General features: G+C 47.3%; 53 protein-coding genes, 4 tRNA genes and 3 pseudogenes (2 of these 60 cut by a window edge). 32 read left to right on the top strand and 28 right to left on the bottom strand.

Features of this window, described 5'->3' with window-relative positions; genetic code table 11:
- A protein-coding gene (gene devC, locus RBH92_RS03320; protein ID WP_307933263.1) for an ABC transporter permease DevC crosses the window boundary here: on the bottom strand, positions 1 to 603 show its 5' portion. 567 nt of this gene lie to the left of the window's left edge; only the first 603 of its 1170 coding nucleotides appear in the window; its start codon is at positions 601 to 603; the stop codon falls past the left edge of the window.
- Positions 600 to 1466, bottom strand: coding sequence for an HlyD family efflux transporter periplasmic adaptor subunit (locus RBH92_RS03315; RefSeq protein ID WP_307933262.1), 867 nt, complete (start codon positions 1464 to 1466; stop codon positions 600 to 602). The genes devC and RBH92_RS03315 overlap by 4 nt, the downstream gene beginning before the upstream one ends.
- Positions 1467 to 1604: 138 nt before the next feature.
- Between RBH92_RS03315 and leuS the strand changes: the two genes are divergently transcribed.
- The 9 genes from leuS to erpA all read left to right on the top strand — a co-directional run bounded on the left by leuS (position 1605) and on the right by erpA (position 9568).
- Positions 1605 to 4205, top strand: a complete 2601-nt coding sequence (gene leuS, locus RBH92_RS03310; RefSeq protein ID WP_307933261.1) for a leucine--tRNA ligase — start codon at positions 1605 to 1607, stop codon at positions 4203 to 4205.
- Between the two features lie 18 nt (positions 4206 to 4223).
- Positions 4224 to 4736 (top strand): LPS-assembly lipoprotein LptE, encoded by a 513-nt coding sequence (locus tag RBH92_RS03305; RefSeq protein WP_292925296.1) that lies wholly within the window; start codon positions 4224 to 4226, stop codon positions 4734 to 4736.
- A gap of 23 nt (positions 4737 to 4759) precedes the next feature.
- Positions 4760 to 5770, top strand: coding sequence for a DNA polymerase III subunit delta (gene holA, locus RBH92_RS03300; protein WP_307933260.1), 1011 nt, complete (start codon positions 4760 to 4762; stop codon positions 5768 to 5770).
- 114 nt (positions 5771 to 5884) lie between these two features.
- Positions 5885 to 6319, top strand: coding sequence for a 50S ribosomal protein L13 (gene rplM, locus RBH92_RS03295; protein WP_292925342.1), 435 nt, complete (start codon positions 5885 to 5887; stop codon positions 6317 to 6319).
- 1 nt (position 6320) lies between these two features.
- Positions 6321 to 6713, top strand: coding sequence for a 30S ribosomal protein S9 (rpsI, locus tag RBH92_RS03290; protein ID WP_307933259.1), 393 nt, complete (start codon positions 6321 to 6323; stop codon positions 6711 to 6713).
- Between the two features lie 95 nt (positions 6714 to 6808).
- Positions 6809 to 7837, top strand: a complete 1029-nt coding sequence (gene argC, locus RBH92_RS03285; protein WP_307933258.1) for an N-acetyl-gamma-glutamyl-phosphate reductase — start codon at positions 6809 to 6811, stop codon at positions 7835 to 7837.
- 381 nt (positions 7838 to 8218) lie between these two features.
- Positions 8219 to 8692 carry a DUF6776 family protein gene (locus tag RBH92_RS03280; protein ID WP_307933257.1) on the top strand — a complete coding sequence of 158 codons (474 nt, stop codon included), beginning with the start codon at positions 8219 to 8221 and terminating at the stop codon, positions 8690 to 8692.
- Between the two features lie 12 nt (positions 8693 to 8704).
- Complete coding sequence (locus RBH92_RS03275) at positions 8705 to 9166, top strand: bactofilin family protein (protein ID WP_307933256.1); 462 nt, start codon at positions 8705 to 8707, stop codon at positions 9164 to 9166.
- Positions 9167 to 9223: 57 nt separating this feature from the next.
- A complete protein-coding gene (gene erpA / locus RBH92_RS03270; protein WP_292925290.1) occupies positions 9224 to 9568 on the top strand; it encodes an iron-sulfur cluster insertion protein ErpA in 345 nt (114 codons plus the stop codon).
- Between the two features lie 28 nt (positions 9569 to 9596).
- On the opposite strand, the gene RBH92_RS03265 is transcribed toward erpA, so the two are convergent.
- Positions 9597 to 10697 carry an anhydro-N-acetylmuramic acid kinase gene (locus RBH92_RS03265; protein ID WP_307933255.1) on the bottom strand — a complete coding sequence of 367 codons (1101 nt, stop codon included), beginning with the start codon at positions 10695 to 10697 and terminating at the stop codon, positions 9597 to 9599.
- A 95-nt stretch (positions 10698 to 10792) separates the two neighbouring features.
- Positions 10793 to 12130: a peptidoglycan DD-metalloendopeptidase family protein gene (locus tag RBH92_RS03260; RefSeq protein ID WP_307933254.1), complete on the bottom strand. Its 1338-nt coding sequence runs from the start codon at positions 12128 to 12130 to the stop codon at positions 10793 to 10795.
- Positions 12131 to 12285: 155 nt separating this feature from the next.
- Here RBH92_RS03260 and tyrS point away from each other — a divergent pair, with 155 nt between their 5' ends.
- The 3 genes from tyrS to RBH92_RS03245 all read left to right on the top strand — a co-directional run bounded on the left by tyrS (position 12286) and on the right by RBH92_RS03245 (position 16688).
- Positions 12286 to 13488: a tyrosine--tRNA ligase gene (tyrS, locus tag RBH92_RS03255; RefSeq protein ID WP_307933253.1), complete on the top strand. Its 1203-nt coding sequence runs from the start codon at positions 12286 to 12288 to the stop codon at positions 13486 to 13488.
- A 267-nt stretch (positions 13489 to 13755) separates the two neighbouring features.
- Positions 13756 to 15153 (top strand): DEAD/DEAH box helicase, encoded by a 1398-nt coding sequence (locus tag RBH92_RS03250; protein ID WP_307933252.1) that lies wholly within the window; start codon positions 13756 to 13758, stop codon positions 15151 to 15153.
- Positions 15154 to 15626: 473 nt separating this feature from the next.
- Positions 15627 to 16688, top strand: coding sequence for an EAL domain-containing protein (locus RBH92_RS03245; protein WP_307933251.1), 1062 nt, complete (start codon positions 15627 to 15629; stop codon positions 16686 to 16688).
- 75 nt (positions 16689 to 16763) lie between these two features.
- Here RBH92_RS03245 and RBH92_RS03240 read toward each other — a convergent pair whose 3' ends face one another.
- Genes RBH92_RS03240 through rfbA form a run of 4 tightly spaced genes read right to left on the bottom strand, consistent with a single transcriptional unit; the run spans position 16764 to position 20396 of the window.
- On the bottom strand, positions 16764 to 17546 hold the full coding sequence (locus tag RBH92_RS03240) for an alkaline phytoceramidase (RefSeq protein WP_307933250.1): 783 nt from the start codon (positions 17544 to 17546) through the stop codon (positions 16764 to 16766).
- A gap of 26 nt (positions 17547 to 17572) precedes the next feature.
- Positions 17573 to 18925: a DNA repair protein RadA gene (radA, locus tag RBH92_RS03235; protein WP_307933249.1), complete on the bottom strand. Its 1353-nt coding sequence runs from the start codon at positions 18923 to 18925 to the stop codon at positions 17573 to 17575.
- An 11-nt stretch (positions 18926 to 18936) separates the two neighbouring features.
- Positions 18937 to 19482, bottom strand: coding sequence for a dTDP-4-dehydrorhamnose 3,5-epimerase (gene rfbC / locus RBH92_RS03230; RefSeq protein ID WP_307933248.1), 546 nt, complete (start codon positions 19480 to 19482; stop codon positions 18937 to 18939).
- 29 nt (positions 19483 to 19511) lie between these two features.
- Positions 19512 to 20396 (bottom strand): glucose-1-phosphate thymidylyltransferase RfbA, encoded by an 885-nt coding sequence (gene rfbA / locus RBH92_RS03225; protein WP_292925281.1) that lies wholly within the window; start codon positions 20394 to 20396, stop codon positions 19512 to 19514.
- 147 nt (positions 20397 to 20543) lie between these two features.
- Between rfbA and RBH92_RS03220 the strand changes: the two genes are divergently transcribed.
- Entirely contained in the window at positions 20544 to 22220 is a 1677-nt protein-coding gene (locus tag RBH92_RS03220; protein WP_307933247.1) for an ATP-binding cassette domain-containing protein, read from the top strand.
- A gap of 158 nt (positions 22221 to 22378) precedes the next feature.
- On the opposite strand, the gene RBH92_RS03215 is transcribed toward RBH92_RS03220, so the two are convergent.
- From RBH92_RS03215 to RBH92_RS03205, 3 genes are all read right to left on the bottom strand, one after another.
- Positions 22379 to 24247, bottom strand: a complete 1869-nt coding sequence (locus RBH92_RS03215) for a polysaccharide biosynthesis protein (protein WP_307933246.1) — start codon at positions 24245 to 24247, stop codon at positions 22379 to 22381.
- 1 nt (position 24248) lies between these two features.
- Positions 24249 to 25244 (bottom strand): MraY family glycosyltransferase, encoded by a 996-nt coding sequence (locus RBH92_RS03210; protein ID WP_307933245.1) that lies wholly within the window; start codon positions 25242 to 25244, stop codon positions 24249 to 24251.
- Between the two features lie 107 nt (positions 25245 to 25351).
- The gene (locus RBH92_RS03205; protein WP_307933244.1) at positions 25352 to 26569 is read right to left on the bottom strand and encodes a pyridoxal-phosphate-dependent aminotransferase family protein; all 1218 of its coding nucleotides are present in this window, start codon (positions 26567 to 26569) and stop codon (positions 25352 to 25354) included.
- Between the two features lie 287 nt (positions 26570 to 26856).
- On the opposite strand from RBH92_RS03205, the gene RBH92_RS03200 reads away from it, so the two are divergent.
- Positions 26857 to 26932, top strand: a tRNA-Asn gene (locus tag RBH92_RS03200).
- 139 nt (positions 26933 to 27071) lie between these two features.
- Here the strand turns inward: RBH92_RS03200 and RBH92_RS03195 are convergent.
- Positions 27072 to 27398, bottom strand: coding sequence for an addiction module antidote protein (locus RBH92_RS03195; protein ID WP_307933243.1), 327 nt, complete (start codon positions 27396 to 27398; stop codon positions 27072 to 27074).
- Complete coding sequence (locus tag RBH92_RS03190; protein ID WP_307933242.1) at positions 27391 to 27729, bottom strand: type II toxin-antitoxin system RelE/ParE family toxin; 339 nt, start codon at positions 27727 to 27729, stop codon at positions 27391 to 27393. The genes RBH92_RS03195 and RBH92_RS03190 overlap by 8 nt, the downstream gene beginning before the upstream one ends.
- 626 nt (positions 27730 to 28355) lie before the next feature.
- Between RBH92_RS03190 and RBH92_RS03185 the strand changes: the two genes are divergently transcribed.
- The 3 genes from RBH92_RS03185 (at position 28356) to RBH92_RS03175 (ending at position 31254) form a co-directional block, all read left to right on the top strand.
- Complete coding sequence (locus RBH92_RS03185; protein ID WP_307933241.1) at positions 28356 to 29465, top strand: ParA family protein; 1110 nt, start codon at positions 28356 to 28358, stop codon at positions 29463 to 29465.
- Between the two features lie 250 nt (positions 29466 to 29715).
- Positions 29716 to 30753 carry an IS630 family transposase gene (locus RBH92_RS03180; RefSeq protein WP_307931811.1) on the top strand — a complete coding sequence of 346 codons (1038 nt, stop codon included), beginning with the start codon at positions 29716 to 29718 and terminating at the stop codon, positions 30751 to 30753.
- A 15-nt stretch (positions 30754 to 30768) separates the two neighbouring features.
- The gene (locus tag RBH92_RS03175) at positions 30769 to 31254 is read left to right on the top strand and encodes a RelA/SpoT domain-containing protein (protein ID WP_307933919.1); all 486 of its coding nucleotides are present in this window, start codon (positions 30769 to 30771) and stop codon (positions 31252 to 31254) included.
- Between the two features lie 331 nt (positions 31255 to 31585).
- Here RBH92_RS03175 and RBH92_RS03170 read toward each other — a convergent pair whose 3' ends face one another.
- Both RBH92_RS03170 and tnpA read right to left on the bottom strand, forming a co-directional pair.
- Complete coding sequence (locus RBH92_RS03170) at positions 31586 to 31822, bottom strand: hypothetical protein (RefSeq protein WP_307933240.1); 237 nt, start codon at positions 31820 to 31822, stop codon at positions 31586 to 31588.
- A 735-nt stretch (positions 31823 to 32557) separates the two neighbouring features.
- Positions 32558 to 32990 (bottom strand): annotated as a pseudogene (gene tnpA, locus RBH92_RS03165) (IS200/IS605 family transposase).
- A gap of 242 nt (positions 32991 to 33232) precedes the next feature.
- Here tnpA and RBH92_RS03160 point away from each other — a divergent pair.
- Both RBH92_RS03160 and RBH92_RS03155 read left to right on the top strand, forming a co-directional pair.
- Positions 33233 to 33366, top strand: a pseudogene (locus RBH92_RS03160) (IS1595 family transposase); the annotation flags it as partial.
- A gap of 34 nt (positions 33367 to 33400) precedes the next feature.
- Positions 33401 to 33709 (top strand): annotated as a pseudogene (locus RBH92_RS03155) (potassium channel family protein); the annotation flags it as partial.
- 223 nt (positions 33710 to 33932) lie between these two features.
- Here RBH92_RS03155 and RBH92_RS03150 read toward each other — a convergent pair.
- On the bottom strand, positions 33933 to 34967 hold the full coding sequence (locus RBH92_RS03150; RefSeq protein ID WP_307931593.1) for an IS630 family transposase: 1035 nt from the start codon (positions 34965 to 34967) through the stop codon (positions 33933 to 33935).
- Positions 34968 to 35183: 216 nt separating this feature from the next.
- Here RBH92_RS03150 and RBH92_RS03145 point away from each other — a divergent pair, with 216 nt between their 5' ends.
- A complete protein-coding gene (locus RBH92_RS03145; RefSeq protein ID WP_307933239.1) occupies positions 35184 to 36551 on the top strand; it encodes a TrkH family potassium uptake protein in 1368 nt (455 codons plus the stop codon).
- Positions 36552 to 36696: 145 nt separating this feature from the next.
- Here the strand turns inward: RBH92_RS03145 and RBH92_RS03140 are convergent, their stop codons facing one another.
- The 3 genes from RBH92_RS03140 to RBH92_RS03130 form a co-directional block, all read right to left on the bottom strand.
- Positions 36697 to 37065 (bottom strand): SPW repeat domain-containing protein, encoded by a 369-nt coding sequence (locus tag RBH92_RS03140; protein WP_307933238.1) that lies wholly within the window; start codon positions 37063 to 37065, stop codon positions 36697 to 36699.
- Between the two features lie 136 nt (positions 37066 to 37201).
- Positions 37202 to 37894 carry a Crp/Fnr family transcriptional regulator gene (locus tag RBH92_RS03135; RefSeq protein ID WP_307933237.1) on the bottom strand — a complete coding sequence of 231 codons (693 nt, stop codon included), beginning with the start codon at positions 37892 to 37894 and terminating at the stop codon, positions 37202 to 37204.
- A 304-nt stretch (positions 37895 to 38198) separates the two neighbouring features.
- Positions 38199 to 38819 (bottom strand): DUF3465 domain-containing protein, encoded by a 621-nt coding sequence (locus RBH92_RS03130; protein WP_307933236.1) that lies wholly within the window; start codon positions 38817 to 38819, stop codon positions 38199 to 38201.
- Between the two features lie 625 nt (positions 38820 to 39444).
- Here RBH92_RS03130 and RBH92_RS03125 point away from each other — a divergent pair.
- Positions 39445 to 39669: a hypothetical protein gene (locus tag RBH92_RS03125; RefSeq protein ID WP_307933235.1), complete on the top strand. Its 225-nt coding sequence runs from the start codon at positions 39445 to 39447 to the stop codon at positions 39667 to 39669.
- A gap of 1448 nt (positions 39670 to 41117) precedes the next feature.
- Here the strand turns inward: RBH92_RS03125 and RBH92_RS03120 are convergent.
- A complete protein-coding gene (locus RBH92_RS03120; RefSeq protein ID WP_307933234.1) occupies positions 41118 to 41510 on the bottom strand; it encodes a hypothetical protein in 393 nt (130 codons plus the stop codon).
- A 334-nt stretch (positions 41511 to 41844) separates the two neighbouring features.
- Between RBH92_RS03120 and RBH92_RS03115 the strand changes: the two genes are divergently transcribed.
- The 4 genes from RBH92_RS03115 (at position 41845) to msrA (ending at position 45911) form a co-directional block, all read left to right on the top strand.
- Complete coding sequence (locus RBH92_RS03115; protein ID WP_307933233.1) at positions 41845 to 42711, top strand: hypothetical protein; 867 nt, start codon at positions 41845 to 41847, stop codon at positions 42709 to 42711.
- Between the two features lie 193 nt (positions 42712 to 42904).
- Complete coding sequence (locus RBH92_RS03110) at positions 42905 to 44026, top strand: phospholipase D family protein (protein ID WP_307933232.1); 1122 nt, start codon at positions 42905 to 42907, stop codon at positions 44024 to 44026.
- Between the two features lie 38 nt (positions 44027 to 44064).
- Positions 44065 to 44490 carry a hypothetical protein gene (locus RBH92_RS03105; protein ID WP_307933231.1) on the top strand — a complete coding sequence of 142 codons (426 nt, stop codon included), beginning with the start codon at positions 44065 to 44067 and terminating at the stop codon, positions 44488 to 44490.
- Positions 44491 to 44594: 104 nt separating this feature from the next.
- Positions 44595 to 45911, top strand: coding sequence for a peptide-methionine (S)-S-oxide reductase MsrA (msrA, locus tag RBH92_RS03100; RefSeq protein ID WP_307933230.1), 1317 nt, complete (start codon positions 44595 to 44597; stop codon positions 45909 to 45911).
- Positions 45912 to 46076: 165 nt separating this feature from the next.
- On the opposite strand, the gene RBH92_RS03095 is transcribed toward msrA, so the two are convergent.
- From RBH92_RS03095 to RBH92_RS03075, 5 genes are all read right to left on the bottom strand, one after another.
- Positions 46077 to 47342 carry an AI-2E family transporter gene (locus tag RBH92_RS03095; RefSeq protein ID WP_307933229.1) on the bottom strand — a complete coding sequence of 422 codons (1266 nt, stop codon included), beginning with the start codon at positions 47340 to 47342 and terminating at the stop codon, positions 46077 to 46079.
- 130 nt (positions 47343 to 47472) lie between these two features.
- Positions 47473 to 48183, bottom strand: a complete 711-nt coding sequence (locus RBH92_RS03090) for an N-formylglutamate amidohydrolase (protein WP_307933228.1) — start codon at positions 48181 to 48183, stop codon at positions 47473 to 47475.
- On the bottom strand, positions 48180 to 49433 hold the full coding sequence (locus RBH92_RS03085) for a carboxylate-amine ligase (protein WP_307933227.1): 1254 nt from the start codon (positions 49431 to 49433) through the stop codon (positions 48180 to 48182). The genes RBH92_RS03090 and RBH92_RS03085 overlap by 4 nt, the downstream gene beginning before the upstream one ends.
- Entirely contained in the window at positions 49430 to 50902 is a 1473-nt protein-coding gene (locus tag RBH92_RS03080; protein ID WP_307933226.1) for a RimK family ATP-grasp domain-containing protein, read from the bottom strand. The genes RBH92_RS03085 and RBH92_RS03080 overlap by 4 nt, the downstream gene beginning before the upstream one ends.
- Positions 50899 to 51630: a C39 family peptidase gene (locus RBH92_RS03075; RefSeq protein WP_307933225.1), complete on the bottom strand. Its 732-nt coding sequence runs from the start codon at positions 51628 to 51630 to the stop codon at positions 50899 to 50901. Before RBH92_RS03075 ends, RBH92_RS03080 begins: the two co-directional genes overlap by 4 nt.
- 153 nt (positions 51631 to 51783) lie before the next feature.
- Between RBH92_RS03075 and RBH92_RS03070 the strand changes: the two genes are divergently transcribed.
- Entirely contained in the window at positions 51784 to 53307 is a 1524-nt protein-coding gene (locus tag RBH92_RS03070) for a peptide MFS transporter (protein WP_307933224.1), read from the top strand.
- A 113-nt stretch (positions 53308 to 53420) separates the two neighbouring features.
- Here RBH92_RS03070 and RBH92_RS03065 read toward each other — a convergent pair whose 3' ends face one another.
- Positions 53421 to 53747, bottom strand: a complete 327-nt coding sequence (locus tag RBH92_RS03065; RefSeq protein WP_307933223.1) for a hypothetical protein — start codon at positions 53745 to 53747, stop codon at positions 53421 to 53423.
- A gap of 283 nt (positions 53748 to 54030) precedes the next feature.
- On the opposite strand from RBH92_RS03065, the gene RBH92_RS03060 reads away from it, so the two are divergent.
- Both RBH92_RS03060 and RBH92_RS03055 read left to right on the top strand, forming a co-directional pair.
- Positions 54031 to 54429: a surface-adhesin E family protein gene (locus RBH92_RS03060; protein WP_307933222.1), complete on the top strand. Its 399-nt coding sequence runs from the start codon at positions 54031 to 54033 to the stop codon at positions 54427 to 54429.
- Between the two features lie 200 nt (positions 54430 to 54629).
- Complete coding sequence (locus RBH92_RS03055; RefSeq protein ID WP_307933221.1) at positions 54630 to 54911, top strand: hypothetical protein; 282 nt, start codon at positions 54630 to 54632, stop codon at positions 54909 to 54911.
- A gap of 104 nt (positions 54912 to 55015) precedes the next feature.
- Here the strand turns inward: RBH92_RS03055 and RBH92_RS03050 are convergent, their stop codons facing one another.
- Complete coding sequence (locus RBH92_RS03050; protein ID WP_307933220.1) at positions 55016 to 55426, bottom strand: hypothetical protein; 411 nt, start codon at positions 55424 to 55426, stop codon at positions 55016 to 55018.
- Between the two features lie 160 nt (positions 55427 to 55586).
- On the bottom strand, positions 55587 to 55856 hold the full coding sequence (locus RBH92_RS03045) for a hypothetical protein (protein WP_307933219.1): 270 nt from the start codon (positions 55854 to 55856) through the stop codon (positions 55587 to 55589).
- 206 nt (positions 55857 to 56062) lie between these two features.
- On the opposite strand from RBH92_RS03045, the gene RBH92_RS03040 reads away from it, so the two are divergent.
- From RBH92_RS03040 to RBH92_RS03025, 4 genes are all read left to right on the top strand, one after another.
- Positions 56063 to 56137: transfer RNA gene (locus RBH92_RS03040), tRNA-Gly, on the top strand.
- A gap of 103 nt (positions 56138 to 56240) precedes the next feature.
- A tRNA-Cys gene (locus RBH92_RS03035) sits at positions 56241 to 56314 on the top strand.
- A 6-nt stretch (positions 56315 to 56320) separates the two neighbouring features.
- Positions 56321 to 56410: transfer RNA gene (locus RBH92_RS03030), tRNA-Leu, on the top strand.
- 994 nt (positions 56411 to 57404) lie between these two features.
- On the top strand, positions 57405 to 57671 hold the 5' portion of the coding sequence (locus RBH92_RS03025; protein ID WP_307933218.1) for a thiol-disulfide oxidoreductase DCC family protein. The gene runs 150 nt beyond the window's last position; 267 of the gene's 417 nt are visible here — the first part of the coding sequence; the start codon lies at positions 57405 to 57407; its stop codon lies beyond the right edge, outside the window.

Here is a 57671-nt window from a genome sequence, read left to right as displayed (position 1 = left end):
ATCGCTGGTAACGATATTACCGTCAGCCGCAAAAGATACGCCCAAACGAAATACCCCGGCAACGTTGACTTTGTAATCATTGACTTCGGTCGTAACCCGGCCCGCTTCCAGCAATTGCCGTAGGGGTCCGAATTCCGGGCGGGAATATTCGTCGAACAAAATCGTATCCTTAATCCGCATATCAATGCGGTGATCGCGGATACCGGCGATATCGAATATCTCCGCATCGGGATCAAAACCATACACCATCAGCGTTCGCTTCACCTGAGTCTCGATATTCTTGAACGATGCCAGCGCTAAATATACCGGCGTGACCTCGGCTACCGCCGGATTCCCTAGCACTCGCATCAGTTCACGGCGCGGAAATCTGACCGGACGCCACATCGCTTCGGTCTGCTTGTGCATCAAAAACAAATCCCCGGTTAATCGCAACGGTGCGGAGATCGCGCTATCGTACAGAGAATCTCTGAAGCCCAATTGCATGAACACCAGCACGCACGCAAACATCACGCCGGCAATCGCGGCGGCCAGCTTGGTGCGGTCAAACACCAATTGCCGCCATGCCAAACGCGCCGGAAAATAGCACCAGCTAGCGAGATTCATGGCACGAAACGTATTTTGACTTGACGGAAAATCTGATGCCGCAGCACCCCGACTGCGTCCGCTTCTAGCGTCAAGCGCACTTCCACGATACGGTTGTCGATATCCGCCAAAGGATCGGTATCGTTTAAATCGTTTTTCTTTACTTGAAAACCGATTTCCCTGACCTGTGCCCGATAAGCCCGCGACAAACCGGTCGCGCTGATCAAGGCCTGCTGTTCCGGTTTAATTTGCAACAAATCGGCTTCATAAACTTCCGCAACCACATCCAGTTGTGTTAAATCCGCCATTTCCAGTAAACCGCTATCCTTAATACGCTCGCCGGGGCGCGTCAGGATTTTCAAAACGGTGCCGGTGATCGGTGCATAAATGAAAGCATTGTCCAGTTCGGCTTCGGCGATGTTCTGTTTGAAGCGGGCGTTGGCTATCTCGGCGGATAAGCGTTGTATCGTCGTTTCGGATTGTTGCAATGCCAAACGTTTGCTATCGGCTTGCGATTCACTGGTGGCGACATCTTGTTGCAACGACCGGTAACGTTGGAATTCTCTCTGGTTGAAAGCCAGCGAGTGCTTTTCCACTTTCAATTGCGCTTCAAGAACCGTCACAAAAGTCCTGGCAGCCTCGACTTCCGCTTTTCTTTTTGCATGATCCGAAAGAATTGCCAGTTTGCCGCCGGAATTAACCAGATCGCCTTCTTGAACCAGCAATTGCCGCACCTGAGCGCCTTCCGGCCCGGCGTTGTGGGATATTTTAATGACCCGGGAGCGCGGCTCAATCCGCCCCAATGCGCCAATACCCTGATTGCCGCTCACCAGCGCTGCGGTATCGGCGTATGAACCGGTATGCATAGAAAACCAGCCGATCATAACAAAACAGCAAAAAAAGCTCCGCTGTAACGGATGAATTCTTCTCATGATTCTTTTTTATGTGGATGTCGGATTGAAAGAGACTAAGCGCGGCGGATAGCAGTATAATCAGCCAATTTACAGAAAAAAATCACCGCTATGCAAGAAAAATATCACCCCCAGGAAATTGAAAAGAAAGCCCAGCAATATTGGGAACAAACTGCCGCTTTCAAAGCCGTCGAAGACTCCGGCAAACCCAAATACTATTGTTTGTCGATGTTTCCTTATCCGTCGGGCAAATTGCACATGGGGCATGTACGCAACTATACCATCGGCGACGTACTGTCGCGTTACCGCCGGATGCGAGGTTACAACGTTATGCAGCCAATGGGTTGGGACGCGTTTGGTTTACCGGCGGAAAACGCCGCGATGCAAAACAATGTATCGCCGGCCAAATGGACCTACGACAATATCGCGTATATGCGCAAGCAATTGAAAAGCTTGGGGCTGAGCATCGACTGGGATCGCGAGATCGCCACCTGCGATCCGGAATATTACCGCTGGAATCAGTGGTTGTTTTTGCGCATGCTGGAAAAAGGCCTGGCGTACCAGACCACCGGCACGGTCAATTGGGATCCGATCGACCAAACGGTACTGGCCAATGAACAAGTCATCGACGGTTGCGGCTGGCGCACCGGCGCGCCGGTGGAGAAGCGCGAAATTCCGATGTATTACCTGAAAATCACCCAATACGCCGATGAATTGCTTTCCTCGCTGGACTCTCTGACCGGTTGGCCGGAGCGCGTCAAAACCATGCAGGCTAACTGGATCGGTAAAAGCTACGGTGTCGACATCACCTTCCCTGCCGACCGCGGATCCGGCACGCCGCAAGATCTGAAAGTATTTACCACGCGCGCGGACACGCTGATGGGCGCTACCTACGTCGCCGTCGCTGCCGAGCATCCGATCGCGCTGCATGCCGCGCAAAACAATCCCGCGCTACAAGCCTTCATTCAGGAATGCAAACTGGGATCGGCCAAGGAAGCCGATCTTGCCACGCAGGAAAAGAAAGGCATGGATACCGGGTTATTTGTGATCCATCCGCTCAATGGCGATAGATTGCCGGTCTGGGTCGCCAATTACGTACTGATGGGCTACGGCGAGGGCGCGGTGATGGCGGTTCCGGCGCACGACGAGCGCGATTTTGAGTTTGCTACGCAATACCAATTACCGATCAAAGCGGTCATCAAACCCGCCCAGGATGAACTGCAACTGCCGCTTGCCGAAGCGTATGCCGAGCATGGCATCACCTTTGATTCCGGCGAATTTTCCGGGCTGGATTTTCAGCAAGCGGTCGATGCTATCGCGTCAGCATTGCAGCAAAAAGGACTGGGCAACAAGCGCGTGCAATTCCGCTTGCGCGATTGGGGCATTTCCCGCCAGCGCTACTGGGGCTGTCCGATTCCTTTGATTCATTGCGGCACTTGCGGTGTGGTGCCGGTGCCCGACGATCAATTGCCGGTAGTGCTGCCGCAGGATTTGGTACCGGATGGTTCCGGCAATCCGCTGGGTAAAACACCATCTTTTTACGAGTGCGATTGTCCGAAATGCGGCCAAGCCGCACGCCGGGAAACCGACACCATGGATACCTTTGTCGATTCTTCCTGGTATTACGCGCGTTATGCCTGCCCCGATCAGCACCAGGCGATGACCGATGAGCGCGTCAATTATTGGCTGCCTGCCGATCAATACATCGGCGGCATCGAACATGCCATTTTGCATCTACTGTATTCGCGCTTCTGGAGCAAGGTGATGCGCGATCTCGGTTTGCTGAAACTGGACGAACCGTTTACCAATCTGCTGACGCAAGGCATGGTGTTGAACGAGATTTTTTACCGCAAATCCGATAGCGGCCGCATCACTTATTACAACCCGGCGGAAATCACGCTGCAGCTCGACGACCAGGGCAAGCGTTGCGGCGCGATCCTGCAAACCGACAACCAGCCGGTCGAGTCCGGCGGCATCGGCACCATGTCGAAATCCAAAAATAACGGTGTCGATCCGCAAAAGCTGGTGGATGAATACGGCGCCGATACCGCGCGCTTGTTCATGATGTTCGCCAGTCCGCCGACGCAAACGCTGGAATGGGCGGATGCCGGCGTCGACGGCGCGCATCGTTTTCTCAAACGCTTGTGGCGGCAGGCGTATGTGCACCTGCAAAACGGCGCAGTCATAGTCGATCCCGGTCTGCATGCGGCATTGCCAGCGGAACTCAAGGCATTGCGCGGTCAACTGCACCAAACTATCGTCAAAGTGACTGACGATCTGGAACGGCGCCACACTTTCAATACCGCCATTGCCGCAGTAATGGAACTGATGAACGGATTAGCAAAATGCCAGGACTCCGGCACCGCAAGCCGCAATCTGACGCAAGAAGCATTGGAAAACATTGTACTGCTGCTTTCCCCCATCGTTCCGCATATTTGTCATGATTTGTGGCGCGAACTGAAACCAGGTACTGAGCTTGCCGATCAACCCTGGCCGCGAGCCGACCAAGCGGCAATGGTGCAAGACGAAATCAAGCTGATCGTGCAAGTCAATGGCAAATTACGCGCGCAAATCACTATCTCGAAAGATGCCGGACAAGAAGCGATTGAACGTGCTGCGTTGTCTAATGAACATGTGCAGAAATTCATTGAAGGACAGGCGGTCAAAAAGGTCATCGTGGTACCCGGCAAACTGGTCAATATCGTTTTCTAATCCCGATTTTCTTAGCCCATGAAACTTTATACGCTGCCATTAATGAGTTTGATCGTTTTATGTTTACTCACCGCTTGCGGATTCAAACTGCGCGGCCAGATTTCGCCTTTGCCGTTCAAGTCGATGTATGTCATGGCGCCGGACGGTCATACCATCGGATTGGAAATGGAGCGTCTCATAAAAAATTCATCGACAACCCGGTTAGCAACCACCCGGACAGAAGCGGAAGCCACACTGGACATTATCAGCGCGGTCAACGAACGGGCGATTCTGTCACTGTCGGGCGGCGGGCGTGTGCGTGACTTTAACTTGATCTACCGGGTGATTTACCGGGTATTGGATCAGCGCGGCATTGAAATTGTGCCGAATACCGAAATTGCTTTGACCCGTATCCTGCCGTTCCTGGATGCGCAAATTCTGGCGAAAGAAGGTGAAGAGCGATTACTCGTGAAAGAGATGCAGAGCGATGCATTGCAACAAATCATCTGGCGGCTATCCGCCTATAAAGCACCCGCAGAAAGCTCACAATAACCGTTTATTCTGTAGAGCATTTCATGCGCATTCGGTTTGAGCAATTAACACAATTCCTGAAGAATCAATCCACGTCGCTCTATACATTTTCCGGCAATGAACCGCTCCTGATCCAGGAAGCCACGGATCAAGTGCGTGCCTGCGCGCGTCAGCAAGGCTACACCGAGCGCGAGCTTTTCACTGTTGATCAGCACTTTAATTGGTCCGATCTGCTCAATGCAGGCAATAACCGCTCGCTATTTGGTGACCGGAAATTCATCGAGATCCGCATTCCGTCCGGAAAACCCGGCAAAGAGGGCAGCAAAGCGATTGAAGCTTACTGCAAAACGTTGCCGCCCGATACCATGACACTGGTTACCCTACCGAGAATCGATAAACAAGGCCAAGCAAGCAAGTGGTTTAAAACACTCGAATCTGCCGGTGCATTCATCCCGCTTTATCCGATCGATCGTAACCAGTTGCCGGAATGGCTTAGTCAGCGGCTTGCCGGACAACACCAGAAAACAACTCCGGCAACGTTGCAGTTTCTGGCCGATCGCCTGGAAGGAAACCTGCTGGCGGCGCATCAGGAAATGCAAAAGCTTGCCTTGCTCTACCCGAGCGGCGAACTGTCATTCGATCAAGTGAAAGACGTCGTGCTGAATGTTGCGCGGTACGATGTTTATCAACTAGCGGATGCTTTAATCTCCGGTGATAGCCAGCGCTACAACCGTATCCTGTCAGGGTTACAAGGCGAAGGAACCGCTCCTTTGCTGATCCTCGCCACCTTGACCGAGCAAATCCGTCAACTCATCACTATCCGCCGAGGGCTTAACAGCGGCCAATCTCCGGATCAATTATTGCTAAAAGCGAGAATTTGGGGAGAACGCCAGAAAACCGTCTTAACCGCCGCCAAACGCACCAGTTTGCAGACCTTATTGCAAAAGCTCTGCCAAGCTGCGCTTATAGACCGTATTATCAAAGGCGTTGCCCAAGGTGATGTCTGGGATGAATTATTACAATTGGGTTTACCCGTGATTGACCATCACAGTTAGTATTGGAAATTGAACAGCATCCCAGAGAATCAATCGATGACTGTTTCAAATTTGACTTTTATGGATGTCTACCTTAGAATTCCAGACTCTTTTGAATACGCAGGGCAGGTTTTCGTGAAAACATTTTCAGCCAAACCACACGAAGTCAATCATGATTGGTTTCTTATTGACGCTACTGACAAAGTATTGGGCCGACTCGCATCACAAATCGCCCATCGCTTACGCGGTAAGCACAAACCAATCTACACGCCGCATGTTGACACAGGTGACTATATCATTGTAATCAATGCGGATAAATTACGCGTAACCGGTAATAAGGCGGACGATAAAATCTATTATCGCCATACCGGCTATCCCGGCGGGATTTATGCCACCACTTTCAAGAAAATGCACGCTCGTTTTCCGGCCAGACCACTTGAAAAAGCTGTTAAAGGCATGTTACCCAAGGGACCACTGGGCTATGCGATGCTAAAGAAACTTAAAGTGTATGCCGGAGATTCACATCCGCATGCGGCTCAACAACCTAAACCACTCGAAGTAAGAGCATAATATGACTACCCAATTTAATTATGGAACCGGCCGTCGCAAAAGTGCAGTGGCTCGTGTGTTCATAAAACCCGGCAAGGGAGCAATCACCGTCAACGACAAACCAGTTGATGATTATTTCTCCCGGAAAACCGGACGTATGATCGTCAGACAACCGCTTGAATTGACAGAAAATCTGACAACATTTGACATCATGGTCAATATTCATGGCGGCGGTGAATCAGGTCAAGCTGGCGCGGTACGGCATGGGATTACACGGGCACTCATTGATTACGACGCGACTTTAAAACCCGTATTAAGCAAAGCCGGACTCGTTACCCGGGATGCTCGGGAAGTGGAAAGAAAGAAAGTGGGTTTGCGGAAGGCGAGACGTCGCAAGCAATTTTCAAAACGATAATTTTACTGGTATTTGGAATTTTGAAGCCGCCTTTTTACAGGCGGCTTTTTTATTGATACTTTTGCAAGTACCTTAAATAAAATACAGGAGTCATCATGATTAATGTCGGTATCGTCGGTGGTACGGGTTACACAGGAGTCGAGTTACTGCGGTTGCTGGCACTCCATCCCAAAGTAAAAATTAAGGCGATCACATCGCGCAACGAAGCAGGAATGGCTGTTTCCGAATTATTTACCAATCTCAGAGGGTATATCGATCTCAAATTCAGCGACCCTGCCAATGCGAAACTAAATAAATGCGATCTGGTATTTTTTGCCACACCCAATGGCATTGCAATGCAGCAAGCGGAATCCTTGCTGCAATCGGGTGTAAAAATTATCGACCTTGCAGCAGATTTTCGTATCAAGAATGTCACCGAATGGGAAAAATGGTACGGCATGCAACATGCCTGCCCAAGCCTGGTAGCTGAAGCGGTTTACGGGCTCCCTGAAATTAACCGGGAGCAAATCAAAAATGCGCGTTTAATCGCCAATCCGGGCTGCTACCCCACTGCCGTTCAACTTGGCTTTTTACCCTTAATAGAAGCGAAAGCAATTGACACCGGTCACCTGATCGCCGATGTCAAATCAGGTGTATCCGGTGCTGGCAGGAAAGCGGAAGTTCATACACTGCTTGCTGAAGCGGGTGACAACTTTAAAGCCTACGGCGTGCCTGGACACCGGCACCTCCCCGAAATTAAGCAGGGATTATCGAATGTCGCCAAGCAACCGGTAGGTTTGACTTTTGTGCCTCACTTGGTGCCGATGATCCGCGGGATTCATGCTACGCTTTACGCTAAACTTACTAAAAAAATTGATCTACAGGAACTCTACGAGCAACGTTATCAGAATGAAGCTTTTGTCGATGTATTACCGGCAGGAAAACACCCTGAAACTCGCTCCGTCAGAGGCTCGAATCTTTGCCGGATCGCCGTACACCAGCCACAGAATGGCGATACTGCGGTGATTTTGTCGGTCACCGATAACCTTGTTAAAGGCGCGGCAGGTCAGGCAATTCAGAATATGAATATCATGTTCAATTTGCCGGAATCACTCGGCATCCAGCAGATTCCCTTGTTGCCCTAGTTTCCGGAAATCAGCAAACGCTGTTTTTTTGGCTTGATTGCGGTAAGATGTTCGATGCATCCGGTTACAATAACCGGATGCCATGTGTAAGTGATTAAACATCCATTTAACAAGCAAGTAAGTCCGGTGCATACGATTCCCCCTCAAAAAACAAAAATTCCTCGTGTTGCCGTCCAGCCGCTTCGCTCCTGGCAATTCTATCTTTTAGCGGGTATCGCTTGCTGCTCACTCATTACTTTATTGTCGTGGGCTATGTACGAAGCTGGCAAGCGCTCGGAAAATGCATTCAATGATGTCGTCGAAGAAAATTTCAGCTATTCCTTCGATCCTGGGATTTGCAGACAAACGAAGAAACGCCAATTGTGTTCACAGATAGGGGATTTGGCCCAGCAATTGCAAATTGGAAGCACGGCCAACCAAAATCTCGCCGAACAAGTAAAATCACTCGCGCAAGAAAACGATCATCTCAAAGAGAAATTAGCTTTCTTCCAACATCTTGTATCAAATAACACCAAAAGCGGGATATCCGTTTATCAATTCAGTTTAAAAGAAACCGAAATATCGGGAAAATACCGCTATGCACTGACCTTGATTCAAAGTGGCGAGCGCCCGAATGATTTTAAAGGCAGCCTTAAATTTCAAGTTAAATTATCCCAAAATGGGCGGAGTAAATTGATTCCATTGGTCAATAAAAACTCCCATCGTAATTTTCCAGTTGAATTCAAATTTCTGCATCGATTAGAAGAAAGCTTTATAGTACCGCCGGATACCAGCGTCGAAAACATCCAGGTAGAAGTCTTTAGAGAAGGCAACAACAAAGCCATTCTTACCGAAACCGTGTCACCGGTCTTGTGAAGGAGAAAAAACATGTTCGGCAGAAAAAGAAAAAACCAGCTACACCACCACATTGATACCTTGATTGGCGCGAACACCAAACTGACGGGTGATGTGCATTTTACCGGCGGCTTGCGGATTGACGGACACATTACCGGTAATATCATCGCTGCAGGCGGCGAACATGATACTTTAGTACTCAGTAACGCAGGCAGCATTACCGGCAAAATCAGCGTTGCCAACGTCGTAATAAACGGTACTGTCAACGGCCCTGTTCATGCGCCAAGCTATCTGGAATTACAAGAAAATGCCAAAGTCTACGGAGATGTTCAGTATGGCTCGCTGGAAATCCATTTGGGCGCTTCCGTTCAGGGAAAGATGATTCACCAGAATTCTCCGGAAGACGATCATGCAAAGAGCGTGGATAAAATGATACCATTAATTCCTGCTGCGGCTGATCAGCAGCAATCTCCCACAGAAACCATTACAAAATAACGCTCGCACTTTGTGCTGAGTAAGCAACAATTTTCATCTACAGGACTGTCAGCGTATATGAACACACAAATCAATGCACCACTTAACTTTACCGAAAATGCGGCAACCAAGGTCAAGCAGCTCATCGAGGAAGAAGGTAACAATAATCTTAACCTCCGGGTCTTTGTCAGCGGTGGCGGCTGTTCAGGATTTCAATACGGCTTTACTTTTGACGAACAGGTCAACGAAGACGACACCGTGATGGAAAAAAACGGTGTCAAATTACTGGTGGATCCGATGAGTTTCCAGTATTTGATCGGCGCTGAAATTGATTACCAGGAGAACTTACAGGGTGCACAGTTCATCATTAAAAATCCTGGCGCTACAAGCACTTGCGGTTGCGGGTCATCATTCTCCGTATGATTCGAGTTCGATTCGAATCACGCGGAATTCAAGCCGGATAGATCGCACCCAGAATTCTATCACCGCTTGCGCCGGTCACCGCAGCCAGATTTCCGGTTTCGCGCAGCAAGGTTCGCCGGGCCAGCCATGCGAATGCAAAAGCTTCGACCCAGTCGGCAGCGACACCAAGCGAATCGGTCATTTCGATCCTTCGATCAGGCAACTGACCGGCCAGACGTCTCATCAACGCTGCATTGTGAGCCCCGCCGCCGCAAACATAGATTTCTTCGGTATCCGGACAATAGTCTACAATTGCCGCGGCAATCGAACGGATTGTCAATTCCAGCAGAGTCGCTTGCACGTCTTCAAGGGGTTCATTTCCTGAAATTTTTTGCTCCAGCCATTCCAGATTAAACCATTCTCTACCGGTGCTTTTGGGTGGCTTGCGTTCAAAGTAAGAATCTGCCAATAAAGCATCCAGCAAAGTTGAAATAACACATCCGCTGGCTGCCCAGTACCCATTATCATCATAATGCCGCCCGGTATGAAGCGAGCACCACGCATCCATTAGCAAATTTCCCGGCCCGCTATCGAAGCCCATTACCGGCAATCTGGAATTTAACCGGGTAATATTGGCAATCCCGCCAATATTGACGATAACGCGAGGATGACTGGCGTGCATGAACACCGTCTGATGAAAAGCGGGAACCAATGGCGCGCCCTGACCGCCGGCAGCAATGTCGCGGCTGCGAAAATCGGAAACCACAGAAATTCCGGTTAATTCGGCTAATAACGCAGAATTGACCAGTTGTATCGTATAGCCCTTCGCTTTCTCCGGGCAGTGACGGATAGTTTGCCCATGACAACCGATAGCCGCTATCCGCTTGAAATTGACACCTGCGCCTTTGAGTAAACCGGTAACCGCCTGCGCATAACAATGCGATAACTGATTAGCAAGAATCGCGGCGCGATGCAATTCATCATTTCCGGGTTGATGAAGCGCTAATAATTCCTTTTTTAGCGCATTATCATAAGGAAGGAAGAAAGTTTGCAACAGCGCCGGGGAGTTATCCTGGAAGTCCGCCAAAACGGCATCCACGCCATCAAGGCTGGTACCCGACATGATGCCGATATAAAAAACAGATTCCAACTAACTTAATGCTTGAGAAATGACAGAGTCCGGCAGTTCCTCATACGATTGATGGCGATGCGGTCATCGCCAACTCGCATGATTGCTTTGATTGATTATTCGATTGCAGCAAGCTGGATGCTGCGCATGATATTGAGACGCGCCACCAACGATTGTGTTTCTTTCTGGAAATTGTTCAAATCACGCTTGGCAATTGGCGGCGCCGTCGGCAACATCACTTTCGTCGGGTCACGCTGCACGCCATCGACACGCAATTCATAATGCAGATGCGGACCGGTTGCCATGCCGGTAGAACCGACATATCCAATCACATCCCCTTGATTGATTCGTTTACCTCTCGACAGTCCTGAAGCAAAACGGGATAAATGGCCATACGCTGTTTCGTATTTACCGTTATGTTTCAGCACAACCAGATTACCATATCCCCGCTGCGATCCTGAGAAAGCGACGATACCGCTTGCCGTGGCTTTTACAGGCGTGCCTGTCGGCGCGGCATAATCAATACCGCGATGCGCGCGCCATTCTTTCAAAATCGGATGAAAGCGCGCATTGGTGAAACCAGAACTTACACGCGTGAAAGCGAGCGGCGACAACAGAAAGGCTTTACGCAGACTATCACCTTCCGGTGTGTAATATCCATCCGCGCCGTTCGATGATTTAAAATAAATGGCCTGATGGGATTTTCCCTTGTTGACAAACTCAACGGCTAACACTTGCCCGGTTTTGGCGCGCCCGCCATTGTTTGAAAAGGTTTCATAAACAACGGTAAAGCGATCGCCCTGGCGTAAATCGCGATAAAAATCGATTTCCGACGCAAAAATCTCGGTCAACTGCATGGCAATATTGTTGGGAATGCCCGCGTTATCCGTTGCTGCGAACAACGAACTGGTAATTACACCGGACTTCATATGAACTTGACTATCGAGCTCAATAGACTGCTCGGTCATCTTAAATTCATCATCCGTTTTTTCCATCAAAAACAACTCTTCGTTACCGAAAAAATAACGCATTGACAACAATTCGCCATCGGCTGTTGTTTGAGCATGAATGGTTTTACCCGGCTTCAGTTGACGCATGGCGCGGCTGCCGCGAGCCGCTTGAAGAAAGTCAGTTGAATCCTGACTGCTGATATCCAAGCGATTCAGAATGCTTGCAATCGTATCACCCCGGCGGATACTTTCCTGACGCCAGAAGGTTTGATTAGCTTGCGCCTCTGCCAATGCATCCGGAATGGACAAATCAAGATCAAGCACAACTTCCTCAACTTGAACGTTCCCGAATGAAGGAGAATTAGGTGCAATTCCGAATGCCGTTACGATGCCGAAAAGTGGGATGCTGGATAAAGCGACCAGCCAGCGAATTGATTTTTTTGTTAGTTTTGATGATTTTTGAGCTAGAATCCTTTGTTTACTGCTGATAGACGTATAAAGCATCTATGAAGTACCTCCAGTCGTTTGTATCATTTTTGCAAACAGGCGCGAGTCTAACATGAAAATAGTAAATTTGTACTAAGAAACTACTAGAAAAGTACTAAAAAATTAACTCGCAGCACAATATTATCAATAAAAATCATTAAGTTAATATTATCGTGAAAAAATCAATAATATCTGATCTTGGCATTATAAAGCGTGGCAGTCACGAACTATTAGTAGAAACAGAGCTGGAAAGTAAGCTTATTTCCGGACATCCACTGCGCGTAAAAGCCGGATTTGACCCGACAGCACCGGATTTGCATTTAGGGCACACGGTATTAATCAACAAATTACGCCAGTTGCAAGAGATGGGACACAAAATCCTGTTTCTGATCGGCGATTTCACCGGCATGATCGGCGACCCCAGCGGCAAGAATGCCACACGCCCGCCGCTCAGCAGGGAGCAAGTCGCAGAAAACGCCAAGTCGTACACTGCGCAAGTTTTTAAAATCTTAAAACCGGAGCAAACCGAAGTCGTATTCAATTCGACCTGGATGGACAAGCTCAATGCAGCCGATTTGATCAAACTAGCGGCAACGCATACGGTGGCGCGCATGCTGGAACGTGACGACTTCGACAAGCGTTATCGCAGCAATCAAGCCATTGCCATTCACGAGTTCCTCTATCCGCTTATCCAGGGATATGACTCCGTCGCGCTCAAAGCCGATCTTGAATTGGGTGGAACCGATCAAAAATTCAACTTATTGATGGGACGGGAACTGCAAAAACATTTCGGGCAACCCCAGCAATGCATTCTGACCATGCCGTTGCTCGAAGGACTGGATGGCGTTAACAAGATGTCCAAATCGCTCAACAATTACGTCGGAATTACCGAAAGCCCGAAAGATATATTTGGCAAACTGATGTCGATATCCGATCAATTGATGTGGCGTTATCTGGAGTTACTGTCTTTTGAATCGCTGCAAACCATTCAGAAGTGGCGTGAAGAAGTAGAGTCCGGACGCAACCCTCGCGACATCAAAGTCCGGTTCGCGCAAGAAATCGTGGCGCGGTTCCATAGCCAGCGCGCTGCCGAGGAAGCGCTTACGGATTTTGAAACACGCTTTAAACACGGCGCGTTACCCGACGAAATACCCGAAACAACAATTCAAGCGCCTGAGAATGAAATCCCATTGGTGCAAGTATTAAAGCAAAGCGGATTAACCGCCAGCACCAGTGAAGCGCTGCGCATGATCGAGCAAGGCGCGGTGAAATTGGATGGCGAAAAAGTGGAAGATAAATCCACCAAAATTAAACGGGGAGAATCCGTCGTTATTCAAGTCGGCAAACGGAAATTCGCCAAGGCCATCATTCAATAACAAACCTTATAGAATAATTTGCATGCTTGAGAAGAACCCGCTATACTGCGCGGCCTAAGTTGATGGGAATTTTTGATTCGTTCAACTTTTTCTGGTCTCATCGTTCCTGGCCTCTCCTTAATTTTTCAAGTTTTTCCGGAAAATGTGCAACAACTTTGGTTAGCGGCGATGCTTTATTTAATGCGCTTGCAAGGTTATGCACCATCACCATTTTTTTGGCAATGTTTTCCTGCCCGCGCGTTCTATTTCACTTTTTAGGAAATCAACGTGTCTTTTGAAGATTTAAATCTACACCCTGCTATTATCAAAGCAATCACCGAAGCGGGATATACCGCCCCGACCCCGATTCAAAAACAAGCGATCCCCGAATTAATCGCCGGCCACGATGTGATGGCCAGCGCACAAACCGGAACCGGTAAAACCGCCGCTTTCATGCTACCAGCATTACATCTCTTGGCAACACCGTCACAAGTGCGCAGCCGCGGACCGCGCATTCTGGTGCTGACACCGACTCGAGAACTGGCATTACAAGTTTCCGAAGCTGCCAAGAAATATGGCAAACACCTGCCTCGCATCAATGTGGTCAGCATCCTGGGCGGCATGCCTTACCCATTGCAAAACAAACTGTTGTCGCAACCGGTCGAAATTCTGGTCGCCACACCAGGGCGGCTGATTGATCACATACAACGTGGCCGCATTGATTTTAAACGCTTGCAGATGCTGGTATTGGACGAAGCCGACCGGATGCTGGACATGGGTTTCATCGAAGATGTCGAAACCATCGCAGCCGCGACACCGGACACTCGACAAACATTACTATTTTCCGCCACACTCGACGGCGCCATCGACAAAGTCGCTGCGAAACTGCTAAAAACGCCAAAACGAATTCAAGTCGCATCCTCCAAAACCAGGCTTGACAATATCGAACAGCGACTGCATTACACCGACGATATGTCGCATAAAAATCGTTTGCTCGATCATCTCCTGCGTGACGAATCAATGAAACAAGCGATCGTGTTCACCGCTACCAAACGCGATGCCGACACCTTGGCGGATAACCTGCATGCTCAAGGTTTTGCCGCCGCTGCTCTGCATGGCGATATGAATCAACGCGAACGCAACCGCACGCTCACCCGGTTGCGCAACGGCGGTTTGCGCGTGCTGGTGGCAACCGATGTCGCCGCGCGCGGCATTGACGTTGCCGACATCACGCATGTCATCAACTTCGATCTACCTAAATTCGCTGAAGATTACGTGCACCGTATTGGCCGTACCGGCCGCGCCGGCGCAGCAGGCACAGCGGTTTCATTCGCATCGGTCAAGGACAGTCTCCACCTGTCCAGAATTGAGCGCTATACCGGCCAACGCATTTCCTCGCACATCATTCCCGGCTTGGAACCGCGCATCAAACCTCGCTTTAATAATAATGGCCCGAGAAGCGCACCCAACGTGACACAAAAACACAAGCGTTCGCCCTTTGCCGGTAACGACAAGCGCCCCGCCTTCGGCGCAGCAGCTCAGACCCATGAGCCCGGCAGAACCCGTAACGGCGAGCGCGGTAAATCTTTTGACGGCAACCGTTCATTCGGACATCATCCTCGCGGCAACGCGGTGCGAAATAGCAGTGGTGGCAAATCTTCCCATCAATTCGCGCGCACCAAGTAATAACCGCAGTCATTTCACGCCATCTCCATCTTCTGCACCGCTTTCCTGTCCGTCACGAATCGTAGATTCTTGATTTGACCGCAGCGTGCAGAAGATGCATTTATCTCAATTCTAAGCTTTGTGAATTGGTGATTCGACATCACGAAATTTAATTCAATGATCCAGACAAACTTCTATTTTATTTTGCGGATAACTATCGAAGCACAGTTATTGCAAAGACTTCATTTGAGGAATGACTGGTATCTACTACGATTCTAAAATTTAATTTCCGTATCAGAATCCCGTAATAGGGAAAAACTGCATTTCTACAATATATACACAAATGGAGTATTTAAGAGTTTTCGATTAACACCCAGGATATCTGACAACATAAAATTGAATTAAAGGGTTATTGGTTAATTCTTCTTCTCATAAATCTCAATCCTATCGTTCATACTGATGCCACCAATCGCTTAACAACACTGGAAAATCTTATGACCCACGATCCCGCTACTTGCACATGCGCCACCGGAAAAAGACGGCTGATTGTACTTTCACCCAACTTGGATATCGAATTTCCCGAACTACTGATGTTCGGCAACCAAACCAACTGGTGTTATCACCAAGATATTCATGCATTGGAAATACCGTTCGGTATCGAAGAACCGACAAAATCACTGACAGGGTTCGTCAATTTTCTTCGAGGATTGCTCGATCAGGCCAGACTGCGCTCATTGCGAGCTGCTTGGCTCAACGATCGCGAAACCATTGAAAAACAATTTCCAAAGCTGATACATGCCGGTTCTCTGGTCAGCATGGTACCGCATGATGGTTCATCGCTTGTCAGCATCCTCCATCAGCGCCGGATTGAAACTTGGTTCCAGCCGGTTAAGCGAGTATCGGACGGTAGCACTTGGGGATACGAATGTTTGCTCCGCGGACGCGCTGACAACGGTGATTTAATCAGCCCGGGCGCATTGATCGAATGGGCAAGGCGGGAAAATCTGGTGTTCATGCTGGATCGCTTATCGCGTGAAATTCATCTCAAGAATGCCGGAACGAAAATTCCCAATCTGCAATCGATGCACATACTGATCAATTTCCTGCCCTCGTCGATTTATCGCCCTGAGTTTTGTTTACGCAGTACCAATGCAGCCGCCGAAGCAGCCGGTATCCGCCCGGAAAATGTGGTATTCGAAGTCGTTGAAACCGAAGCAGTTGACGATATGGCGCACTTAACCAAAGTACTGGCGCATTATCGTCATGTCGGTTACAAGGTCGCGCTGGACGACATCGGCAGCGGCTTTTCATCGCTTAACCGGCTGGCGGAACTGAATCCGGATCTGATCAAAATCGATTTGGAATTAATCCAGCGCGCGCGTGAATCCAGCTTGCATCGCGACATTTGCAAAGCGCTGGTGGAACTCGGTCACAAACGCAATCTGCTGGTACTCGCTGAAGGCATAGAAACCGAACAGGATGAACAATTCGCCGCTAGTATCGGCGCCGACTTGCTACAAGGATTTTATATCGGCAAGCCTTCTCCTGAGGTCTAATCATTCATAGAATCCTGAAAGAATCCTGAATTTTGTACTTAACATGCTTATTCATGCCGGTCAGGCATAGGAAGGCTATGATTCCAATCTCCGGCGTTTCCGCAGCATCCGCACGATCCAATAAGCTGCAAACGCAGCGGTCAGATGCTTGAGCGAATGACCGCTGATCCAGCCGCTTGTCCAGGTAAAAATTTGCGAATCGAGTATTTCAAATAGCTTTGCGCCCGCGTAGAGCACTATCACTTGAAACACCGCATATCCATGACTGTAACGCGATGGAAAGCACAAGCTGATCCATATTATCAGCAGGATCGGATAAAATTGCATCACGAGATAAAAATTCAGATTGCCGGCGCCTTGCAGTTCGGTCCAGTACCAATACAACACACTTAGGATCGCCAGCATCACAAGCAACGGCAAAACCGCTAAACCGGCGGCAATATTCACTCGATCGGCCAACGTTGCCGACAGCAGCGCCGCGATCGCAATCACGATGGGCAACCGGTCCCACAGCAAGTGGTCGATATCCGGCTGCCAGTGATAGTACATGGAACCGAACGCAACGGCAGTCACGCTGAAAAATAACACCCAATAAGGCAGGCTTTCTTTCCGGTCGGCAAACGTGAATTGTTCCGGCGTTTGCCGCACCTGCCATAAAAACAACAAACCGGCGCTGCCGCTCACCAAGAAAGCCAAGTTGGATACCACATCGCTGAAATTCGGAATACCGAGAAAATTGCGTTGATCGGCAAAGAGATGATATTCAGCCGGTTGCGCGACCGGCGGCAGAATGATGGCTGCGGCGGCAACCAGAATCGTTGCGCCGGTGAATAACCATAAATGATGATGTGTCTTCATTCATCCGTACCGGAATTTCCCGGTCTTTATCCATGCATGTGCACAACGGCATCCTTAAGACGCGCCACCGGAATGATGGTCATGCCTTCGATGGTTTGCTTGGGCTTGTTCGCCAGCGGAATGATGGCTTGCTTGAAACCCAGTTTGGCGGCTTCTTTTAACCTTTCCTGGCCGCGTTGCACCGGGCGGATTTCACCTGCCAGACCGACCTCACCGATGACAATCATTTTTTCCGCCAGCGGTTTGTTTTTCAGCGACGAAACAACGGCCAGCAAAATCGCCAGATCGGCGCCGGGTTCGGTGATTTTGACCCCTCCCACGGCGTTGATGAATACATCCTGATCGTAACATGGAATGCCAGCGTGACGGTGCAACACCGCCAACAGCATTGCCAGCCGGTTTTGTTCCAGGCCGACGCACAACCGGCGCGGATTCGGTGAACGCGCTTCGTCAACCAGAGCTTGAATTTCCACCAGCAACGGACGCGTTCCCTCTTGCGTCACCATGATGCACGATCCCGGTACTTGCGCATCGTGATGCGACAAAAATAACGCCGAAGGGTTTTTAACCTCGCGCAGCCCCTTCTCGCTCATCGCAAACACCCCCAATTCATTGACCGCGCCAAAGCGATTCTTGAACGCGCGAATCATGCGAAAAGTGGAGTGCATATCACCTTCGAAATACAGCACGGTATCAACCATGTGCTCCAGCACGCGCGGCCCCGCCAGCGCGCCTTCCTTGGTGACGTGGCCGACCAGGATGATGCAAGTGCCGCTCGACTTGGCCAGCCGCGTCAATTGCGCCGCGCATTCGCGTACTTGCGCAACCGAACCCGGCGCGGATTGCAGAATTTCCGAATAAACCGTCTGGATCGAATCGATCACGGCGACAGCCGGCTTGCGTTTCGTCAGTACCGCCTGGATTTTTTCCAGCTGAATTTCCGCATATAAATCAACCGAACGGACATCCAGCGCCAGCCGCTTGGCGCGCAACGCCACTTGCTGCGCCGATTCTTCGCCGCTGACGTACAGTACGGCATGCTGTGCCGACATGGATGATAATGCTTGCAACAGCAAAGTCGATTTGCCGATGCCGGGATCGCCACCCAGCAGCACCACCCCGCCACGTACCATGCCACCGCCCAGCACCCGGTCGAGTTCTTCGATGCCGGTAGGATAGCGCGGTTCTTCCCGCGCTTCGATCATGCTTAAATTTTGCACTTCGCCGGTTTCAGAGACCGGACTGAAACGCGATACCGGTTTTTCCGCGATCGTTTCAACCAAAGTATTCCATGCCTGACAATGCGGGCACTGGCCTTGCCATTTCAAGGTTTGGCCGCCGCATTCAGTACAGGAGTAGATGGTTTTCTGCTTGGCCATGACGATGGCTGCTAATCGTAAACTTCCGCTTCAGTGAACGCCACGCCTTGTGCATCTTTACCGGAAAGAATGGGCTCCGCGCTCAGCGGCCAGTCAATCGCCAAAGTTGGATCATTCCAGGCAATGCAACGCTCATGTTCCGGCGACCAGTAATCGGTGGTTTTATACAAAAGCTCAGCTGTTTCGGACAACACGGCAAAACCATGCGCAAAACCGGGCGGTATCCATAATTGCTTTTTGTTGGCAGCACTCAGCACATCGCCGGCCCACTGCCCGAAAGTCGGCGACGACCGGCGCAAATCGACCGCGACATCAAACACTTCGCCAACCACCACGCGCACCATTTTTCCTTGCGCATGCTTAATTTGGTAATGCAAACCGCGCAACACATTCTGCACCGATTGCGAATGGTTGCTTTGCACGAAGCTGACCGGTTCCCCGACAATGGTTTCAAATTCGCGTTGATTGAAGCTCTCGAAAAAATAACCGCGGTTATCGCTGAACACACGGGGTTCCAGCAAAATGATATCGGAAATTGCCAAACGACTTGATTTCATGCCTGATAGCCTCTAACACTCAAAAACGATTAAAAACCGCGTTTCAACACTTGCAACAAATATTGCCCATAGCCGTTTTTTGCCAATGGCAATGCCAGCCGCTCGAGTTGTTGAGCGTCGATCCATCCTTGCAGGTATGCAATTTCTTCGGGACAGGATATTTTTAAACCTTGCCGGTGTTCGATCGTGGCGACAAACTGACTCGCATCCAGCAACGACTCATGCGTGCCGGTATCCAGCCAGGCATAACCGCGCCGCATGATTTCCACATTGAGCGCCGCATGCTCCAGGTAAATCCGGTTCAAATCGGTGATTTCCAGTTCGTTGCGCGCCGACGGTTTCAGTTGCTTGGCATAAGCGACAACGTTGCTGTCATAAAAATATAAACCGGTGACTGCGAAATTGGATTTTGGCTGTTCGGGCTTTTCCTCCAGACTCATCACTTTGCCGGCGGCATCGAACTCAACAACGCCATAGCGTTTCGGATCATGCACGTGGTAGGCGAAAACACTGGCGCCTTCGGTACGTTTCATGGCATTAAATAATAGCTGCTGGAAGTCGTGTCCATAGAAAATGTTGTCACCCAGCACTAATGCCGAAAGATCGTTACCGATAAACGATTCGCCGATCAAAAAAGCCTGCGCCAACCCATCAGGAGATGGTTGTTCCGCATAGGAAATAGCCAATCCCCACTGGCTTCCATCTTGCAATAATTCCTGAAAACTGCCGATATCGCGCGGCGTGGAAATCACCAGAATTTCCCGGATTCCGGCCAGCATCAATGTACTGAGCGGATAATAAATCATCGGCTTGTCGAATACCGGCAGCAATTGTTTGGATATTGTCTGCGTCACCGGATAAAGCCGGGTACCGGAACCGCCTGCCAGAATAATGCCTTTTCGTCGTGGAAGCATGGATATAAAATGACCCCTTAAATAGGAAATACCGGATATAGCCGGATCAGTTCATGATAAACAATTGGCGATTGTACTATATCTATGCCGCATGCCAGATGATCGCGCGCTGCGATACCGGCGGAATGTTGATGTAAAATGATCCGCATGCGACTTTATCTCCGCCTATTCACCAAACTCACGCCGTATCGAAAATTACACTTGCTGACAGCGGGTTCGATGTTGCTGGCGGCTGCAGCCATCGCCGCCTTTCCGCTTCTGCTTTATCAATTGCTGGATAGCATTTTCATCACCGGAAACCACGCGATTCTGCAGTCGGCCGCCGTAATGACGATCCTGCTGTTCACGATCCACGCTGCGGCTGTTTATATCAAACGCTTCTCGATTGGCAAGACCAGCGGTCTCCTGACACAGGATTTACGGCTGGATGTTATCAATAAGTTGCTCGCACTGCCTATCAACCAGTGTTTATCATTACCCATGAACCATCGGGCCGATCAGCTGATCGCCTGCATTCATCAAGTTTCCCCGAGCACAGCTCTCCTTTTCGCACAATTGCTGCAAGATTGCCTGATAATCGCCGTCTTAGTGCTATGCACGTTGTATCTCAATCAGGAATTTGTGATGCTGCTGGTGCTGATCGCACCGCTTCTTGCATTAATTTACCGGCTGGCTGATGATTCCGGCCGGTCCGGTCAACAAAACTCATCCGCAATCGCCGGCTTACTGCAACATTTATCCCAAGCAATCGGGCATCATCGAACAATCCGGCTGGATGGCGGCATAGCGCAAGAAAGTGAACGTCTGGAAAAGATTTCCGGAACGATTCAACTGGAAGAAATGCGGCAAACAAAACGAAACGCGATGGCAACTTTGTTCTCGCAAACAATCGCGGTGCTGATTCTCGTAGCCGCCGGTTACGCTGTGGGGTTTCAAGCCATTAATGGCGCCCTGAGCTTGCCGCAGACCGGAGCGCTTGTTACCGCCACGCTTCTGCTGCTGGCACCGGTCCGGCGCATTTTAGAAATACCCAAAAAACTGGAGCATCGCCGGGAACCGTTAGAAACCATTTTTGCGTTTTTGGATCAACCGCTTGAAACCGATACCGGTACTTTGAACATTCCCCGGTTTCACGGAAAATTGCAATTCGAAAAAGTTTGCCATGACGATAAAGCAGAGTCCGGATCCAGCCTGAATCACATTAACTTCACCATTGAACCAGGAAATATCGTTGTTTTTAAAGGCTATTCCACCGCAGAAAAAACCGCATTGATTGATCTGATACTTCGCCTGCAACAGCCCTCAAGCGGAAAAATCTGGCTGGATGACCATCCGCTGGAGCAAATCAGACTCGATAGCCTGCATGCCAATATCGCAATGGTTTCCCCGGACACTTTTTTATTGGACGACAAAGTCGCCGGCAACATCGCGTACGGCACTAAGCGCTGCAGTAACGAAGCTACCATTACCGCCGCCGCCCAGGCTTCACGAGCGGTGGAATTCATCCGTCATTTGCCCGCCGGTTTGCAAACGCAAGTGACTCTGGAAACAAACGGAATAACGCCACAGCAATTGCTGCAACTCAGCATCGCCCGCGCATTCGTCAAAAATACCCCGATCTTGATCCTGGATGAGGTATTCGCATTGACCGGTTCCGATTCCGGTGAATTGCTGCCAGTTCTGGAAAATTTGATAGAGAATCGCACCACATTGATCTTCAGCCAGCAAATTCCGCCGCAGCTCAAAAAAATTGACCGGATCATCGTATTGGAAAATGGCAGTATTACTAAAAATCTGAGAACGCTGGATAGTTATCACCCGTAAAGCTGCACTTCCCTAACGAAACACTGATTAATTCGGCGAACGAGAGGAAGCACGAGGCGCACGGAACGCAGCAACCGAGGCATATCAACAAGATAGACGAGGATGCGGGTGCCGCGCAACGAAGTGATTCGCTCGTGCAGTCAATTAATCAGGTTTTCCTAAGATTCAATTTCCTTGCGGCTATATTCCGGCACCCAATTGATCAGTTGATCGCGAACTTCTTGATCATTGAGCACGGTAATTTTATCCAGCCATGCCACTAAACCAGCCAGCCATTGTTCGTCCACCTGCCGCGCTTGCGCGATGCGTAGCTTTTGATGCGGTGTCGGATAGGTATTTTCATTAGCCGCCAGCAATTCTTCATGAAGCTTCTCGCCCGGACGAAGGCCGGTATAAACAATCCGGATATCGCCTTCCGCCAATCCGGACAAATGGATCAGGTCATTCGCCAGATCCACGATCCTGACCGGATCGCCCATATCCATTACAAAAATCTCTCCGCCGCCTTTGGCGCCCCCCATCAGCCCCGCTTGTAAAACCAGTTGCGCGGCTTCGGGAATCGACATGAAATAGCGCGTCATGTCGGGATGGGTGATGGTAATCGGGCCTCCCTTGGCAATTTGTTCCTGGAATTTAGGAATGACACTGCCGGTGCTGCCCAATACATTGCCAAAGCGCACCATTACAAAGCAAGTGCGATGCGCGCGATCTTTCTGAATGGATTGCTGCAACGCCTGACACACCATTTCCGCCAGGCGTTTGGTGGCGCCCATGACGCTAACCGGGTTCACGGCTTTATCGGTTGAAACCAACACAAATTTTTCAACGCCGAAACGGATCGCCACTTGCGCCAGCACATAAGTGCCCAAAACATTATTCAACAAAGCCTGGCACGCATTCCCCAGCTCCATTAATGGCACATGCTTATAAGCAGCGGCATGAAATACCACCACCGGACGGTATTGCTCAAACAATTGCACCATCCGTTCCTGATCTTTGATATCGCCGATCACAAAGGACATTTTCATTTCAGGATAACGCGCGGTAAATTCTTCCTGAACGCTGTACAACGCATATTCGTTGAGTTCGAGAAACACTATCCGCCCTGGCGCAAATGTCGCCAATTGACGGCATAATTCCGAACCGATGGATCCTCCGGCGCCGGTTACTAAAACAACTTTTTCAGTCAGCAAACCGTGCAACCCTTCATCGTCCAGTACCACCGGCGCGCGGCCCAGCAAATCATCCAACTGGATTTCGCGGATATTGGATACCGTAGCTTTCCCGCTGATCAAATCGGCATACGAAGGCACCGTCATCGCCTTGACCCCCAGTTCCGAGCAGATTTCCAAAGCCTGCCGGTGAATCCGGCGGGAAACCGACGGCGTCGCAATAATCACATGCTCAACGTTGAGTTTATGTATCCAGTGCGGTAATTCGTCAATCTTCCCCAATACCCGGATTCCTTGCAAACGGGTGCCATATTTTCTTGGATCGTCATCCAGCATACCGACCACATGCCATTCCCGGCTTCCGGTCAATGCCTTCACCAAATTGACGGCCGTGCTGCCTGCTCCGATAATGAGCACCAGCTTGGCCTCGGGGCTTTCCAAGCCGTATAGGCGGCGCTCTTTCCAGGCGCGGTAAATCAAACGGCTGCCGCCCATGATAAACATCAATAAAAGGGGTGCCAGCGCAATCACCGCGCCGGGCACTTTTACCAGCGAACCGGATAACCCGAGCAGCAGAATCACCGCTGTGGAACCGGCCATCACCGCAATAAAAATTCTTTTCAAATCCGGTAAGCTGGCATACCGCCATAACCCCCGGTAAAGACCCAGCCATAAAAAGAATCCGCCTTGAATTAACACAATCCAGGGAATGGTCTCCAAAAGGAATAACACCGACGAAGCCGGAATTTGAAAGTTAAAGCGTAAAAGATAAGCGAGCCACCAAGCTGCGGCGATCGCGATAAAGTCGTGCGTAAAAGCGATAAAAGTGCGAATTCCGTATCGGCCGACAAACATATTATCCCCGGTCAGAGAACGGTTTGAGACTGCGATCGGCAATCATCATTGCCGCCAAATAAACACCCCCCCACATCAGCATGCCCCATTGTTGTACCGCCATGTCCTGTTGATTGATCCATATCGCGCAGCCGCCGGCAATCAGCATCAACGCATAGGCGGCCAATGCGGTATTGCGATGACCGAAACCGCTTTGCACCAAGCGCTGATAATAATGCTCCCGATGCGCTTGCCAAATCTTCTTTCCTTGCAATAAGCGCCTTGTCAACGTCACCGTGGCATCCGTAATGAAAGGGGAAAAAATCAATAAAGGCACCCAGATCGTCCAGAGCTGGTTCAACCACCCCAATACCCCGAATACTGCCGCCAGAAACCCCAGTGGAACTGAACCGGCATCTCCCATAAAAACCCGCGCAGGATGAAAATTATGCAACAAAAAAGCCATTGCCGCGGCGGCAATCGAGAAATTAATCATTGCAAAATTGTGATCGCCCGCCAGATAAGCAATCAACCCATAACAACCAAACCCGATCATCGCCATCCCGCCTGCCAAGCCATCCGAGCCATCCATGAAATTATAAAGGTTCGACATCCAGATTGTTGCGATTATCACACACAACACGGTTAACCCATCATAGGCGCTCCATAAAAGCGCGATGGCAAACCAGGCAGCTGCAACCGCATGGATCAGCAACCGGCACCACACGGGCGCGTGCCGGATATCGTCGATCAATGATATGGCCATCAGCAATGCCACGCCCAGCAAAACGGCGGATGGCAAGGTTGCCGCAAAACAAAGCCATGCGGTCATCGCCGCGGATAACAAACAAGCGCCGCCGATCCGGGGAACCGGAACAGTATGCAGCGAACGCGCATTCGGTTGATCCAGCGCCCAATCCGCTTTTCTTTTAATCAGCCACAAAATGGAAAAAAACGACAAAAAAAACGCCAGCAGAGACGCCGCGAACATCGAATAAGGAAAATCCAAAACCACCATAAGCGGATTTATCCGTTAGAACCCGAAAATACAAACCACTTTCCCATCATTGTCGATGGGAAAGTGGCATCAAAACGAAAAAGTATTGTAACTGATCTAGGGAAATGCTAGAACATCGGTTTTGCAGCATAAGTCTTATGCGCAGCCGCTGCAGCAGCACCGCGTTCGACTTTCACCCCCATATCCGACAAAATGGTTTCCAAGGCATTCAAACAGAAAATGACATTTTCGACGCGGCAGGATGTGCCCATCAAACCGAAACGCCATACTTTTCCGGCAAAATCGCCCAATCCCGCGCCGATTTCGAGGTTGTAATCATCCAGCAAGCGGCGGCGCACTTCTTTCTCATCGACACCGGCAGGAACATAAACCGAATTCAGTTGCGGCAAACGGTATTCTTCCTTGACGACATAATTCATCCCCAAGGTCGCGAAACCGGCTTTCAATGCTTCGTAGTTATAACGATGACGCGCCCAGGAATGCTCAAGCCCTTCTTCATACAGCATCAGCAACGATTCATGCAAACCATACAAGGCATTGGTCGGCGCGGTATGATGGTAAGTCCGGGCCGCCGAACCCCAGTAATTCAGCAACAGGCTGATATCCATGAACCAGCTATGCACTTTGGTTTTGCGATTTTTAACCAACTCGGTCACACGATCGGAAAAACTGACCGGCGACAATCCCGGCGGGCAGGACAAACATTTCTGGCTGCCGGAATAAATCGCATCGATGCCCCATTCGTCGACCTTGATCGGCGTGCCGCCCAGCGAAGTCACGGTATCGACGATTGTCAGGCAATTATATTTGCGTGCAATTTCGCACAAGGTTTTGGCATCGGATTGGGCGCCGGTCGAGGTTTCCGCATGAACAAACGCCACGATCTTGGCATCCGGATTTTTCTTCAATGCATCTTCCACTTTCTGCGGATCGACCGGCTCGCCCCATTTATCGTCAACCACCACGGCCACACCGCCATGCCGTTCAACGTTCTCGATCATACGGCCGCCAAACACGCCATTGCGGCAAACGATCACTTTATCGCCGGGTTCGATGGTATTGACGAAACACATCTCCATTCCCACCGAACCCGGACCGGATACCGGGAAAGTCATGCGGTTCTTGGTTTGGAAAGCATAGCGCATCAACCCCTTAATCTCTTCCATCATCTCGGTAAAAACAGGATCCAGGTGACCCAAGGTCGGACGCGCCATGGCGTTCAACACGCGCGGATGGGTATCCGACGGGCCAGGACCCATCAAAACGCGTTGCGGTGGATAAAAAACGGCGGCTTTCTTTTCAGGGCGAAAATCTTCGGTATTCATGAACAATCCTAAATTAATAAGTTTGATTAGTTTTTTAATAAAAATTGATTTTAACAAGCGAAGCGTGAGTTTACTATAATCCAGGCAGTGCTCAATAAATTATCCTTATGGATAAGTTAAGGACCTTTCATAACACACTGAAGTATTAATAATTATTTTGAGAAACTTTGTGCGATCAATCATCGCCCCGCAATCGGCCGGGAAACAATCCCGGTCATATTGCAGCAATGGCGTTAGCAATGGTTGACCGGAAGGCTTCAAAACGTTAACATGCGCAACTCACCAATTCCCCGATAGCTCAGTCGGTAGAGCGACGGACTGTTAATCCGCAGGTCCCTGGTTCGAGCCCAGGTCGGGGAGCCAATTAGAATCAAAGCTAAATGCAGGTGCTTTTTACTTCTTCCACTGCCTAAGCAAGCGCAAAATAACAAAGGGGAATCCGTTTCGTTGAACAACGGAGCGTACGAAGAAAGCCGCTAATTCTCAAGCTTTTTTCAAGGTTTTACTTTGCATGTACATCTAGTCTTTGCGGCGCAAGCCGATACCCCATCGCGTTCATGATTGCATTGATACTTTCAAATCTCGGGTTACCATTTTCCGATAAAGCTTTTTGTATACCGTTCCGCGATATCCCCGTTTCCTGAGATAGCACAGTAACACCTTTGACACGTGCGATCATGCGCAATTGAGCCAGCAATGCGGCAGTGCACCCATCTTTTGCATATTCCTCAAAAGCTATGGTGAGGTATTCATCGATTTCGTCGGGATGATTGCGATAATATGTTTCCTCACTTTCATCCAATGTTTTGTAAGTTCGTTCTTTAGCCATGATCTTTATAATCCTTCCAGTATTCCTTGGCGTTTTTAATATCTTGGTTCTGGCTGTCTTTATCACCGCCACACAATAGAATCACAATATTGTCAGCATCTTCACTGAAATAAACCCGGTATCCAGGGCCAAAAAACATTCGGAGCTCTAAAATACCCTCTCCTACCGAATGGCAATCGCCATAAAGACCTTCAGCCAGCCGCCGGATACGCGCTCTGATCCGCTGCTGGCTCTTTTTGTCTTTTAAGTTATCTATCCAATTGCGATAAGGCTCATGGCCGTTTTCATCTGCATAGATAATGATTTGCTTTGTTTGTACTACTTGGATCAATTTTCTATACTTTATCTTATCTATGACAAATGGTGCATACTGAATTATGCATATTTTCAATAGAATATCAAATCAAGACCAAACAAAATTCCCGCGTCCAATTATTACTGATAAATAACATTAGTGTGGAATAACCATGTAAGAAATCTCAGGGTTGTTTACAGAGTGGTTAATTGAAATAAGCTTTGAATTCTTCTTTGGCTTCACTGTTTACCCGTCATTAAAATAGGATTTATCAACCGCTTCCACGCCGCATTCGAGTAATTCATTAAACCCGATGTCAAATCGCGCATAACTCCACAGGCATCCCCGCTCTTAGGCGTGATAGGCGCCGGCGGTGCCCCCTATGGATTTATGCGCTTGCCGAATTGCATGGCTCCCAGCAGCGCCGCCTAGCCTGCGCCCCGTCCACGCGTCCGGGTGCTCGCATAGGCGGCTTTTAGGATTTAACTGATTGTCGGAAAGACAAAGAACCTTTATAGTTGTTCTTTAGTTTTCAATGGTATGTATTTGTAGCCCCCCGTGTTACTTGATCGGAGGGCTTGAGAATTGACATAATACCCAGATTGTTTAGAAAATCTTTTTTGAATCAAAAATTTCCTTCCTGTTTCTCATAAAGGCCATAAATGAAAGTTTTATCTGTATTTAATAATAAAGGCGGGGTTGGTAAAACAACTTTAACATTTCATTTATCTCATGCATTATCAGAAATAGGATATAAAGTTTTGATGATTGACGCTGATCCACAATGTAATTTAACAATTTATTCAATTGCAGAAGAAAAAATTCATGATATTTGGGAAAAAGAGGATTCTTTTATAGATTTAGGGATGGATGCAACAAAGAAAGATTTAACTGAAAGAGCGTTTGATCAAATATTAAATTCACCAAGAAGTCTCCATTTTATTGTTAAATCAACAGAAGAAGGAACAGGAGAACTAAGCAAATTACCTCCACCCTTCAAATTAACCGAATCTTTAGATATCATCCCAGGGAGATTATCATTACACACCTTTGAGGAAGCAATTTCCAAGAGATGGCCTGATGTATACCGTGGTGATCCATTAGCTATTAGAACTTTAACTCGTATTAGATCTTTAGCTAATGAGTACACTTCAGTACACCAATATGATTTTGTTATTGTAGATACTTCTCCTAGTTTAGGAGTTCTAAACAAAGTCATTATATCTACTGTCGACGGTTTTTTTATTCCAGCTTTGCCCGATATTTTTTCACTCTATGGGATACGAAATATCGGAAAAGCTCTTTCAGTATGGAAGACTGAGTTTGATATTCTTTATAAATTGCTTAGCGAAGATAAGAGAAAAGCTTTTCCTGCTCAGTTTGTTAGTTTTCTTGGCTACACAATATACAATGCAAAACCATATTCAAATTCAAAGGACGGTACACGAGGCTTAGCCAAAGCTCATTCTAATTATGCTGAAAAAATTCCTTCGGCAATTAAAGAATACATCAAACCAGAACTTCGAAATCACTTAACTGATCAACTTTTGGGAAGTCCTATTGGTGATGATTGTATTATGTATACACATAATACATTTCCAGCTATGGCACAAAAATATCATATGCCAATGTGGAAAGTGCCTAGTAATGCTAAAAAAGAACCTGGCGATTCAAGCACCCTGGCAGGTGCTCGCCAAAAATACGAGGATACAAAAGATTCTTATAAAAAATTTGCAACCGAGCTTTTAAAACGTGTTGAATTACTTTCTTAAAGAATGGTAATTTATGTCATTGGACTGTGACGAATTAATTCATCTTTATCAAAAAGATAAACACCTATTTGAGCAATTCAAAAATGTGGTTGTAGATTGCTTTAAACTTGAACCAACACTCAACCAAACAACGAACCCAACAATCCACTCGATAAAAGCAAGACTTAAAGACCCTGATCATCTTCGCGAGAAACTATTGACTCGGCACAATAATACTTGAAATTTATGAATCGCCCCCCATCTTGTTGAAATGGAAAAAGACGACGCAAGATATTCGACGCTGGAGCAACTGCATGAACGGCGCAAGCAAGTGGTGCGGTTGCATCGCAAGGGCTACGGCGTGATGCAAATTGTTGAGCTCAGTGGGCTTTCGTATCCGACAGTTCGGTTTGCGATAGATCGGTATGAAGAAGGCGGATTTTCCGCCCTGAAGCCAGGGATGCGAGGCAAGCGTACTGGTCAAGGGCGGTCACTGACAGAGGAGCAGGAACAAGCCATCCGCAAGATCATTTGTGACAAGCGTCCGGAGCAACTGAAGATGGAATTTGCGCTGTGGAATCGGGCGGCGGTCATGCAACTGATAGAGCGGGAGTACAGCATCAAGCTGTCGGTGCGCGGCGTAGGCAACTATCTGTCACGTTGGGGTTTCACTCCCCAGAAGCCGATCAAGAAGGCCTATGAGCAGCGGCCTGAAGCCGTACAAGCCTGGCTCAACGAGCAATACCCGGAAATTGAGAAGCGCGCCAAGGCGGAAGGCGGCGAGATTCACTGGGGCGATGAAACCGCCTTGGTCAATACCGATGTGCGCGGTCGTTGCTATGCTCCGGCAGGCAAGACGCCAGTCACCTACGCGGCTGGTGGTACGCGACAGAAGCTATCGATGATTGCCGCAGTGACGAATCAGGGCAAAACACGCTGGATGATTATCGACGAGGCCTTCAACGCCGACAGGCTGATCGAATTCCTCGAAGCGCTGATCAAGGATGCCGGGAAGAAGGTATTCTTGATTCTCGACAATCTGCGGGTTCATCACAGCAAACAGGTCAAGGCATGGGTCGCTGAACGACAAGACAAAATCGAGCTGTTCTACCTGCCCAGCTATAGCCCGGAACTGAATCCGGAGGAACGCCTCAATGCCGACCTCAAGCATGCCATCGGGACGAAAGTGCCGGTGCGCACCAAGGCCAAACTCAAACTCGCTGCCACCGAACACATGGTTAAACTTGAACAATCACCCGAACGGGTCAAAAGCTTCTTTCAAGATCCGAGGGTCAAATATGCCGCTTGAAACTTCAAACTTCATCTGGCCGGATCAATAAAAAGAAAATATTCATCTATAACATCAGAAAACTTCTTTTCACAAATTACGGATCTTGCTGGAGTGCGAGTTTTACATCTTTATCAGGATCAGTTCCCATTAATTCATGCGTTTATAAAGCAAAAAATAGAATCTCAAGATTGGTTTTTAGCAGAAAAACCTACTGCATATTCATGGGATCCTGAAGCTAAGGAGTTTTTTGAGAAGCTTGAATTGGAGGTCAAAGTTAAAGAATCATATTACACAAGCATCCATTATCTAATTAAACCAAAGGAATCATCACAGATATGTTGCGAAATTCAGGTTAGAACATTGTTTGAGGAAATATGGGGAGAAATTGATCATACAATTAATTATCCAATCCCTACGCAATCAAGATCCTGCAAAGAACAACTTCGCGTACTTTCAAAACTTGTATCTACTGGGACCCGATTGGCTGACTCGATTTTTCGCACAAATAGTGAGCAATAAATTAGATCATAAAACCTATTTGCTATTAAATTGTAAGTTTAATTCTCCAGTTACCAGTTTTATCCGATTTTGTGAGCCAAATAATCAATAACTTAGATGCATTTTCGGGTAACTGAAAAATCTCACTCAGGGTGACAGCTGTAATAAGCTTACTCTTTTTGACTGTATAAATGCATCTAAGCCCATGATATCGTAGTATATTCTACTAAAAATTTTGTAATATGGAAGTACGTGTCTTTTTGTGCTTCTCCAGGCCGCCAATGTTCCAACTGTGACGTTCAGATACTTTGCGGCTTTTTCTGTTTCTAGCTTATTGTTTGTTATCATCTTTTCAATAAAATAAAGATTTTTCTGATATAGCTAATCGACTCCAATTCTTGCTGTTCTCACTTGGTCCATCTGTAATGCCATCGAACATGCCAATCTGTGCCGTGTCGTTTGCGTGAATAAATATGTGTTTGTTTGTTGGCATATTTTCATCAATCGGTAACCACGGGTTAAGCTCTGTGCATCCTGGCAAACTACAATCCTCTATAACGAGAGATTCATCGTTATAACCATCGCGCATTATCTCCCTTATTTTTCCTCATTTATCCCTCTCATTTGAGCAGCTCCTGTGGTTTTGCAAAAAAGTGGCTCATATCAAATTATTTCCTTAAATCCTTGATTATTTGTTTTATTACTATAAAAATCATCCCGATCGAGATGCCGCCAAGAACCAATGCCAATAAAGCCTTTGTCGCTACTAAAATGCTGCAAACGCTTAAAAATAGTTCACACGGCCATTCTAAAAAGCTCATTTCATCCTGTCCTTTAAAACATTACCGCAATCTCCTTTAAATAACGCTCTCAAACTCTCCTCACTTATCCCTATCATTATTTAACCCCGTGTGTCTGTAATATCATGAATATCATCAAGGCTTTTTCATACTCGAAAAAGTTCATTGGTTTCTTTCCTCCCAAACGGGACAATCAAGTTTAAGTTCAGCGTCAATTCTTCTGTGTATAGCATCCCAAGCAACCCCGATAGGGATTTTGTATTTACTGTCATCAAATCTTTCAAAGCACACACCATTGGAGACCTTTGCACGATTACTACGCGGCACGATAATTGCGTTAAAAATTCGCGAAAAATGCTCATTTACCTCGTGTAAACTCCGCCTTTTCGCAAATTTTTGCCTTATTCTCGTACCGCTCATGACACCGTGCAAAGGTCTCCATTGACTAAACAACCACCGGCTAAAGCCGGTGGGTTTGAGTTACGGACTGAAAGTCCGGATACGCGTCGACTAAACGACGCGTCTTATTCCGGCTCCATTTTAAAATTGTCGTTTGGATTTGGCTCAAAATGATGCTCCAAGTATTGTTTGATCATCTCTTCTGTCATCTGACCTACTGTCACGCAGAAATACCCATCGCGCCCAAAAATGCCTTCCCCAGTACCGCTTCTTCAAGTGAGGAAATTCTTCAAACAGATAGCTCGATGTTCGTCCTTTTAGCCGCCTCATGATCTCACTCGGAGCCATCTCCGGCGGACAACTCACCAGAATATGCACATGATCCTTACTTACTACACCCTGTACAATTCTCATTTCAAATGCTTCACACGTCTGACGAACCAACTCTCGTACTCGTTCTGCTACTTCTCCCTTCAGAATCTTATATCTATACTTCGTTACCCATACAAAATGATATTCAATCTGATAAACCGTATGACTTCCATGTCTATAATCCATGCCACACCTCCTGTGTGGCATATTCTCGCAGCTAAAGCTGACCGGCTGAAGCCGGTGGTTTTAACCTTATGATGGACAATAAAAATGGGGCTGTAGTAGATTAGCTTAAATGATAAGGGAAACGCTGACTAATTCGGCGAACGAGATGAAGCACGAGGCGCACGGCGCACAGCAACCGAGACATATCAATAAGGATAACCGCGTAACGAAGTGATTCGCTCATGCAGTCAATTAATCAGCATTTCCCTAAAAGACGTTTGGCTAAGTTCAATGGTGTGCTCGAACATACCTTCCATCTACGCCTGAAAAAACCGAATTTCGTTTTAATCATCGCCGTGATAATCTTCTCAAATTATTACGTTTAAACCCACTTTAGCTTCCTAAGACTCGTTTTATAAATACTAAGGAATATGAGAAATCAACAAAGACAATTCGCAGTAATAGGGTTGGGCAGGTTTGGTTCGGCAGCTTCGCTAGAACTGATGCGATTTGGTCATTCAGTTATCGGAATTGACATTGACGCAAAAATTGTCAATAAGCTGGCAGATCAATTGACGCTCGCAGCAATAGCCGATGCTACCGATGAGAATGCTCTCAAAGATTTAAATATCGCCAATTGCGATGCAGCAATCGTGGCAATTGGTGAAAGTTTAGAAGCCAGTATACTTTGTGTGCTGCTGCTAAAAAATATGGGCATTAATGAGATTTGGGCCAAAGCTTCTTCAAAACCGCATCACACTATACTTTCAAGAATTGGGATTTCGCGCATTGTGCATCCTGAAGAAGAAATGGGCATTAAAGTAGCGCAATCACTCAATTATCCAATGGTTAATCATTACATGCCCATTGGCTTTAATTTATATGTAGTCGAGATAAAAATAACGGAGAAATGTCACGATATTGCTATCAAGGACTTATTATTGATCCGGCCATTAAATAGTTTTAAGCGGCATATTTTACATATGGATCTTGGAAGTAAGAAGCAACACGCTCTGGATTGTTCTCCAGCATCGTCATGTGATCGTTGGCAGCGTTACGCAATTTTTCCTTGGTACGCGTCGGCACTTTAGAACCGATAGCCTGTTTCAAATCTGAATTTAATCGCTCTTCTGGATTTAATTCCGGACTGTAGCTGGGCAAATAAAAGCATTCGATTTTTTCCTTATTTTCTTCCAGCCAAGCCTTTACTGGTTTGCTGTGGTGTACTCTCAAATTATCCAGGATCAAGAACACTTTTTTCTCCGTATCTTTGATCAGAAGCTCAAAAAACTCAATGAGCCGATCCGAATTGAAATTGCCATCGATAATCTGCCACCGTGCACAACCTTTGTTTGTCACTGTGGCAATCATTGACAGTCGTTGTCGTGTACCAGGCGCATAGGCTACCGGCGTTTTTCCCTTGGGTGCAAAACCACGTCCTCGCACATCCGTGTTGACTAGTGCTGTTTCATCACCCCAGTGAATTTCACCGCCTTCAGTTCGAGCGCGTCTGGCTATCTCCGGGTATTGCTCATTGAGCCATTGCTTTACCGCTTCCGGGCGTTGTTCGTGAGCACGCCGGATCGGCTTCTGCGGGGTAAACCCCCATCGTTTAAGGTAGTGCCCCACCGTACGTATCGGCATGGATAGGCCACATTCCTGCTGGATTAACTGACTCACCGCGCCACGATTCCACAATGCAAAATCCATCTTCAGTTGCTCAGGACGCTTATCGCAAATAAGCCGTTGCAATCTCAACTCCTGCTCTTCGCTGAGGCTGCGCTTGTCACCCACGCTTCGTCCCCGTCTACCAGGTTTTAGTCCAGCTGCGCCAGCTGTTTCATAAAGTCGAATAATCTTCTTCACAGCCGTGTCGCTCAGTTCCGTTATTTGCGCTATTTGCACAGAAGTGCTGCCTCGCTTGTAAAGACGAATCACTTGCCGCCGCCGTTCATGCAGCGCTTCATCCTTTAAGGTTCTTGCATCTATTTTCTCCATTCTTCTATGGGCATGCAATATCACTCAAAGTTCAAACTATTTATTGGCCGGGTCTATAAAAGATGTTCGTAACCCTATCGATCCATTACTAGTACGAAGAAAAACAGAAATTATAAAATCCATTGGACCCGATTTTATTTTGGAATTGAATGATTCTCTCGTGCTATCCGGCTCACTCGATGCACTTGCCTCAATCGCTCCGAGGTTATAGCGATAATGAAGCCGTGGGACCCGCGTGTACTACCTTACAAACCTATCACCGCAGCAAAAAAGAACTTACTCAACCTCAGCCCTCCGGCAGTTTTATTTCTAGGCTTCGCATTGCTCATTGCGATCGGTACCGTTTTACTAAAACTGCCCATCGCCTCGTATGATGAAATCAGTTGGTTACAGTCAGTCTTTACAGCAACCTCCGCTGTGACAGTCACGGGACTGGTAGTACTCGACACCGGCACCCATTTCACCTTGTTTGGACAGATTGTTATCGCGTTGCTGATTCAAGCAGGCGGTTTGGGATTTATGACTTTCGCTATTGTTGCCGCAGTGAGTCTAGGCGCAAAATTAGGAATTGGTCAGCAGATAGTCGCACAAGAAGCATTTAACCAAACTAACCTGGAAAAGGTGACTTTTATTGCAAAATATGTGCTGATTTATTCCTTGTTTATAGAATTTACTGGATTCATGTTGCTTGTTTTAACCTGGTTCAATGAGCTGGGTTTAAGCACAGCCATCCACCATGCTTTTTTTTACACTATTTCCGCATTCAATAATGCTGGTTTTGCTTTAAGCAGCAATAGCCTGACACCTTACTTTAATAACTTATCAATTAATTTAGTGATCACCGCGCTTTTTATCATTGGAGGTATAGGGTTCTTAGTTCTAATTGATATAAAAACCCAGAAAAATTGGCATAAGCTGAATGTAAATACCAAAATTGTATTGTTGAGCACGCTCATAATTAATATATGCGCATTCGCACTCATATGGATTCTTGAAGCAAAGAACCCTGCAACCCTGGGCCTGTTATCCATCCCAGATCAAGCAATAACCGCGTGGTTTCAGGCGGTAACACCCAGAACGGCGGGTTTTAATACCGTGCCGATAGAAGAATTGACGCAAGCCACAACGACTCTCATGATTTTATTGATGTATATTGGCGGAGGATCGTTGAGTACTGCCAGTGGACTGAAGATCGGTACTTTTGTTGTCCTGATAATGGCAACTTATGCTTTTTTACGACGAAGAGATGATGTTGTGATTCTTCAGCGTACCGTACCACCAACGCAAGTCATGAAAGCCCTTGCATTGACCGTCGTATCAATTATTGTGATATTTATAGGAATTTTTATCCTGACCCTGACTGAAAAGGCGCCTTTCATTGACATCGTTTTTGAAGTTGTCTCAGCTTTAAGCACCGTTGGATTGTCCAGGGGATTAACCAGCCAATTAAGTGTAACAGGTGAGATCGTTATCATTTTTTTGATGATTATTGGTCGCGTAGGACCACTGACTTTCGCTTATTTCTTTGCTTCTCCAAAGAAAAAATATATCAAATATGCGAATGCTGAGATTCAGGTCGGTTAGCTTTGTAATACCTTACAATTTTATGAATTACTACAATGACTTAACTCTTCCATCTTATTATTTTCCAGAATCATTTGGCTAGCGGCCACCTGGGTGGCCACTTGTATAAAAAGCCTTAATCAAAGGGTATTGCTGTCGCCAATTTTCATTTGATTTTCCCGCCCCTTACTTCAGCCTGATAGTCAGTAAGCATACCAACGACAATAATAATAGCACCCATCGCAATATAAAAATTTCTTGCTGCTTCTTCGGTTGAAAAATTAAGGATAAAGGGTATGGCTATTAACAAAGGGCCAACCATGCGTTCAATCCAGCCATGAACGGTAAATGGAATTAGCTTTACTACCCCAAAAGGAAAATCAGAAGCCAGAGTCACAATCAAATGTACTACAGCAAGACTATAGGCAAGTATCGCTGATAGCTGACCCAGTCCTAAAAGTGTAGGAGCAAGTAAAAAAATAAAGACTGTCAAAAAATCAAGATAACCGTGTATACGCGGTGAGATTACTTTCATGTGAATGCTCCTATATTAATTTTGGCCACTCCAATAGTCACCACGATCAATAAATTAATACAGCGCAATCATTGATGTCTGTTATCTACAAAACAAACTTACAAATATTTCATTTCGCGCCAAGTTGTTGAGCGTACTAAAATCCGCAAGAATCATGAAGAGCAGCATCATTAATACAAATCTGATCGCGCGTATAATCAAGCATTCCGCGATTCCTAAAATCATTCAGAATCGTACTCACAACAGAGCGGCTTGCCCCGACTAAATCCGCCACTTCCTGCTGAGTTAAATGGATTTCCAAGGTATATCCATGAGTACATCTTATTCCAAACATCTCAGCTAGTTCTAATAATGTAGCGATAACGCGCATTTCAACGGATTGAGTCAGAATCGCTCTTAATTTGCGTTCTACCCTCTGCTTCCGGGCATACATATCTTCAATAACATACCAAGCCAACTCTGCTTGATGAAACATCATCGCTTTAAAATCGCTATATGCTACTCGATAATAATTAACCTCACCCAATGCTTGCGCAGTTTCATCCATTTCCTGATCGGCAGAATTATTCTGAAAACAACCGATGACATCCCCTCTTCTAAGCAGATCAATAGTAATTTCACTCCCCTGCTCCGTTAAATGAGAAAGCTTAACAATACCGTTTTTTATCCAAAACAAATCGGAACAACGATCACCTTGACGGTAAAGAAAAGCTTTTTTCGGGACATTAATTTCCAGAATGGAAGGGTAGTCCTTCCGCAACTGATTCGTGTCACGCTCAAAAAAATCGTTAATCAACCTGGACTTAGTATCGCATGACATAGATTGCATTATCAATTCCACTGAAATTTAATCGTATTTAATTATGCAATAATTTAGCTGCTTAACGAGCCTAAAAATCAGCACAAATAAGACGTGACAAATCTGATAAGCATCAACGAGTGCTGGCAAGCGCTGGCAGGATTAATATTAATAAAAACAGATAGATATTACACCTGCTAATCCGCAGGCCCCTGGGTCGATCCCAAGTCGGGGAGCCAATTCGGCATAATGAAACTGTTTTTCAAGATCCTATCAGCTGCATAGATAATGATTTTCTTTGCTTAAATCCAAACAAAATTCCAGAGCCGGGTTATTACTGATAGATAACTTTATTGTGAAATAGCCAGCCATCTACATGAATTCCGGCAGGATCGCGATGCGTCCAATGCACCACACCGCCTTTGTCATTCCATTCATATTCACCGAGAAACTCAATTTGATCATTCAAGGATAATTCATCAATCCTTGGCGCCAAATCGATATTGTGAGAGATTAATAATGTCTGGCCCGATTTTAGTTCGATGATAAACCTTTGGTGACGATCCCCATTGAGATCATCCGCTAATAAGGAAATCACCGTTCCAGTTCCATGAACCTGTACATTGCTTTGGCCTTCATTAAATAATTTGGCCAATAACTCATTCCCATCAGGTTCTAATGCAACAAAATCAGAGATTACACCGACCTTTAACAATCCATTAAAAACATTGCCATATACATAGATATCAAAATCCTTGGTTCCGATATAAATATCGGTACCGGGATAGTACCGCGCCAAATACCCGTTTAATGCGATGGTTTTCACTCCAGAGGGGCTGAAAAATTGTGGATATGATTTCTCAGCAAAATCGAATAACTTATTACTATTCGTCAAAAAATTCTCAGCAAGTGAGATTGATGGAGTTAATAACCAAAAAAGTAAAAAAAATTTCATAACAAAAATATCCATTCCCAAAAAATGACTTCTCACATTCTCTTGAAAAATTACATGAATATTAAATTCTTGAAAAAGATACAAGACAAGAATAACTGATACGCTAATTACGGCATGAAGCTAATAGCTCTGAATGAATTGACACAACAGCCTCGCTCTTGTGTGTAAAAAATAACAGGCTGGCTATGTGAATCGCCCCGGATTTTCCGGAGACTATTTGCCTTGAATCAAACCGCATCGGCTGACTCCGATGGCTTGTCGCTCGCTCACTTTAGAAAGTTGTATCCTGAAGGTTTTAATATTATTTTGTACTGTCATGACCTAGTTTTCTGCATGGGAATGGGCTGTAACGTAAAACAAATCATTAGGGGCGCATGGCTTGAATAAGCAGCTTCCTTTAAATTTTTATGCCTGAATTTTGCCAATCGGAGACGCCTGTATCTCATGGCGCAAGGAACGTGAGTGATTAAATGATTCGCTTAAATATATTAAATGTCTATATTCAATAAGTTACAAATATAGAATGGGAAATGTGATTTTTTTGTAAATAATATGTGAACTTTTTGTGAATATATCCGTCATAATAGCTGTGATTTATTGATAAACTATTGACGAGGAGATTAAAATGAAAGCAAACCATAATGTTATCAGCACAGCTACGAGGATGACTCTGGTGTTATTTGGAATTGTTCCGGCAATTGGATTTCTGTTGTTTGGAGATTTGAATTCGCTTGCAGGGTGGCTGGAGGTTGATCTTATCCTAGGTATGGTATTCTTTTTAAGCTACTTGGTGATTGGTAGTTCATCAAAAAATGAAACCCGCTTACCGATGAAAAAAATTTACGCCTGAAGTTTTCTGGAAGTTTGAGTTAAAGGCCAATGTTGAGTAAACATTGGCCTTTATGCATTAAGAAGCAGTAATGATTGGAAGTAAATTTTCCTGAGATTATTCGAATAGTTTCACGGTTCTGGCTTTTGATATCGTTCTTCAAATTCATGACAGCCTGAAACCAGGGTTTGAGTTCATGGGGTTTGATCACCGTTTGACGGCGTTCGACCCGATACCAGGCACGAGTTTGGGAAAGGCGCTTGACCGGATTGTCCTGAATCAATGCTTGTCCTTTGCTGTCTTCATATCTCCGCCAACATTTGCCCAGTGAGAGATTCATCGTTATAACAATCGCGCATTATCTCCTTTATTTTTCCTCACTTATCCCTCTCATTTCAGCAGCTCTTGTGGTTTTGCAGAAAAGTGGCTCATATCAAATTATTTCCTTAAATCCTTGATTATTTGTTTTATTACTATGAAAATCATCCCGATCGAGATACTGCCAAGAACCAATGCCAATAAAGCCTTTGTCGCTACTAAAATGGTGCAAATACTTAAAAATAGTTCACACGGCCATTCTAAAAAGCTCATTTCATCCTGTCCTTTAAAACATTACCGCAATCTCCTTTAAATAACGCTCTCAAACTCTCCTCACTTATCCCTATCATTATTTAACCCCGTGTGTCTGTAATATCATGAATATCATCAAGGCTTTTTCATACTCGTAAAAGTTCATTGGTTTCTTTCCTCCCAAACGGGACAATCAAGTTTAAGTTCAGCGTCAATTCTTCTGCTTATAGCATCCCAAGCAACCCCGATAGGGATTTTGTATTTACTGTCATCAAATCTTTCAAAGCACACACCATTGGAGACCTTTGCACGATTACTACGCGGCACGATAATTGCGTTAGAAATTCGCGAAAAATGCTCATTTACCTCGTGTAAACTCCGCCTTTTCGCAAATTTTTGCCTTATTCTCGTACCGCTCATGACACCGTGCAAAGGTCTCCATTGAATAAAAATGGGGCTGTAGTAGATTAGCTTAAATGATAAGCTAGGGAAGCACTAATTTTATGAAGATAAGTCATTGTAGATTATTAAAGAAAACGGTCGCATTATTCCAGAAACCGGAGATCAAAAATTACGGGAAATTATCGTACAGGACTATCGCGTGATGTATCGCTTGGAAGTTGATCGGTTTTTGATCCTTGCCATTCATGCATGGCAGCCGGGATTTGGCTGAAAAGGAGACAAAACCTTGGGAGGAAAATTAGGGAATTGACTACGTGAATGAATTGCTTTGTTGCGGGATACTCACATCCTTGGCTATCTGATTGATCGACAGACTATTAATTGAGTCAATTAAAGAGGAAGGATTGAAGCGTGGTCATTTCTTACTCCGGAGGCGCATAAACAGCGCCTTCCCAATCGAAATGACCACTTATACAGCATCATTGACGCCGCCGGATTCACCGTACTACTGCGCCGCCTACATCCGCTTCCGCTTTGTTAAATTGTCTATTTTGCTCTTTTGCCAATATTTCTCTATGCAATTCCGCTTCCCGCAGATCTTCGGCCAATTCTTTTTTGTATTCACGGATATTGGCTTGCAGATGCGATCTCAGGCTTTGTCCTTGCCTGCCATAGGTGTACGGATGATCTTCATACTGATCCAATTCTTGTTGAAAGGCTTCCAATTTTCCAGAAATCTCTTTTGCCAGGCCTTCATAATAATTTGCCAATGCAGCATGATCGTTGGAATTAATACTGCTTGGCGCTGCCGGCGCTTCGGCAAATGCCGGAGCCGCAATAAAACCAAAAAACAGGATTGAAACGATTGCGGTTACTTTTGCTGTGTTCATGTTGAATCTCCTTATAAAACTGTTCAGATGTTGCCATCTTAATGATCGCGATGCGCAATGTATATTGGGGAAACTCTGGTTTTTATCTAAAGGAAACCATTAGTAACGCATTGAAAGCACAGACATGTAAGAACTTCCAGCGTGGTTTAAGCACCAGGAGAATACTGCAAATGCGCATCCATGAACGCTTCCACGCGAACCGGCCAATGATCGATCCTGCAATCCAGGAATGATTACGGATACCGGAACATTGCCGGAACGCGCGCCGGCACGGTTTCCACCGGTAGTGTGATATTCTTCGGGCATCATTTTTTAAAAAACTGGAGATCGTTCGATGAGAAATACTTCGAGAAAGTTTGCAATGGGCGTTTATGCCATTATGCTATCCGGCCACTTCCACCTGGCTGTTGCCGAAATAAGCAGCGATACCGAAACCTTGTTGAATTGGGCTGAAAATACCTACCCCGCCTATTTCCCGAATCATCAAGCGACGCAAAGCATCGAACCCTGGTTGTTCCGCTATTATCCGGATACCGGCATTTATGCGGGCGTGAACAAAAACGACAACAACGTTTACGTCATGGGCGGGCCGTGGGGCGGCAACCCCACCATCATTTCGCCGTTAGCGGATTTAATCGCCCAGATCAACAATTCCGGCGGCAGCGGCAGCATTCCGGCATGTAACACCGCCAGCGCGCCCACCGGCTTAACCTATACGCAAAGCGGCAATGTCGTCAACGTCACCACCAACGGCAGTTGCATCGCGCTGCCAACCAGCAACAGCCTTTGCCAAATACCGCAGCAAACCGCCGCATCCGGGATATCCGTGCTGACCTCGACCAATGTGATTTCCTCGGCGATCAATGGCATCACCATTTCAATTCCCGGCATTCCCAATCCGTTCGAATCGCTCGTCAGTAACTTCACCAGCGGTAAACATTGTACCGTCAATGCGCCCGCCGAAGCCGCCAACCTGATTGTCAATTCCGATACCTGCTTCGACATCACCAATTCGTTCGGCGTCCTGCCGGAAGGCATCCCGGGCGTCACCATCACCCCGCCGGTGACCTTCGCGCTTAAAGACACCGTCACCAGCCGGACCGTTGCCGATTGCTTCGCAACCGACGCGGAATCGATCTACGACGCCTTCACCAATGAAACCTGGATCAAGGAAGGCGGCAGTTTCGTTAAAGTTGATTGATTTGAGGCGCGCTCAATCATTATTTCCCGGATCGCCCGGCAAGCTCGCGATCCGGAAAAACAAACAACCTCTATAGTTGTTCTTTGGTTTTCAATGGTAGGTATTTGTAGCTCCCCGTGTTACTTGAATGCGAAAACCCAATAGTACCTTTATACTTTATATTGGGAGCTTTTAATTCTAATAGATTGATAATGTGTTAGAAAAACCTAATTACGATATGCGACTCTCCGCTCCAAAGTATGCGTCATTTTTTGATATCATATATTTTTATAATCTTAATAGAGAAAACAGAATGTTCATTGATACAAACAAATATGAAGAAGCTGTTCGAGAGTTACTTTCTGAAAAAGGTGAAAAATACCTCGCTGTAGCCTTTTGGGGAAAGGGAGCAGAAGCTCTGCTGTCTGAATACTTTAACCATGAAGTGAAAATGATATGTAACTTAACATCAGGCGGAACAAATCCGGGGGTCATTGAGCATATTAGAAATATACCAAACATTCATGTGAGACAACTCGATAACCTGCATGCAAAGGTTCTGATTGGAGAAGACTCAGCAATTATCGGGTCCGCGAATCTATCGACCAACGGACTAAGTTTAGAAGGATCCGAACTTCAAGGTTGGGAAGAAGCTGGTTATCGTGTAAGTGACCCAGAGCAATTAAAAAAAATTAGCGAATGGTACTCGCGTATGTGGGATGCCTCTTCTTCAATTTCAGATGAAGATATTGAAGCGAGTCGACAAAAATGGAATCAAAGAAGAGGATTGCGCCCAACTAATACAACCCAAACAAGGGGAGCGCGTAAATCATTCGCCCTTACAAGCTTTAACCCAGAAGAGATGGAGGATAGGGATATATATATTGTAATTTCTAGGGAGGATATTTCAGATGAAGCGCGCTTTGCCTATCAGAATTACAAGCAAAATCTCACAAAAAAATCAACATTACAAAAGTCGAGTATACCGCCAATCTATGAAGATTGGCCGCAGCTGCCGAAGAGTGCTCAACTCATAGATATCTTCTACGGCAAACGAGGGAGTGTCAGTTGCCATGGTGTTTACACGAGAATCCATGAAATGAAGTTCGAACACGAAGATGGCAGCAAAGGTCATCTATGCATTTGCAGGAAGGAGCCACAAATTATGGGCTTATCTTTTAATACCACAGAAATGACCGCTTTCGCAAAAGCATTAAAACCACATATTGAAGCCATATGGGGTAGCCCATATGCAATAGGTGATGAGGAAGGAAAATACATCTCCTACGCAAGTGCGCTACGTATTGTGACCAACAATTCGTCACAAGTGCGATAACTCTAAAGGATTGGGGTCTCGAAAAAATGAAAGGGATCATGGATTCTATTTCTAAAGATGGAATGTCAGCCGCCTTAATCTCAGGAATAAAAGAAGTCTTGGATTCTGATTTAATCGGCGTCGATAACGAAGACGTTGAAATTATTCTGAGTCTTGGGAATGCGACAGTATATTCAACGCAAGCAGTTGGTATAAATAGGGCAACCGCAGCAGCTCAACAAGCAGTTGCTAATTTCCTTAAAAAGAATAACCTCCTATCTAATGTTCAAGGTATTTTGATGAGTGTTTCGGCAAATCAGTCATTAAAGATGCGAGAAGTTCATAATGCTTTAGATATCATTAGAGGCACCTTGTCAGAAGATACTTTAATAGTTGTCGGCGCGGTTCTGCGCAATGAGATGAACGAAGCTTTACGATTAACAATAATTGCTACTGGAACAAAGCTAACAGCATCACTCGATTAGATTTGAACCAACCCAAGTTATCAGCCAATATCTTTTCAATCATATAATCTCCGAAAAATTCCTGTACTGTAACGTGCATCAAGATTTTAACTTAGAGATTCATCATGAAAAAGACTATTGCGGCAATCGCCGGTTTATTATGTGCTCTGACAGCCTTTGCAATGGAGAAAAACGTGACGCCCACCAATCAAACTAACACTATCAAAACCGATTACATCGTCCTCGGTATGGGGTGTTTTTGGGGCGCGGAAAAACGCATGAGCGAGATTCCGGGGGTGCTTGATGTCGAGAGCGGCTATGCTGGCGGGGATATTCCCGGCGTGGGGTATCAGCAGATTCTGAATCATGAGCGGATGTTGCTGGCGGGCCGGACTACGGCGCGCAATCATGCCGAGGTGATCAAGGTGACTTTCGATCCTGCGCAAGTAGCATTGGAAACAGTGCTGGCGAAGTTCTGGGAGAATCACAATCCGACTCAAGGCGACCGCCAGGGCAACGATGTCGGCAGCAATTACCGCAGCGCGATTTATTATCACGATGAAACGCAGAAAGCGCTGGCGCTATTAACACAGAAAACATACCAGCAAGTGCTTAGTGCCGCCGGATACGGTGCAATCACGACTGAAGTCCTGCCTTTGAGGAATTACATCACCGCCGAGGAATACCATCAGGATTACTTGCAGAAAAACCCGAACGGTTATTGCGGCCTGGGCGGCACGGGCGTGAAATACCCGGCATCCAGCGGGCAAACGATACAAAGCGCCGCCTTGAATCCCGAATTGATGAAACCGCTGGACGGCAAAGATTTAAATTTTGCACAGCAACTGGTGATTTTCGAGGCGGAACATTGCGAATACTGCAAGCTGTTCGATCAGGAAGTGCTCGACAACTGGCAAGCGGAAGTACCGGTGGTGGCGACCATGAATATCAATCCGCCGACCGGATGGGCGCTGGAAAAACCGCTATTTGCGACACCGACCATCGTACTGTTCAGGAATGGCAAGGAAGTTGCCCGTTACACCGGTTATAACGGGGAGAAAACCAACTTCTGGAAATGGCTGGGATTTCAGCTATTGACACCGGAACAGCAGAAAATCGCGTTCGAGCAAGGCACCGAACCACCGTTCACCGCATCGAATCTGGACGAAAAACGCCCCGGAAAATTTGTCGACCCGATCACCGGGGCGCCGCTCTTTCTCAGTCAAGCGAAGTTTAACAGCGGTACCGGCTGGCCCAGCTTCTTCGATCCCATCGAAGGCTCGGTAACGTTTCATGACGACGATTCACACGGCATGCAGCGCATCGAAGTACGCAGTGCCAGTTCCGGCATCCACCTCGGCCATGTGTTCGACGACGGCCCGCCGCCAAGCTACAAGCGTTACTGCATCAACGGTAATGTGTTGAAATTTATTCCGGATTGATCTCTAGGGAAATGCTGATTAATTGACTATGCGAGCGAATCACTTCGTTGCGCGGTACTCGCTCCCTCGCCTATCTTGTTGATATGTCTCGGTTGCTGTGTGCCGTGCGCCTCGTGCTTCATCTCGTTCGCCGAATTAATCAGCGTTTCCCTAGCGGCAGGGTATTCAATCCTGCCGGTCAGATAAGCTCACACTTTCTGCCCTAACCGGCGTTGGCCCCAGCCGGCGCGCGTCCCACAGCGGCACGCCGAATACGTCGTGAATGAAGTAATACGCCACCGGCACGCCGAGCACCATGCCCCACATGCCGGCGGTATGGTAGGCCACCAGCAGGATAATCAGCACCAGCACCGGATTCAGTTTCAGATGCTTGCCGTAGATCAGCGGGTTCAGCCCGTAGGCTTCGATGATATGAATGATAGTGATCATCAGCACCACCGCCAGCGCCAGCATCAATCCGCCGGTGTTCAGCGCAACCAGTACCATCGGCGTCGTCGAAATGAACACGCCGAGTACCGGAATGAAGCTGCAAACGAACACGATCAACGACAGGAAAGCGACCGATGGAATACCCAGAATCATCAGTCCGATCAATGTCAAAAAGGTATTAACACAGGCGATCATTGCTTGCGCCTGGATCGCACGGCCGACCACGTAAGCGAAGCGGATCACCGGCTGCGCGGTTTCCTGATAAAAATCGCGCAAGCGCGAATCGTGCAGACTTTTCATCAAGCCGCCAAGGCGAATATTGTCGAACAGGATCAGGAAACTGAACAACAGCGCCAGCAGCACCGTGCCGATCCCGGTATAAAGCTGGTTAATCAGCTTGGGAAAATGTTCACTGGCTTTTTCTACTTGCTTGGTCGCCAGAAAATTCATCAGCAGCTCGGCTTCCTTGTCGAAGTATTTCCGGATTTTTTCCTGCGTCGCTTCGGTGAGTTCTTCCTCGAGCACATGTTCCGGATCGACATCGCTGGCGAGATAGATCGTTTTCTTAAACACATTCAGTTCGTTATCGATCATTCGCAGCGCGTGCTCATCGAGCAAACTGCGCATATACCCGTGCAATGAACGCTCGATGCCGGGATATTTGCTGCCGACATCGCGCTCCAGCTCGATTAGTTTCTGTTGCACTTCATCGAAGTTATTCAAAAACCGGTTCGCTTCACCGATCACGTTCGGCGTCACATAGCGGAAAAAACTGCCCACCACGATTAGAAAAAGAATATAGACCAGCGTGAGTGACAGCCGATACGGCAGTTTGAACCGGTTCTGCCCCATCCGCACCAGCGGCGAAGCAATGAAAGCGAGTACAAAAGTAATGAAAATCAGTCCGAAAAAGTCACTCAGTATCCACAGCAGACTGATCAGAATCAGCCAGATGATGATACGGCGGTTAGCTTCGTAGAAATCGTTAAAACTGAATGACATAATTGAATTTTCTAAATAATTGACACGGCAACATTGAATACGGATTAACACCAGCGTTTACGCTATTCGATATCATACGATCAAAACCATGACAATGCTTGATTTTACGCAAACTACACCGCGGTGGTTGTCAAAAAATCTTGGAAAGCGTTGCAGCAATTATACGGCGCAAACTCCGCCATTTTCTCCGGTCATCGAGGAAATACTTTTGATTGACTTCCAGCTCTATTCCCGCATACCGGTCGCTCGCAAACCGGTGGCGCAGGTAAGCGGTGAAGCCGTCTGCCGTTCCGGTGTAGGGGTAATTGCGGCGTATCGTCAAACCAGGCAATTCTTGTCTCAAACTTCGCTGCCAACGGCGGCAAAGCGATAACTCCCACTCGCTGGCGGGATCGTACAACAGGCCGATGTCAGCTTTCCGCACTTTGCCGTGCAGTTGCGGCGTAAAACTGTGCGACGACAGATGAAACACGCGCCGGCCTTGCTGAATCGCATCCGCAATCGCCGTTTCGACACGCTCGCGGTACGGCCGGTAATAGCGTGCCAGGATTTGCTGCTTGGCAGTTGCCGGTAGATTCCGCGTGATTTCCGAGAACAACTGCGGATGACCTACCGATCGGTTGAGATCGATCAACAATCGGCTGGTGGTCGCCGCAAACAGCGGCGCGCCGAATTGCCTGGCGATTGCTTTCGCCATCAGCAACGCGCCGGGATCGTAGCCGCGGTGGCTGGCAAGCAGCGCCTCATGCCCTTGGAAAAACGATTGATAAGCCGGAGAAATCCGGTTGCCGCCGTGTTCGCAGCTGACGATCACGCAAATCGGTGCAATTGGATCGATCATGCAATTTCTTGGGCGCCGGAGAACAATCTTCCTTCCTCCAAGCAATCGCACAACGCGCGATACACTGCGGCCAAATGCTCACGGCTAAAATCCTGTCCGGCTGCGCGCAAAATCCGCCGTGCCAGCGGACCTTGCTGCAACAACACAGTAAACACTTCTCGCCAAACACTGGATTGCTGAACTTGCAGCGGCAGCAGCGATGTAAACAAGTGCTGCCATAGTTCGCCTGCCGTGCATTGCGCCGATGGAAATCCCAGCAATGACAAATAACCGTGGTCGGCGATGATTGCTTGATCCGCTTGCTCGATACAACTGTGCAAAATCGTTACCAGACGATCGGTTCCGAACACTTGTTGCTCAGTCAGTGACGCGGTTTCTTGCTGGTACAGCGCACGCACGACGTGGATCACAATCTCGGCAATGGCCAGATTGGCGTAAGGGCATTCTTGCACATCAATGATGCGGATCTCGATCGCATGGCGGACAAAGCGCGCCACTGCCGCACGCACATTGAGCCACTCTTGCTGCAACACGCCATCCGGATCGTACGCTTCAATCTCCCGGTACATCGGCAACAGAATTTGCTGCCGATACGACTCGCTGTCAAGGATCGTGTCCGGAATCACCTGCCCCATCGTCGATGGAATCGTCATTTGATGCGTACGGTAATTTTCCATGCGGAAATCCAGAAAACCGCTGAAGCGGCCTTCGGCGATGGGTGAACTGGCGGCCAACGCTGGCAGGATCGGCAAGATCAGCCTAATCGCAGCGTGCAGCCGGGCAAATTCAGTATCCCCGGCAAACGGCAGATTCAGGTGCATACTCTGAAGATTGGACCAGCCATGGCGTTTGCAATCGAAAATCCGGTCGTAACTGCGATAAATCTCAGCATGATCGTGCGGCCACAAGCGAGTTTCGATACGCGGATTCATCCACGGATGCATCGCAGTAGGCATCAAGCGCGCATTCATGGTTTCGAGCAAACCGTTGATCCGGGACACCTCGCTTTGAAAAAGCGCCGGTAACGATTCGAGATCGGCTTCCGGGTCGGTATTTTTCAACTCGATGACGTGCAACGCCAATTCATTCGACCAAGCCAACCGGCCGCATTCAACTTCGGATACCTGGCGTCCAGCCAAAACCTGCAACAACCGGTCGGCAATCGGCAATACTGCCAAGGTATCGCGGTCGACGATCATGTATTCGAGCTCGATACCAAAACCGGAAAATGCCGGAATTGCCGATTTCACCGCCGGTTTCCTTGTTTGCGTTCTTCGATGCGGCGCAAAAATACCGCCATGATTTGCTGATACAACGTTTCTTTTAGAATGCCGTCTTCATTACCAGCATCGACATTCGGATTATCGTTGATCTCGATGATGTAGCAATGCCGCCCTACTTGCTTCAGATCGACGCCATAAAAACCATCACCGATCAGATTGGCCGCTTTCAACGCGGTTTTAACTACTTTTGCAGGCGCCTCTTGCAACGCAACCGCTTGCGTCATGCCTTCGACATAATCCTGCGCTTGCTCGCCATGCTTGATGATTTGCCAATGGCCGGGCGCCATAAAATATTTGCACACGAATAACGGTTTGCGATCCAGGATACCAACCCGCCAATCGAATGCAGTCGGCAAATATTCCTGCGCCACGATCAACTCCGATTTTTCCAGAAGCACTTTAACCTTTTGCCGCAATTCCGTTTCCGAGGCAACTTTGACAACACCGAGCGAAAATGAGCTATCGGGTTGTTTCAGCACACACGGCAAGGCCAGCGCCGGAATGATGTGCTCCAGATTATCTTTGTGCACCAGGACGGTTCTTGGAATCGGAATCTGGTGACGGGTCAGTAATTCAGCCAGATAAACCTTGTTGTTACACTTCAGAATCGAATTCGGATCGTCGATCACTGTCAATCCTTCCGCCGCGGCGTGGCGGGAGAAGCGATACGTGTAATGATTGACAAAAGTGGTATCGCGGATGAACAGTGCATCGAATTCCGCCAAACGGCTCATATCCGAGCGTGTGATCAATTCCACGTGCATACCCAGCTCCCCGGCGGCTTTCTCGAAATGCTTCATCGCCTTGGCGTTGGATGGCGGTTCCGGATCGCTCGGATCGTGCAAGATCGCCAGATCGTAGCGGGGCGCAATCAATGGATGCAACCACGGCTTACGCTTGGAGAAATAATCGGTCGCCGCCTGTACTACAAAATCCTGATGCTGCGGCGGAATATCGCTGGCGGCAATCGCCTTGAGGCTGCGCATACGCCATTCCTCGCCGTGCCGGTCGAAATAAGCGCGCAATAACGGCGCGCGCACCAGATTGAATAATTCCCGGCTGAGCGGATCGTAGTGTTTCGCGATATTACGCCCGAAATAAATGCTGAGATCAAAATGCTCCGATTTGATCGGCGCCAGCGATTTTTGCACCAGCTCATCGAGATTTTCGGTTAACAGTTTCACCAGACCCGGCGACTGAATATCCTCGATCGCATTGACTTGCGGCAACGGCTTGTGCCCTCGCGCCTCGGCAAGCAGCGAGACGTAATAACCGATGCTTTGATAATGGTACGATTTGCACAGATTATAGACGCGCGCGCGGAGGTGCCCGCCGTATGCCGGATCGGTCAGATACTCCTTGGCCGAAATCACCGACACATCGGGAATCTTCAATGGCCAGTGCTGCACGTTGCTGACGACAATCAAGTTGCTCATGGCAATTCCAAACCGGATGGTTGCTTGGCAGTTTGCGGCGAATGAATCACCAGCAAGTTAGAGTCATACGTCACGATACCGAGCAAAATGGCGTTGATCACCCGGTCGATATTGCACCAATATTCCTGTTGTGCGCCATACGGATCGGCAACCAGCAGCGTGCGCTTGTTGCGGTCATAACCGGTAATGATCACAAAATGACCGGCAGGCACTCCGCGGATATCATCCGGCGTATCATCCGGGCCATGTTCACGCGCCACCCGGTACAAAAAAGTCGAGCTCAGTCCGGTCAATACCGGGACGCCGCGCCGCAGCAGTCCGTGAATCAGCGCATGCGACAAATCCAGCAACCGCAACCGTCCGCCAAGGCTCAGAAACTCCAGATAGCCTTCGGTGACATAGCGCAAGCGGCGGTCGGACTTGGCCGCCGCTTGCTGCCGCAACCGTTGCGCGATATCGACACCGGCGGCAAACCAGACCGGATCGAACACCATCAGATTGTAGGTATAAATGGTCGCCTGAAAACCGCTGCGCAGCGCATCGCACGCCAGAAACACGTCAAACGTGCCGGAACCGCTTTCCAGCTTGCGCGTGCGGGCAATGATATCGTTCAGCGGCTCGTTTCTGCCCCAGTAGCTATAGACGGCGTGCAGACAAGTCGGGCCGCAAGTCGTTTCATCCGGCTGCGGCAGAATCTTGATCGGCAAATGATGAACGGATCTCAGCATGGCAAACACTTAATTAGTTAACGAATTGAACGACTACCATCGCTATTGCACATGCTAACTGATATTCACCGGTTTTCGCCAGTTTCATGGCTAAGAAATGCAAAATTCAGATAGTATCTGCGCTTTTGATCGCTTTATTCATTCATCAGAACCATGAATTCAACAAGCCATCCGAAAGGTTTGTATCTTTTGTTTTTCACCGAAATGTGGGAACGCTTCAGCTACTACGGCATGCGCGCCATTTTTACCTTGTTCATGATCAAAGCGCTGCTGTTCGACAAAGTATACGCCTCGGAAATTTATGGCAGCTATATCGGTTTGGTTTATCTGACGCCACTGATCGGCGGTTATGTCGCCGATCGTTACTGGGGCAACCGTAAGTCCATCCTAGCCGGAGGCATCTTGATGGCGGCAGGCCATTTCTGCATGTTTCTGTCGGCATCGAATTACGATGATCTGTCTGTCGCACAACCGCTGTTATTCCTCGGATTGGGACTGTTGATTTTCGGCAATGGCTTTTTCAAACCGAACATCTCGACCATGGTCGGACAACTTTATCCCGAGGGCGACAAGCGTGTCGATGCCGCATTTACCATTTTTTACATGGGCATCAACCTCGGCGCATTTTTCGCGCCGTTGGTGTGCGGCGGCTTCGGCGACACCGGCAACCCAGCCGATTTCAAATGGGGCTTTCTCGCCGCGGGTATCGGCATGATCATCAGCATCGCATCGTTTGAGTTGCTCAAGAACCGGTATCTCGTTACGCCCGGCGGCGACGGCATTGGTCTGCCGCCGCAGAAAAAAGCGGCCAACAACAATCACATCGCCGCATCTCAACCGCAGTGGCCGCAAGCACTGCTTTGGGTCTGCATCTCGATTCTATTATTCTGCGGTTTTTATTTCCTGACAGGCTCCGGCATCATTGGATCCGGCATTTTCACCGTCAGCATTGCCGGTCCGGCAGCGATCATTACCGACAAAACGCTGACACCCATCGAAAAGCAACGGATCGCGGTGATTTACATTCTGGCCTTTTTTGTGATCTTTTTCTGGGCAGCCTTCGAACAAGCCGGCGCGTCGCTCACTTTCTTTGCCGCTGAACAAACCGATCGTAGGTTTTCCGGGTTTGAAATACCGGCGAGTTTCTTTCAATCGATCAATGCCGTGCTGATTGTCGTATTGGCGCCTCTGTTTGCCATGCTCTGGACGTTCCTGGGACAACGCAACATCGAACCGTCGTCGCCCGCCAAACATGCACTTGGGCTTATGTTTTTATCCACAGGCTATTTGGTGATCGCTTTCGGCGTGAAAGACCTGGACCCAACCGTCAAAGTCAGTATGATGTGGTTATTCAGCCTGTATCTGTTGCACACCATCGGGGAATTGTGCCTGTCACCGATCGGTTTGGCGATGGTGGTAAAACTGGCGCCAGCCAAGTTTGCATCATTGCTGATGGGCGTGTGGTTTTTATCGCTGGCGGCCGCGAGTAAGCTGGCTGGTATTCTCAGCGCTTTGTATCCCGACCCTGCCTCAGGTGTAACATCCGCTTTTCTAGGCTTTGAAATCAACAGCTTGTACGAATTTTTCATGATCTTCGTGATCTTGTCCGGCGTTGCATCGCTGATTTTGTTCACGCTCGCGAAGACTCTGCAAAAAATGATGCACCAAGAACCGTAGCGCAATACGCACCAGCGCGGTTCCGTAAAAACCAGAAAATCTATGTGATTGCTTGGAAAAAACACCGGCTAATTTTCACCGCCGGTCAAAAACAAGAGGGTCGCTACGTTACGCTATTCTTTGCATTTAACCAATAAATTACGATTAATTACCGAACCCGACTGAGAGATATAACCGACCGAAGCGGTCCTTGGACTGGCATTAAGTTCGCGCAATGCTCCGGAAAATGAAACAATGTTGCCGGCCTGATCGAGGATGTGGTAACCGCGAGCACCGCAGATCTCGCCGGCTTTTTCCAAGCAGTTGCTATAGTTCTTCCCGGCGCCGCTGCAGTTGATGTTATGGCCCCGGGTTCCATCCGCAAGAAATATTTCTTTCGATGTAACACACCCCGACAGCAAAGTTATAAAGATCGCAAAAACAAAAAATGTCCGATGCATAAGATTCCTTCTCATAATATTTGCCTGAGCAACTCAGGAATGGAGTTTACTACAATCCCTATCGAATCATCATTGTTTGCATTTATAGGATCATAATGTAAGAATCCGCTAGAGAAACGCTGATTAATTGACTGCACGAGCGCATCACTTCGTTACGCGGCACTCGCGCATCCTTGCATAAGTGAACAAAACGGTTCTCAGTAAATGCATTGTTCAAAATTATTGCCAATGCCGATCCGTTACATTATTGAAAACCTACCCTAACAAAAAGCCAGAATCCAGAATGAAAAAAATATTACTCGCGCTAGCATTCGCTTTTATCAGCACCGAAGCACTCGCACAGTGGACTCTTATCGGCGAAACCGCCGATAAAGGCGGCTATACGATCTACGCCGATCTTGCTTCCATCCGGAAAGCAAGCAATCGAGTGAAAATGTGGATTTTACTCGATTACAAAATTGAACAAAGAACCTTGGGAGCCACTTACCTATCAGAAAAAATCCGGCGTGAATTTGATTGCGAGGAAGAACAAATGAGAACTCTCGCTTTTTCATATTTCAGCTGGAACATGGAAAAAGGCGATCTTGTTCGATCCTATAGCCAACCGCAGAAGTGGGAGAAGATTCAAGATCAAAGTATGGATGAGAAAGAATGGCGGATAGCATGCGGTCAACAACAATAATAATACGCCACACTCCCCTCTATGCCTGGTTCGATCTTACCGGTAGAATTGCTTTTGCTTGACACTGGAAAGTGAAAAGTAAATGTAGAAATGATTTGCCGGAATGAGCCAGAAAATTGCGCAGCATTAAATTTTTTCCGCGATTTTCGCCAATATGCAATCAATCATGTTTTTTTCACACACTAAAGAAGGGGGGTAACATGTTGTTTAGAAGAGCATTGAATTCCTTAGTATTCGTAATTGCCCTTATTGTTTTCTCAAATCAGGCATTTGCGGCATGTAGCTTGGAAACTGAAAAAGATGGTAAAAGCGCATGCGGAGAAAACCAGGTCTGTTATTTGGTAGAAGGAGCCTGTATTGAAAAGAAAAGCCTGCCCGCAGGAAAAGCATGTAAGAAATCTGGTGTTTGCCAAAACACTTGCGTGAAGGATGACGGCGCAGAAACCAATGCAGATGGTTCTGAAACAGGAAAATGTAGCTAATCGCAACGATTCTTAGTCGTTTTTTCCGAACAAAGCCGGTTTTTGCCGGCTTTGTTTTTATGGCACGGTTTTGTTGAAAGAATTCTTCGAAATCGGCTTATGAATCATTCTTTTTTAATCATGGCGATTTCATCAACAGTATCATTCTCATTGTAGCTGACTTGAAAAGCCATTTCATCGCCGTTAAAAGTTATTTCCGTAGGCGTTCCAAAAAGCTCCCATAACCCTAACGTAGCGATACTTGCAGCGCCGTGTAAAAACGCCCGCCCGGCTTTCGCGCCGGTGCTATAACCCTGTACGAACTTAAAAATTTCGTACCTTTTTCCATCTTTATACTCGCTCACAACCGGTGCTCCGAACTCGGAAATCAATACCGCTCGAGACACGCCTTCCTTCAGTAGACTTAGGTCTTTTTTTTCCGGCTGTTTGGCAGCCATAAACACTGAGCATGCTGACATTGTACTGATCAGAGCAATCAGCAGCAGCATAGTACAAGTTCTTAATACATTGGTCATTTTTCTATTATTTCCTTACCCTAGTCTCGGCAATTCTAAAAACACACCGGAGAATCCTAAAAAAACAAATCTGGAGAATGATGAAATCTGCTGATAATCATGTTGAAAACAGAGATCTTTATAAACAATGAATCTCAAGCCGCAAAATTAAATGCCCGGACTAAACAAAATCCAGTCCTTCAGTAAAACCGCTGGTCGCGATTTTTTCCAAATATTTTCTAGCCTTTTCGCTAACACCGGCACCGTGTTTCAAATATCGCTCCGCCGCCTGCTTAGGTGAATAATTACTCACTGCATAGCCTTGATCGGCAATTGCTTTTTGAGATAATGTCGTTACCGTCAGCTTTCCTTTACCTAGTTTAATCACAACGACGCCTTTACCGCTGGTTGCTACGATAATTGCGGTATTCCGGTGCTGATTAATAATCACACTTGGTTGCATACTTCATATCATTTTCATAAATTGCTCTTCACTAATTCATTTTACACGATACCCAAATTGTTCTTCTCGAAAGTGACTGCATACAGTCGATTAACACGCTTCAAACAATCTGCATTTCTTGACAAAATGCACAGCATCTCTATAATCCACCCTTTGTTTCTGAAGTGATACAAATCTTTCGGTAACTTCATCGCGCGGGAATAGCTCAGTGGTAGAGCACAACCTTGCCAAGGTTGGGGTCGCGAGTTCGAGCCTCGTTTCCCGCTCCATTTTCTACAGAAAATGGCTCTTGTAAGATAGTTTTGTCGGAAACCGCATAGTCTCTACAGGTTATTCTTTAGGGCTACAAATAATTTTATAGCTATGCAATATGGCGGGGTGGCAGAGTGGTCATGCAGCGGCCTGCAAAGCCGTCTACGCCGGTTCGATTCCGACCCCCGCCTCCATTTTTTGCCCGGGTGGTGAAATTGGTAGACACAAGGGACTTAAAATCCCTCGGGCCTAAACCGCCCGTGCCGGTTCGATTCCGGCCCCGGGCACCAATTCCTGGTATCGTAAAAATCCATACTATGCACATTAATTTTTAATCCGCGTCATCCTGAAAATTGGATATCAAGGATGGATGTTTAAGATTCAGAATGTCATAAGTTCTTTCCACAGCTTTCAAAGTTTCATACCAAATCTCACCGGCGCACGCCCTGATATCGTTGCAAGTCGCGTATCTAGCCATTCAAAAAGTAACGTACCGTTCTATTTCAATTGAGATTCTTTTAATTATTCACAAATCTGTGGATAACTTTGTGAATATTCTCTTTATAAATGCTGCAGACCAATTAGAAAACGAGATTCTATCTTAAATTAACTACTTAACGTTTTAATTAAATATTACATTTCATATTGTTACGCAGTTTTCTTTATCCATAACGGCAGACAAAGAAGCAGTATCTGTTTTGTCATTAGCCTGTGGATGACTTGAAATGTCAAGAAAAATTGAGTGATTGGCAGCATTTTCAGAAAATATGCCAAAAATGTCTCCGGCTATAAATTTTTAACCTCCGATACCGATAACTGTCTCTGCGAGCGATTCATATGTTGAATCGCATTTCTATAATATTTCAACAATTTAATACAATTATACTTATGCCAAAATTGCGTCTAAAAATTATCAAATCGAGACCCCAAAAACATCCAACGCGTGCAAACAATTTTTTTATCAAATGCCGCCAATACATCCATCAAAAACTTAACAAATTGATCGATAGCGACATCCTCCCCTTAATCATTGCACCTTCCATTTTTATTCTCCTTACGGCTCTTGAATGGTGGTACTGGTATCTCGAAATACCCACTCCATCCCCGATCTTACTGACCATTATTGCTCTTCTCATCGGAGCCTTCTGTGCCTACAAGCTATTCTGGCAAAAGAAGAATACCAACGACCCCCATCAACTGCATCCGACGATAGAACGGCACACAAGATTGCATTAATTCCTATCAACGCCCCGCATCACTGACAACTTAACCAAGTTGTCAGTGATGCGGGGTATACTAATGCTCGCCATCTACCTGACAAAAACAACCGGAATGCACAAAAAAGTGTATTACAACAGCGCCTGTCCGATCTGCAAAGCGGGGATAGAAAGTCAACGTCAACATCTTGAACGATGTGGGGTCGATGATATCGAGTGGATCGATGTACACACCAATCCAAAAGCCATCGCGGAAGTAAACAGTTCGCTGGAACAAGTCCGTGAGCGATTGCACGTTAAAGATAGCGATGGCGCAATCAACACCGGTATCGAT

Source organism: Nitrosomonas sp. sh817, assembly GCF_030908545.1.
Taxonomy (GTDB): domain Bacteria; phylum Pseudomonadota; class Gammaproteobacteria; order Burkholderiales; family Nitrosomonadaceae; genus Nitrosomonas.
Note: the sequence above shows the minus strand (reverse complement) of the source record. Positions and strands in the feature narration are given on the sequence as shown.

Bases quoted from the DNA above. Each gene is read 5' to 3' on its own strand.
- holA (WP_307933260.1), top strand. From the start codon at position 4,760: ATGCGCATTCGGTTTGAGCAATTAACACAATTCCTGAAGAATCAATCC.
- RBH92_RS03130 (WP_307933236.1), bottom strand. From the start codon at position 38,819: ATGAAATTTTTTTTACTTTTTTGGTTATTAACTCCATCAATCTCACTT.
- RBH92_RS03315 (WP_307933262.1), bottom strand. From the start codon at position 1,466: ATGATCGGCTGGTTTTCTATGCATACCGGTTCATACGCCGATACCGCA.
- rpsI (WP_307933259.1), top strand. From the start codon at position 6,321: ATGACTACCCAATTTAATTATGGAACCGGCCGTCGCAAAAGTGCAGTG.
- RBH92_RS03145 (WP_307933239.1), top strand. From the start codon at position 35,184: ATGAAGCCGTGGGACCCGCGTGTACTACCTTACAAACCTATCACCGCA.
- RBH92_RS03080 (WP_307933226.1), bottom strand. From the start codon at position 50,902: ATGAGCAACTTGATTGTCGTCAGCAACGTGCAGCACTGGCCATTGAAG.
- RBH92_RS03075 (WP_307933225.1), bottom strand. From the start codon at position 51,630: ATGCTGAGATCCGTTCATCATTTGCCGATCAAGATTCTGCCGCAGCCG.
- RBH92_RS03095 (WP_307933229.1), bottom strand. From the start codon at position 47,342: ATGTCATTCAGTTTTAACGATTTCTACGAAGCTAACCGCCGTATCATC.
- RBH92_RS03135 (WP_307933237.1), bottom strand. From the start codon at position 37,894: ATGCAATCTATGTCATGCGATACTAAGTCCAGGTTGATTAACGATTTT.
- RBH92_RS03275 (WP_307933256.1), top strand. From the start codon at position 8,705: ATGTTCGGCAGAAAAAGAAAAAACCAGCTACACCACCACATTGATACC.
- RBH92_RS03060 (WP_307933222.1), top strand. From the start codon at position 54,031: ATGAAAAAAATATTACTCGCGCTAGCATTCGCTTTTATCAGCACCGAA.
- rfbA (WP_292925281.1), bottom strand. From the start codon at position 20,396: ATGCTTCCACGACGAAAAGGCATTATTCTGGCAGGCGGTTCCGGTACC.
- RBH92_RS03150 (WP_307931593.1), bottom strand. From the start codon at position 34,967: ATGGAGAAAATAGATGCAAGAACCTTAAAGGATGAAGCGCTGCATGAA.
- erpA (WP_292925290.1), top strand. From the start codon at position 9,224: ATGAACACACAAATCAATGCACCACTTAACTTTACCGAAAATGCGGCA.
- RBH92_RS03245 (WP_307933251.1), top strand. From the start codon at position 15,627: ATGACCCACGATCCCGCTACTTGCACATGCGCCACCGGAAAAAGACGG.
- radA (WP_307933249.1), bottom strand. From the start codon at position 18,925: ATGGCCAAGCAGAAAACCATCTACTCCTGTACTGAATGCGGCGGCCAA.
- leuS (WP_307933261.1), top strand. From the start codon at position 1,605: ATGCAAGAAAAATATCACCCCCAGGAAATTGAAAAGAAAGCCCAGCAA.
- RBH92_RS03105 (WP_307933231.1), top strand. From the start codon at position 44,065: ATGGATTCTATTTCTAAAGATGGAATGTCAGCCGCCTTAATCTCAGGA.
- rfbC (WP_307933248.1), bottom strand. From the start codon at position 19,482: ATGAAATCAAGTCGTTTGGCAATTTCCGATATCATTTTGCTGGAACCC.
- RBH92_RS03260 (WP_307933254.1), bottom strand. From the start codon at position 12,130: ATGCTTTATACGTCTATCAGCAGTAAACAAAGGATTCTAGCTCAAAAA.
- RBH92_RS03120 (WP_307933234.1), bottom strand. From the start codon at position 41,510: ATGAACACAGCAAAAGTAACCGCAATCGTTTCAATCCTGTTTTTTGGT.
- RBH92_RS03185 (WP_307933241.1), top strand. From the start codon at position 28,356: ATGAAAGTTTTATCTGTATTTAATAATAAAGGCGGGGTTGGTAAAACA.
- RBH92_RS03170 (WP_307933240.1), bottom strand. From the start codon at position 31,822: ATGCGCGATGGTTATAACGATGAATCTCTCGTTATAGAGGATTGTAGT.
- RBH92_RS03090 (WP_307933228.1), bottom strand. From the start codon at position 48,183: ATGATCGATCCAATTGCACCGATTTGCGTGATCGTCAGCTGCGAACAC.
- RBH92_RS03065 (WP_307933223.1), bottom strand. From the start codon at position 53,747: ATGCATCGGACATTTTTTGTTTTTGCGATCTTTATAACTTTGCTGTCG.
- RBH92_RS03140 (WP_307933238.1), bottom strand. From the start codon at position 37,065: ATGAAAGTAATCTCACCGCGTATACACGGTTATCTTGATTTTTTGACA.
- RBH92_RS03240 (WP_307933250.1), bottom strand. From the start codon at position 17,546: ATGAAGACACATCATCATTTATGGTTATTCACCGGCGCAACGATTCTG.
- RBH92_RS03305 (WP_292925296.1), top strand. From the start codon at position 4,224: ATGAAACTTTATACGCTGCCATTAATGAGTTTGATCGTTTTATGTTTA.
- RBH92_RS03125 (WP_307933235.1), top strand. From the start codon at position 39,445: ATGAAAGCAAACCATAATGTTATCAGCACAGCTACGAGGATGACTCTG.
- RBH92_RS03180 (WP_307931811.1), top strand. From the start codon at position 29,716: ATGGAAAAAGACGACGCAAGATATTCGACGCTGGAGCAACTGCATGAA.
- RBH92_RS03070 (WP_307933224.1), top strand. From the start codon at position 51,784: ATGAATTCAACAAGCCATCCGAAAGGTTTGTATCTTTTGTTTTTCACC.
- RBH92_RS03115 (WP_307933233.1), top strand. From the start codon at position 41,845: ATGAGAAATACTTCGAGAAAGTTTGCAATGGGCGTTTATGCCATTATG.
- RBH92_RS03205 (WP_307933244.1), bottom strand. From the start codon at position 26,569: ATGAATACCGAAGATTTTCGCCCTGAAAAGAAAGCCGCCGTTTTTTAT.
- argC (WP_307933258.1), top strand. From the start codon at position 6,809: ATGATTAATGTCGGTATCGTCGGTGGTACGGGTTACACAGGAGTCGAG.
- RBH92_RS03050 (WP_307933220.1), bottom strand. From the start codon at position 55,426: ATGACCAATGTATTAAGAACTTGTACTATGCTGCTGCTGATTGCTCTG.
- RBH92_RS03215 (WP_307933246.1), bottom strand. From the start codon at position 24,247: ATGTTTGTCGGCCGATACGGAATTCGCACTTTTATCGCTTTTACGCAC.
- RBH92_RS03220 (WP_307933247.1), top strand. From the start codon at position 20,544: ATGCGACTTTATCTCCGCCTATTCACCAAACTCACGCCGTATCGAAAA.
- msrA (WP_307933230.1), top strand. From the start codon at position 44,595: ATGAAAAAGACTATTGCGGCAATCGCCGGTTTATTATGTGCTCTGACA.
- RBH92_RS03210 (WP_307933245.1), bottom strand. From the start codon at position 25,244: ATGGTGGTTTTGGATTTTCCTTATTCGATGTTCGCGGCGTCTCTGCTG.
- RBH92_RS03055 (WP_307933221.1), top strand. From the start codon at position 54,630: ATGTTGTTTAGAAGAGCATTGAATTCCTTAGTATTCGTAATTGCCCTT.
- RBH92_RS03195 (WP_307933243.1), bottom strand. From the start codon at position 27,398: ATGGCTAAAGAACGAACTTACAAAACATTGGATGAAAGTGAGGAAACA.